Here is a 57,671-nt window from a genome sequence, read left to right on the forward strand (position 1 = left end):
GATACATATCAAAGAAATAGATTATTATTTAGGTAAATAAGGCATTTTGTAATCAGTTGGTAAAGGAGTAACATAATTATCTTTGGCCCAGATGTTCCATAGGCCATCAAGTCTGTTTACAACATCTTGATGTTTACTTGCCAGGTTATGAAGTTCTGTACGATCATTTTCCAGATCATATAGTTCCCAGCCTTTACCTCGCAAGGCAGACATCTTCCATTTTCCGTCTTGAATACCGCGATTTCCTTCATGTTCAAAATAAAGAATCCTTTTTTCAACTTTTTTACCCTGTAAAAGAGGCAAAATACTTATTCCCGATTCAGGAATAGTTTTTCGTCCTTGAAATTCGGATGGGTAAGATACATTTGCCGCTGCAAGTATTGTTGGCATCAAATCCACAAGATGTCCTTGATTTTTATCAATGATGCCTGAACGTTTTAGTCCTGCCGGCCATTGAGCTATCAGAGGTGAACTGATGCCTCCTTCATGGTTATAATGCTTGTACAAACGCCAAGGCGTGTTAGATGCATTTGCCCATCCGGAACCTGCACTGTGAAATGTTGCAGAACTTCCCATTTTTTCAATATCATCTCCCGTATGAAGAATATTGTTTGGGCCGGTGCTTCCGTCAAATCCGTTGGGATCCCATTCTGCACAGGCACCATTATCCGAAAGGAAAATAATAAGTGTGTTTTCCAATTCTCCTTTTTCTTTTAAATCAGCAAGCATCCGCCCAATATTCTGATCCATAACATCCACCATAGCAGCAAAAATAGCCATACGTCTTGCAAGATCTGCTTGTCTATCTAAAGGCACATCTTTCCAGGCAGGGTTTATACCGGCTTCAGCTTCGGCCCAGGCCCAATATTCAGAGCGGGGTGTCAAAACTGTTTCTTTTGAAACAATACCCAGTTCTTTCATTTTCCTGAGTCGGTTTTCCCGGATTTTATCCCAACCAACTTTATAGGTTTTTGCATACTTATCTATAGCTTCTTTGGGTGCCTGTAAAGGAAAGTGAGGAGAATTGTAAGCCATGTATAAAAACCATGGTTTATCAGGTGTTTCACGTCCTTTTTGAAGAAAGTCAAGGGCATAATCCGTAATGGCATTGGTTCCGTAAAATTCGCCTTCCTTATAATTACGCACTTTACTACCCGCTGGTCTACGGATATATTCACGAGGATTCCAATAGCTCTGGGCACTTGACAGGGTGCCAAAATATTCTTCAAAACCGTGTTTAGTAGGGTCATTGGTTCCTACATGCCATTTTCCTGACATAAAGGTGCGGTAACCCGAACTTTGTAAAACCTGCGCTATGGTAACAGCATCGTCAGAGATTCTGCCCATGTAACCTGGCTGATTTAAGTTTCTGATCATGTGTCCCAAACCTGCACGGTGTGGGTAAAGCCCGGTAAGAATAGAGGCGCGGGATGGGCAACAACGCCCCGTGGTATAAAAACTGGTCATTCTCACCCCATTTTTTGCCAGCTTATCCAGGTTTGGAGTTTCAATTTCCCCGCCATAACATCCTAAATCGCTGTAACCCAAATCATCTGCTACAATTAGTAAAATATTTGGGCGCTTCTTTTCCTGATGCTTAGAGTCCGGCTTATTTTGATTGTCGCCAAAATATGTATAAGCGTACAGAAAAAAGACAGATATTGTCAATAAAGCGAAAAATGATAGTTTAACATGTAGTTGTTTCATGGGAAAATTTTAATGACATCTATATAAATTTAGTTATTATTTAATAAAAAAATATTATTGATTTTTTTACAGTCGCCAAAATAGGTAAGGTATTATGCAGCCTATGGTTGGTGTTGTCACCGCACCATTAAAATTAAACAAAAAAGCCTCCAATCGAAAGATTGGAGGCTTTTAATTTATCGCGGTATATTACTATTTCAAATAGTTAACGTAACCTGTCATATTGGTACGCACCTTGTAAACATTTTTATAGCTTACTATAAATAATGTTTTCATATCCTCGCCGCCAAAGCAAAGGCTTACCGGGAATGATGGCAGGTTGATCATGCCAACAAACTTTCCGTCTTTATTAAATATTTGTACGCCATAGTAAGTGCCTACATATATATTACCTTCTTTATCTATAGCCATACCATCAGCGCTTGATGATTTACCTTTTCTATCCATTACCGAATCAATAAGGAACAATTTGGCAAACTTGCGGCCATTGCTTATGGTTCCGTCAGGGTTTACATCATAGGCCCACAAGAAGTTGTCTTTATCGCTTTTTACAGGGTACCAGTCTTCATCATCATAGCAGTTGTTAATGTAAAGCGTTTTGCCATCAGGGCTTAACAAAATACCGTTTGGCATTGCAAACTCATTAGGCTTGGTTATCCTGGTTACTTTGCCATCAGGCGATACATAATAAACTGCACGGCCCGGCTGGAACTTGTCTTTCTCCATAGTAAACTGCGGATCGGTAAAGTAAACACCGCCTTTAGCGTCAGTAATTACATCGTTAGGCCCATCAATTGGTTTGCCATCATATTTATCAGCAATAACACGTACCACTTCGCCTTTGGTAGTCATTTCAACCACGCGGTGGCCCATCATATCGCAAACTATTAAGTTGCCATTTTTATATGGGTAAAGTCCGTTAGTTTGCATTTTGCCGGCAGTTATATAATGGTAGTTACCATTAACATCCATTTCAACTGTCGAGCTTTTTGCAGGGCTTGCGTTAAAGTCTTTGTCAAAATACATGTTTGAGAAATAAATTTTACCATTCATCCATTTAGGGCCTTCGGCAAAGGTTAAACCCGGTTTGCTTTTAGCACCATCAACAATTTGCTCTATTTTAGCATCAGCAGGAATAATTGCTTCGTAAGCAGCTTTGGCCGCGTTTGCTTTTTCTAAATAATCAGGGCGTGCAGGCCAGAAGATGTCTATCGCGTCGCAACCTAAATCGCCAATTTCTGCACCATGTACCAGGTTTGATGGTATACGTACTACATCATTAGCTTTCATAGCTTGTTTGCCATCCAACAATATTTCATCACAGCCACCACGTAATACAAACATAATTTGCTCTTCGGGGTGTATATGGTGTTTAAAGGTTGATCCCGGATCCATGGAAATAAAGCTCAATTGCGTATTTCTTCCTGATAATAACCGGGTATGTGCACCTTCAGCAATATTGGTTAACTGAATGTCGTACAAGTCATAAATCTTGTTAGGGGTTAAGTTAGGTGTTTGGGTAGTTTTAACGTCAGCAACTTCGGCAGGAAGATCTTTTACGCCTAATTTTTGCAAATAATCTAAACGTAAAGGGCTATACGACTGTATTAATTTGGCACCCGCAGCACCGGCAGTAATAGCACTTTTGGTGCCTTTTTCCAAATAAACCAAGTCGGTTTTTGGAGTAGCGCTGTTTACGCCATCAGGGCCTTGTCTTTTTAATGATACCATTTTTGATACGGTACCATTGATAGATATATCAACAGATCCGTCCATTATAATGGTAAAACCGTCAGACGGTAAAACTTCTTCGGGTATTTTGGCATTTGGTGCCAACTGCAATACAGCAGTCATGTTACCACTTCCCCAAAATATTTTGGCTTTAACGCCCGGATAAAGCTCAGTACTATCCAAACTGTTAAGGCTGGTTACTTTAGCGTCTTCTAAGTTTGAAGCGATCTTGTTATCGGGCAGGTCAGAAAGTTCTCTAACTTCCAGTTCATACTTACTGATAAGCTCATCGTTTGTTTTTTGCCATTCGGTTCCCTCGCCAGGGCTTGAAGTTTTACACTTCGAAAACGTAATTACCGTTGCGGCTAAAATTCCGGCAAAGGCAATTTTCCTGATTAATGTCGATTTCATACTAGGTTTTAATGTATAATTGAACACGAAAATTACTCATTTCATTTCAGCTTACAAATTTCTTTTTAAAACATTTATATCCGGCAACAAAAATGCCCTCCAATATTTTTATTGGAGGGCATTTTTTGCAGTATATTATAAGTTCTCTTTTTACTTTTCTTTATTGATATCCCTTATCTGTTTAAAAATATCATCAGCATTATCATCAGCTAACAGGATATTATAATCTTTCCAAAATTTTTGATCGCTGTCACTTTTGTGTGCGTTAATATTCTCGTTACGACCGATTTTTGAGTCGAATGATTCTTTTTGTGTAATGTCAACCGCAGTTATCTGGTAATTATATTTTACATGGGCAACATAATCATAATCCAGGTAAACACTTTTAATGCTTAGTGTATTGTCTCCATCCACATTGGCCAGTACCCACTTATTATTAACCTGCTGGTAGCTTACTTTTGAATGGTTGGATAGCAATACCGCTTTAACATCATGTTGCTTTATCAGTGTCTTTTCAAGAAACCCGCCCGAACTTGTATTTTTCAATCCGGCAGGGCTTAACCCAAAATCAAAATATATGAAAGCGTTTGTTTTGAAATCAATATACATTTTACCTGTATATGTTCTTTCCTCGGCTCCCTTTTTTCCTTCAAAATCAATTTCATAAGCCTTATATCCATTAATATCCGTAATTCGTGCTACTTCAAATTTATGATTTTCTAATCCTTTTTCGCTTAAAAAGCCACTTGCCGGCAGGTGGTTTACAATGTCCTGCTCAAATACAGAATTGGGCTTTTGTACAAATTCAACAGCGTTAAAGTCGCGGTCATTTTTTTCGCTACGCGCCTTTATCAGCCTAAAAATATCCGCGTGTTTATCTGCATAGCCAAAATTGTACACATCAAAAACCGCCTCTGATAACTGCAGCGGAGCCTTGTCTTTATTTTTAAAGGCATACATACGGTAAAACCCACGCAAAATATGGGCGTGGTTAATGTAATTGTCAGGTATAAGATTAATGGCTTTTTTTATGACCTTATCCGCGTCATAATAGGTAACAGTTGCCTCACCCAGTTCGGTGCTACTTTTCTCAAGGTTGATATTAAGTACCTCGCCGGCTTTTAAACCCGATATGGGTAATTGCTGTGTTACATAACCAATGTGGGATATTTTTAACGAATCGGTAAGGTTGGCCGCGGGTATTATTAAAACAAACATACCCGAAGAGTTGGTAGCCGTGCCTATTCCCTTTTTGTTAACACTTATACTTGTTAACGAAATGGGTTGTCCATCGTCACCACTTATTTTACCGCTAACAGTAATACCTTGCTGCGCATAAATTGGATAAGCCAGCAAAAGCAGGCCCAATAACCAAAATGCCTTAATGATCCGATTGTTCATATATTTTATTTTTAATTTTAGGCTACCCAAATTATATAAATTAAATAGGCTAATACACCACCCAAAATACCTACTACTACACCACTTAATCTTTTTTTCTTGATGAATAGTAGCATAACTAAGCCGCTTAATGATATCAATGTTAAAAAAACAGCCGAGGCGTCAATTAACCAGCTCCAGGTGCCACCACTATCACGGCCCTTGTGCAAATCATTAAGTACGGCAACTAAGCCAAGCCGTAGTTCTGTTAATTTAAACGTACCGTCCTTCCTGTCAATAAAAGCATCGGCACTATAGCCGGGGCCTTTAAATGATACAGAACATTCATCGTCGCCGATATAAAAATCGCTCATGTATCCTTTAATTGCATAATTTTTACGTAGCAACTCTACAATTTCCAACTTCTTTATTTTAGAAGTATCCGGATTTTGAACCCATGCCACAGGTACTTTCCCCTCTGCATTTTTCTCAACTTGTTTGCCATCAAACCAACCGGCATGATTTAAAGTAAGCCCCGTTATTGAAAAAAATAACACAATAACAAAACAGAACATGGATAAATAAATGTGTAACCACCGCGAAAAAGCAGCTGTTTGCTTTTCTAATTTCGATTTAGCTTTTTTTCCTTCTTTTGTCTTGTTTTTTTGCGATTGGTTATTAGTTTCCATCCGATTTTTTCCTGTAATCCAACGATGCCGAAGCTACTTCAGTGTTTGACGGCAAATCAATATGTTCTGTTTTTTTTGGCGTAATTTCCTGGGTAATTAATTGGTGCGTTCCGTGTTCGCGTGCAACTTCAATATAAACGGTATAGGTACCATCTTTAACCAGGTTACCGCTATCGTCCTTACCATCCCATTTTACAGTATACTTACCCGGCGACCGGGTTGCACTGGTTGTTGAACTTACGCTTGGGCTATTGGCATAAAATTCATTCCTGTAAGTAGCATACCATGAGCGCATATCAGTTAAATACTTTGGTTTATTGTACCATAATGCAATTTGTTTAACCGGCTTTTTATCGGCATCAACTACCCATATTGCAACAAATGGCCTATTTACACGAAAACCACCAATTGTCGCCAATTCAAGGTTTATGGCTAATTCATAATTAGGATCCCAAAGCTTGTCTTTGGCGTTATAAGGTAAGGTATTAACAATTTCTTTTTCAACTTCAAGTTTGGCTTTTTTCCAACCATTACTTTCTATCTGCTTTCCGTCAACTGTAATTAAAAAATATTCGGCGCCGGGAACAGAGGCTACCAATTTTTTTCCTTCTTCGGGGCTTAACACGTTTAGCGCAGTTGCCAATGCTCCGGCATCGGTAGCATTATCAGCAATTACTGTAGCACTTATTACATCGCCTGCCGGCACGCCGGTACGAGGGTCAACAATATGTGAGTACCATTTGCCATCTATAAATTCGCCACGACGATAATTACCACTGGTAGCAACCGTTTTATTGCTAACCTGTATTTTGGCAACCGGTGCATCATTTTCCGCATCGGCCTTAGGGTTACTAACCAATATTTGCTCGGTGTGTTCGCCACGAACCAAAATGTCGCCCCCTATATTTACTACCAGGCCACTTACACCCGGTACTGACATTGCCGCGTTAGCAGCTTTATCCATAATATAGCTTTTAGCAAACGAGTTTAGCATTAATGGCGCATCGCCAATATGCTGAGCGGTATGGTTTTGATTGTTTAAAACATATTGTTGCTGCTGTAAAGTGCTAACGGCATTGGCTATACTTATTGCCGAAGGCAAAGTGTTTGCTTTTGCCGCCTCGCGCCATAGTTTTCCAACTGTTTCGGCAGCCGGATCAAGCGCACCATCGGTTTTAGCGCGCCATTGTTCAAATAATGAAAGCACTTCGTAAAGCTCAGGCGACACCACTTGCGGTTTTTTTGCTGTGGCTACCCATTGATTAAATTCACTTGAAGGATCGTATCCGCTAAGTATTTTATTTAAACGGTCTATTTCTGCCAATGCTGCATTTTCTGCTTTAGTGGCATTCATTTCGGTATTAGCTGCAATTTTAATCTCTAAGGATGTACCCAATACATTTTCGTAGTTAGAAACAAACAGCTTGGTTTTAACAGGTGGTGTAGCACTACTTAATAATATTAAAGCGATTAATGCTCCGGATAATTTCTTGAATGTACTTTTCATTTATTGTTTATTTAGAATCATTCAAAAGTAGCTATTTTTTTGCTAAAATGTATTTCCCCCAAAAATCAGTAGCTGCAAACATTTCAGACATGCCACCGCCGCCAGGTCCGCCCGGGCCACGGCCACCGCCGCCGCCAAAACCGCCGCCACCAGGGCCACCACCGCCGCCGGGAGCGCCGCCACCACCGCCGCCGCCAAAGCCGCCACCGCCGCCACCACCAAAGCCGCCACCGCCGCCACCACCAAAGCCGCCGCCACCACCACCGGGACCGCCGCCACCGCCCGGAGCACCGCCGCCGCCGCCAGGACCACCACCACCGGCGAACATACGTGCGAAGTCAGGCATAACCATTCCATTTACTTTTATATTATAGGCTATAGCTTTACCATCAGCGGTTAAGTTTAATAATTTTAACGGTATAGCAAGCTCATAAGTATAATTACCTTGTGCATCATAACCAATAGCTGCTTTAAGGCCATATTCGTTATAAATAGACACTAACGAATCCGTTACATCTTTAAAGCCAAATACCTTGATCTCTTTTGCAGCTTCAATTGTTTTTTTGTGATTTGCCGCCAGCGTAGCTGAATCAGGTGTAAAATCACGAGGCCCTCCGGGACCTCCTGCTCCACCACGGCCACCGCCAAACCCACCACCCGGTGCGCCACCGGGACCACCGCCGCCGGGAGCACCACCGCCAAATCCGCCCATGCCACCAAATCCTCCGTTGGCAGTTGCGGCAACTACAGGGAAACTAACACTGTATACATCTTTGTCTTTCTTTTTACCCTCGGTATTTATAGCCAATGTAATGCCGCCAGCTGCTATTTTATTGCTGGTTTGCATATCTGTTGATTTGATAACCAGGTATAATGATTTATCATCATTACTTATGGTATAAAAAAGTTTAGTGGCTTTATTATACGCCTGGAAAGTGTCGTTCCATTCTGTAAGGTTACCATCCACTTTTACCTTCTCTGCCCATACACCGGTTTCGGGTTGCTCATTCTTTATTTTTGTATCCTGCGCAAATAATTGCGGCGAGGCAAGAATTGCAATTGCTAGTATCAAATTTGTCTTTTTCATTTTATTACTTAGGTTAACTAATGTAAATAAAAGCAATAGCGTGTACCCCACAGCCTATCAATAGACCAACGGCGCGATTGTATCGATGAGTAAGCATACCGGCCTTAAATAAATCACACAATTTAAATTAACACTTGTTGTAATTATTACTGATAACCAACCAATTGTGTGTTATGAAAACTTTACCAGCTATATTACTTGCATTATGCGTGATGTCATTTATCACCTGCAAAAAATCCAACCAAAATCCGGGGGATGTACAACTGCCGGATGCTACTATAAAAGATGCCGTATTAACCCAGGGTTTAAGTTACCCCTGGGAAATATTGTGGAGCCCCAACAATAAATTATGGATAACCGAGCGGGGCGGCAAAATAAGCACTGTTGACCCCACTACCGGAACAGTTACGTTAATGTTTACTATTAGTGAAGTGGTTTCGCAGGGTGAGGGGGGCTTATTGGGCATGGTGCTGCATCCTGATTTTAGTACTACACCCGAAGTATTTATGGCCTACAACTACTTGAAAAGCGGCACCTATACCGAAAAAATAGTGAAGTTTACTTATAATGGTACAACACTCACCAACCCTGTAACCTTACTGGATAACATACCTGCGGCCAATATTCATAATGGTTGCAGACTGGCTATATCCCCTGATAAAAAACTGTACATCAGCACAGGGGATGCTTCGGTAAATACAAGGGCACAGGACAGGAACAGCTTTTCAGGTAAAATACTGCGTATCAATTTAGATGGTTCTATACCGGCAGATAACCCAACTGCAGGCAGCCCATTATGGAGCCTGGGCCACCGTAACCCGCAGGGGTTGGTTTTTGTTGGTAATATGCTTTATAGCTCGGAACATGGCGCCAATACAGATGATGAAATAAACATTATACAAAAGAACCGCAATTTTGGCTGGCCAAATGTAGAGGGGATTTGCGGTACCAATGAATCTGCATTTTGCAGTACTAACAGTGTAGCCGAACCTATTTATAGCTGGACACCAACCATTGCCCCCTCAGGTATTGATTATTATAATAACAATGCCATCCCGCAATGGAAAAACTCATTACTATTAGCAGTTTTAAAAGATTCGGAATTATTGCAATTAAAGCTAAATAGTACAGGTGATAAAGTTGATGCTGTGAACATATTTTACAAAAGCACTTACGGCCGTATGCGGGATGTATGTGTAGCGCCTGATGGTAAGGTTTACATCATTACCAGCAATGGCAGTAATGATAAAATAATAAAAGTGATGGGTAGTTGATTATTTAAACCAACCTTTAATTTTATCCGCAAAACCTGAAGTTCGTTTTTTACTTTCAATACCACCCAATAAAAAACCGTAAGGTTTTAGCGGTGCAAAATGATCAAAACCTATCTTCATCATACCAAATATCGGGATTGCCAATATCATGCCCGAAACACCCCATATTGCCTCGCCGATAACAATACTTAATATGGTAAAAAACGGATTAAGGTTAACTTCCCGGCCTACAACCAATGGCTGTAAGATGTATGATTGAATAAACTGTACTGATCCGTAAACTATTAAAATACCGGCTATCAATTTATAATCTCCTCCCTGAACAAGCCCCATTAACACGGTTAACAAAGTGCCGGTTATATTGCCAACAAAAGGAATCATTTCAAGTGTGCCGCAAAGCAACGCGAAAAAAATGGCATAGCGTACACCAATTATTGAAAACCCAACGGCATACATGATCCATAAACTCATGATCATTAAGGTAAGTCCTGACAAGTATTTTTGCGAAACTTCACCTGCTTCATGAACTAATTTAACGGTATTTTCCTGCTGATCGGTGGGAACGGCCCTTATTAAAAATTTCATCAGGTGGCTCCTGAAACACATCATCAAAAAGATATAAACCAGTATTAATATAATATCTAATGTTACGCCTAATAGGGTTGATGTGGTTTTTGCCAGTAGGCTGCCCGGGTCAGCACTTTTTATCATTTCTTCCTGCTGTGGCTTTGCGATGCCTGTATAGGAGGCAATAACATTTTGAACCTGGGTACCCACTGCAGCCAATCTGTGTTTTATCTGGTTAACATCATCCATTACATTTGATAATTGCCAGGACAACAGGCTAATGATAGCTGCAAAAGTTAAGATCAATAAAAGTATGCACAGCAACGTGGCCAATGATCTGTTTACACCCCGCCTTTCCAATTTTTTACATAACGGGATCAGCAACATAGATAATACCAATGCAAAAGCCAGCGGCGCCAGTAACGACTTGCCAAAATAAAGTATAACAGTACCTCCGATAATTATAAATAATATCAAACTTGTTTTAACCAGGGCAGGCGAAGTGGCTTTTAACATAATATGTATTACGGCTTAACCGTTATAACACCATAAACCTATAGTAGTTTTAAATCCTGACTTAAAAAACATTACCAACAGATATTATAACATTTGCATTTTCATGAAAAACCATATATTTACCTATTAAATAACCAGTTATGACCCCTATAAAAAAACAATTACAGCTAATGTTTTTAGCTGCCTTCCTATTATTTGGCTTAGTGGCAAAAGCACAACAAAAGTTTGCCCCATTTCCTGTTATGCAGCAAAATTGGAGGTATGAGTATAAGCCCTTCCAGGTAGTAGGTAATTTATATTATGTTGGTACTTATGATTTGGCCTGTTACTTAATTACTACCCCACAGGGGCATATATTGATAAACACCGGGCTGGCTGAAGAAACGCCTATGTTGATTAAACATATAACCGACCTGGGTTTTAAAGTTGCAGATATTAAAATATTGTTAACTACCCATGGCCATTATGACCATGTGGCCGGAATGGCCCAGTTAAAAGCGTTAACCAAAGCCAAAGTGATGGTGAATGAATATGATGCACAGGTACTGGAAGACGGTGGAAAATCTGATTACGCCTTTGGCGAAAACGGGGCTACATTTGAACCTGTAAAAGTAGATGTAAAACTCCATGACGGCGATTTGGTGAAGCTTGGCGGCATGGAAATAAAAGCATTGCATCATCCCGGGCATACCAAGGGTGCCACCGGCTTTTTGTTTGATGTTAAAGATAAAGACAAAACTTATAAAGTATTTATAGCTAATATGCCTACGGTACTTGATCAAACTAATTTGGCCAATATGCCTACTTACCCCAATGTGGCTAAAGATTACGCTACAACATTTGAGAAAATGAAAGCCGTGCAGTTTGATCTGTGGCTGGCATCGCACGCCGCCCAGTTTAACATGCATACCAAACATAAACCGGATGACCCTTATAACCCCGAAGTATTTAGGGACCGTGCCGGTTATGATGCTGCTATTAACAGATTTTACAATTTATATTTAAGGAAATTGAATAGTAGTAAATAAACTGTTTTCTTATTAATAGAATAGCGACGGTTCTTTAAGCTTATATAATCAGCAAAAGGCATTAGGATAATGATATCTTCTTGGGGACAAATACAAGTGCTGTAAATGTTATCAACATTCGTTTATAAAACATGTTGAAATCCTTATATTTACTTTGTCATCTTAGTTAAGACTATCAGGCATTTATATGAGCAAATACAATAAATTCAGTAAAAAAAATAAGTATACATTATTAAACGATGATGTAATTACTTCATTAGATAAATTGCCGAACGACCATTTTTCATTAATCATAACATCACCTCCGTACAATATAGGGAAAGAGTATGAAAAGGATAAAAAAAGATCCTTAAAAGAATATATGGAATGGTTAGAGGGTGTTATTGATAAATTGTGTGATAAATTAAAAGAGGATGGTAGCTTGTGTTGGCAGGTTGGAAACTACATAGAAGACAACGAGGTTTTTCCATTAGATATTTTCTTTTACGAAATATTTAAAAAGAAAGGGCTGAAGCTAAGAAATCGAATAATCTGGCATTTCAATTTTGGGTTACATTCGCAAAAAAAATTTTCTGGACGTTATGAAACCTTATTGTGGTTTACAAAATCAGATGATTATAAATTTAATTTAGACCCTATACGTATACCACAATTATATCCTGGTAAAAGGCACTCTAAAAAGAAGGGTGAAAGAGCCGGAAAATTAAGTGGTAATCCTAATGGTAAAAATCCTACCGATTTTTGGGAGTTTTCTGCCGATGATATGTTCAAATCTTCTTCAGTGTGGGAAATTCCTAATGTTAAAGCCAATCATCCTGAAAAAACAATACATCCATGTCAGTTTCCAATTGAACTTGTTGAACGCTGTGTTTTAGCTTTTACTAACATTGGTGATACTATTCTTGATCCTTTTGTTGGAACAGGTACAAGTGTTATTGCCGGAATAAAAAACGATAGATTAGCAGTTGGAATTGATAAAGATAAAAGTTACTCCCAAATCGCAATTAGCAGAATTGAAACCTATTTTTCTGGGGAACTGAAAATTAGACCTATGGGTAAATTAGTTACAAAACCTAATACAAAAGATAAAGTTGCGTCTATACCTGAAGAATGGAAAACTTTAAAATCCACAGGTTCTTAGTAGTTAATAAAATCATATGGCCAGAAAACCTAAACCTAAACCTAAAAGTACTCGATCAAAATCTTCAAAACCGAAACCTCCACCGTTGACGGATCAACAGAAGGAGCAAAGGCTTCAGCAAAAGGAGATTAGAGACCTCATGGTTAATATGGGCTTCAAAAGGGCTCCTAAAATTGATGGAATAGAGTTTATTTACGAGGGTCGAACTTCAGAATTAGATGATATCTTTTATTATGAAAATATTATTATACTTTCTGAGTACACAGTTAAAAAAGGAGTGTCATCTCATCTAACAGGTAAAAAAATAATCTATGATAAGATAAAAGCCGATACTGGGGCATTTATTAAATACTTGATTAATGAGCCAAAATTTAAAGCATTTGCAGATTTATTAAATGCAGACGTGTTAAGTAAATATACAGTCAAGCAATTACAAGTAAGAATTATATACGCTTCTAAATATCAGATACCAACTGAACACAAATTGCTTGCTGATGTACATTACTTCGATTATCCAATTGTAAAATATTTTGAAAGCATTTCAAAAGTTATAAAAAGAACAGCAAAACATGAGTTTTTTGATTTTTTAAGTATTGATTTTTCAAAAATTGGGGGTAATATCAATGGAACTTCTTTAGGATCATCACAAGATTTCTCTGGTCATATATTGCCTGAAGAACATTCCTCCTTCAAGGAAGGATACAAAATAGTTTCATTTTATATTGACGCAGAATCCCTTTTAAAAAGAGCGTTTGTTTTGAGAAAGGAGGGATGGAGAAATACAGATAATATTGGTCTTTATCAGCGAATGCTTGTGCCACAAAAAATGCGTAGCCTTAGGAAATACTTACATGAGGAATCACGTGTTTTTATAAATAATATTATAGTTACTATTCCCATTGATAAGATAAAATTATTTGATGGAGATCAAGAACTCAAAATTGATGATGATGGAAATATCACTAACTCTGAAGATACCAAGGTTCAACCTACGGTTATTACTATAGAAAATGTAAGTAGTATTATTGGTATTATTGATGGTCAACATCGTTCATATGCTTATTATGAAGGTGATGATATCTATGAATCGACTATCGCAAAATTGAGAAATAAGCAGAATCTGCTGGTGACAGGAATTCTTTATCCTAAAAATGAAATAGAAGATAAGAGACTCAAATTTGAGGCAAAGCTCTTTTTGGAAATAAATGCTACACAGTCAGGTGCCGGGTCTGGTTTAAAGCAAGAAATAGAATTTTATTTGGTTCCATTTTCAACAACTTCTATTGCCAAACACGTTATTAATAAGCTTAATGAGGGTGGCCCATTGGGAACGATGTTTGAACAGTATTCTTATGAAAAAGATAAAATAAAAACAACTTCCATCATTAGCTTTGGCCTGAAGCCTTTATTGAAATTTGATGGAAATGATAGCATATTTAAAATTTGGACTAATCCAAACAAAGATGAACTTAAAAAGAAAGCAGATAATTTTGAATTGTTGCAAGAATACAAAGCTTTTAGTGTAGCAGAAATTCGCAATATTTTAATTGGGTTTAAAGAAAACGTTACTAAGGACAAATGGATAATGAATCGCAATGATCCCAACGCTGTTTTAAATGTCACAACAATTAATGGTATGATTAATTGCTTGAGGATACTTATTGAAAATTCTAAAAACGGTGATACAGAGTATTACAAAGAAAAATTGAAGGGTATTAACGAATTCGACTTTAAAAAATACAAGAGTAGTCAATACCGAAAAATGGGACAAGATATTTACGATAAATTCTTTATATAAAAAGCCCTTCCAATATTGGAAGGGCTTTCTGCTTTTCAGCTTTCGCCTCGCCTCAATTAAGCCATTTGCTTACGGATGATGTTTAACGCACCACCGGCTTTAAACCACTCAATTTGCTGAGCGTTATAAGTATGGTTAACAGCAAAGCTATCAACTGTACCATCCTGGTGATGTAATACTACGGTTAACTGTTTGCCCGGGGCAAATTCGGTTAGGCCGATAATATCTATTTTATCGTTCTCTTGTATTTTTTCGTAATCGTCGCTATTGGCAAAAGTAATAGCTAACATACCTTGTTTTTTAAGGTTAGTTTCGTGTATACGGGCAAATGATTTTACCAATATGGCACGTACACCCAAGTGACGTGGTTCCATAGCAGCATGCTCACGTGATGAACCCTCGCCATAGTTTTCATCACCTACAACAATACTACCTATGCCATGCGCTTTATAATCGCGCTGGGTAGCAGGTACAGGGCCGTATTCGCCGGTTATAGCATTTTTAACGCTATCAGCAGTATTATTAAAATAATTAATAGCACCAATTAGCATGTTATTTGAAATGTTATCCAAATGGCCACGGAACTTCAACCACGGGCCGGCCATTGATATATGATCGGTAGTACATTTACCTTTGGCTTTGATCAATAACCTTAAGCCTTTAATGTCAGTACCTTCCCAAGGACTAAACGGAGCCAATAATTGTAAACGTGCCGAGTTTGGATCAACCTTTACAACTACCTGGCTGCCATCTTCGGCAGGGGCCTGGTAGCCTGCATCTTCAACAGCATAGCCTTTCACCGGCATTTCAATACCTTGCGGCTCGTCAAATTTTACCTGCTCACCATTTTCGTTGGTCAGGTAATCAGTTAACGGGTTAAAAGTCAAATCGCCTGCAATAGCAAAAGCGGTAACAATTTCTGGCGATGCCACAAACGCGTGGGTATTAGGGTTACCATCCTGGCGTTTAGCAAAATTACGGTTAAACGATGTGATGATAGAGTTTTTGCGGGTAGGGTCGTCTGTATGACGTGCCCACTGGCCAATACAAGGGCCGCAAGCGTTAGCCAATACCACACCACCCATTTGGCCGAAGGTATCTAAATAACCATCGCGGTCAACGGTATAACGTACCAGTTCTGATCCCGGTGTGATGGTAAACTCTGCCTTTGATTTTAATTTTTTATCAATAGCCTGTTTAGCAATAGAAGCTGAACGGGTAATATCCTCGTAAGATGAATTGGTACATGAACCTATCAAGCCAACTTCTAAAACTGCCGGCCAGTTGTTTTCTTTAACCGCGGTAGCAAATTTTGATATCGGCCATGCCAAATCAGGCGTAAACGGACCGTTAACGTGTGGCTCTAATTCGTTCAGGTTAATTTCAATTACCTGGTCAAAATACTGCTCAGGGTTAGCGTAAACCTCAGGGTCGCCGGTTAAATGTTCTTTAACTGCGTTGGCAGCATCAGCAATATCGGCACGTTTTGTGCCACGCAGGTAGGCTTCCTGCTTTTCATCGTAACCAAAAATAGAAGTTGTTGCACCAATCTCGGCACCCATATTACATATAGTACCTTTGCCTGTTGCCGATAGCGATTGCGCGCCTTCGCCAAAATATTCAACAATAGCGCCTGTACCACCTTTTACGGTTAATATACCGGCAACTTTTAATATAACGTCTTTAGCTGATGTCCAACCGGATAATTTTCCGGTTAATTTAACACCAATTAGTTTAGGGAATTTAAGTTCCCATGGTAAGCCTGCCATTACATCGCACGCGTCAGCACCACCAACACCAATGGCTATCATACCCAAACCACCTGCATTTGGTGTGTGCGAGTCGGTACCTATCATCATACCGCCCGGGAACGCGTAGTTCTCTAAAACTACCTGGTGAATAATACCTGCTCCTGCTTTCCAGAAACCAATACCGTATTTATCAGATACTGATGCCAGGAAATCATAAACCTCTTTATTTACATCCTTTGCGGTATTTAAATCCTCGGTAGCGCCAATTTTAGCTTGTATCAAGTGATCGCAATGCACGGTAGATGGTACAGCAACCTGCGGCCTTCCCGCCTGCATAAACTGCAATAGCGCCATTTGGGCCGTAGCATCCTGCATGGCAACGCGGTCTGGCGCAAAGTCAACATAGTCAACACCGCGTCCATACGCTTGTTTAGCATCACCTTCAGAAAGGTGAGCGTATAATATTTTTTCAGTTAAAGTAAGATGTTTACCTGTAGCTTTACGGGCAGCAGCAACACGTATGCTGTAGCGGTCGTAAACTTTTTTGATCATGTCTAAATCAAAAGCCATTGTATTGATTTTATGGATAAAAGGATAATAAAAGCGACTTTGATGACGCAATTATATTAGTGGGGCGAATTTACAAAAAATAGGGGTAATAAGGCCATCACCTCATTGTCAAATGTTATTTGGATGTATTCTAAATAGATGGCCATCGAAAATATTTCATTACCGTTGGCTTTAGCCAACGGATAGTAGGAAAAAAATAAATGGCTTTAGCCTAAAATGGTTTGGCTAAAGCCGAAACTACTTTTGTTATGGTTTCCGCCCCATAAATGGGACGGCAATGAAGAATGTTATCTATCTTGATGCAGGGATTCGAAAGTATATCCCTGATTACTCCAATATTCCATCGCCCTCGGCAAAACATATTGCAGCCTGCCAAATGCTTTAATGCTATCATGAAAAACTACAATTGAGCCATCAGTAGTAGGTTTTAAAACATTTTTCAGGCATTTTTCGGGTTGCTGGTTGATGTCGAAATCGCCGCTGAGGACATCCCACATCATAATATCCAGGTCGGGTTTTGCCTGTTTTAGTAATTTGATCTGCGACCTTTTAATGCGCCCATACGGCGGACGAAACAGGTTGGTGTTTAACTGTTCATCAGCCAATAAAAAATTTTGCAGGTAGGTTTTATCATCGGTGTCCCATCCTTTTAAATGGTTATAGGTGTGGTTGCCAATAGCGTGGCCGGCGTTTTTTACCTGTTCAAACTCGTCCGGATACTTGTTCACATTATCGCCTATGCAAAAAAAAGTGGCTTTGGCATGGTACTGCTGTAAAATATTTAATACCCATGGTGTAACAATAGGTATAGGTCCATCGTCAAAAGTGAGGTAAATACAACGGTTGCCGGCCGGCATATCCCAGGTTAGCTGGGGGTAAAGCATTTTAAGCAGCCGGGGAGTTTTTACCAGATACATACTGCGATTTTAGAATTTAATGTAGATTTGTAATTAAATAATTACGGATAAACGACTCAAATCTACTATCTCAAATCTCAAATCCGTAATTAATTTGTACAGTAACCCCTTTATGAAATATATTTTAATGAGATATAAGCACGCAGGAATAGTAATCACCTTATTGTTGTTTGTGGTTTTTACTTCAAATGCGCAAGAAAGAATAAGCCTCCAGGAAGCTGTTGATCGTACTTTGGCTAATAATTTAACCGTCAAACAATCGTTGGTAAATGAACGGTTAGCAAACGAAGATTACACCCAATCAAAAAACAACCAGTTACCAAGCTTAAGTGCAAGCCCGCAGGCTGGTTATAATTTTGGCCGTAGCGCAGTACCTGGGCAATATGTTTTTGCTAACAAGTCGTCATTTTATGTGAGTGGTTCGGCATCTATGCAGCTTACGCTTTTTCAGGGTGGACAATTGCATAACCAGGTATTACTAAACAAACTTGCGCTTGATGTAAGTAAAGGCAATACCAATAAGGTAAAAAACGACCTGGTATTAAATGTGGTGGTTACTTATTTACAAATATTAACCAACCAGGACCTTGTTGTAGCGGCAAAGCAACAAATAGATATTGCTACCCAAACGTTGGATAGAACTCAAATTAGTTTTGATGTAGGTAACCAAACTCTGGCTGACCTTTCGCAGGCTAAAGCACAGGTGTCTATAGCTAATTATAATTTGACTACAGCTCAAAATCAATTGGACCTAAGTAAATTGGTATTATTGCAATTGATGGAGATGGATCCTAATGCGGAGATCATCATTGAAAAACCCGATATCAGCCGTTTAACCAACATCACTACGTTATATGATGCTACTGAGGTTATTAAAACCGCTATGAACATTAATCCTGATGTGCAACTGGCGTTGGCGAGGCAATTATCTTCTGCACAATCTATCAAAATAGCCAAAGGTACTTACCTGCCTACATTGTCTTTGTTTGGTAGTTTGGGTTCAAATTACTCCAATGCGGCTACGCAGTTTATTGGGCAAACGCCACCGGTTTTACAAACTATTGGTACGGTGCAAGGTACCGGTCAAATAGTACAAACACCAGTTTCGCAATCTATTTTTGGCCCATATCCTTTTACAAGTCAATTTGGAAATAACTTTAACCAATCAATAGGGGTTAGCTTACAAATACCTATTTTTAACCGTTTTCAGGCTCGAACCAATGTGCGCAAGGCTAAGTTGAATTATCAAAACGCCGAGTTAAATACCCAGATAGCACGTAATACTTTAAATAAAACTATTATACAAGCGGTTCTTGATCTGCAGGCGGCCAATAAGCAATATATATCGGCAACACAAACTTTTGAAGCCAACCGGGATGCTTTAAACGTTACCCAGGAGCGCTTTAACGTAGGTTTGGTAAATACCTTAAATTACAATACAGCACTTACCAATTACAATAAGGCACAAAACGATATGATACAGGCGCAATACACTGTAATATTCAGGAGCAAGTTAATTGACTATTACTTGGGTAACCCTATATCACTATAAAATTTTTGAATTAATTATGAAAAAGTCTACAAAATATATCCTGATAACGCTTGGCGTAGTAATAGTACTACTTGTTGTAGGAAAAGCTACGGGCATAATTGGCAAGCCTGCAAAAACACTGGTTGCTACCGAGAAAGCAGAAGTACGCGATATTAATGAAACTGTATCGGCCAGCGGAAAAATAAAGCCGCATATAGAGGTTAAAATAAGCCCTGAAGTATCAGGCGAGGTGGTAGAATTGCCGGTTAAAGAAGGCGATGTGGTTAAAAAAGGCCAGTTGATCTGTAAGATACGCCCTGATATATTAAAATCGGGTTATGAGCGTGCAGTGGCATCATACAATTCGCAAAAAGCCAATGTGGGCAACACCACACAAATGTTAAAACAAGCCGAGGCTAATTTTGAAAACCAGAACGCTGCTTATAAACGCAGCAAGGAACTTTTTGAAAAGAAAGTTTTAACCGCGTCAGAATATGATGCTGCCAAAGCCAGCTATGAAAGCTCAAAAGCTTCGTTAGAAGCGGCAAAACAAAGTGTGATAGGTTCAAAATTTGGATTGGCACAATCAGCGGCAAGTGTTAAAGAAGCAAGCGATAACCTGATTAAAACAACTATTTATTCACCGGTTGACGGGGTGATATCTAAATTATCGATCCAGTTAGGCGAGCGTGTTTTAGGTACAGCGCAATTTGCAGGTACCGAGATCATGACCATATCTGACCTGAGCATGATGGATGTTAACGTAGATGTGAATGAAAACGATATTAACCGTATAACCTTAGGCGATTCGGCAAAAATTGAGGTGGATGCCTTTGCCGGTAAAAAGTTTGATGGTACGGTTATGGAAATAGGCAGCTCGGCCAATGTGGTAGGTACCAATGCCGACCAGGTAACCAACTTTACGGTTAAGGTGAGGATAGACCCAAAATCATACGATGATATGACAACAAAGGAAAGCAATAAAACTTCACCTTTCCGCCCGGGACTAACCGCTACTGTTGATATTAAAACTAATCATACTAAATCATTATCTGTTCCAATTCAATCAGTAACTACCCGTGATGATAAAAAAGAGGAAAGAGAGAAAGAAAAAGCTGATGGACCTAAAAGAGAAGAAAAGAAAACCGTAAGCAATGCGCCGGTTAAAGAATATGTGTTTGTTTACAATAACGGCACAGTAAAACAAACCGAAGTTACTACCGGTATACAGGATGATACCTATATCCAAATACTATCAGGCCTTAAAGCTGGCGATGAAGTAGTATCGGCACCATACCCGGCCATATCTAAAACATTAAAAGACAAAGCTGAAGTTGAGAAAGTAGATAAGTCTAAACTGTTCTCAACTGAAGATAAATAGATATAAAATTGCAAATGATTTGATAGTAAAGGCTGACCAATGGGTTGGCCTTTGTTATTATATATAATTTAACATCTACATATCTGCACATCTACATATCCGCACATTTGCTAACTTTGCCCTGTGCAAAATGTAAATAAAATATTAATAGTTGGGGGTGGAAGCTGGGCTACGGCTAACATCAAAATGCTGAGTGATAATGCGGTAGAGAAAGAGATTTTTTGGTGGATGCGTAACCCTGAGGCGGTAGAGCATGTGCAAAAATTTGGCCATAATCCTAATTATTTGAGTTCGGTTGAGGTTAAATTACCTGCACAAAATATATCTACTGACCTTAGATCACTTATTAAACTTGCAGATATTATACTGTTAAATGTTCCTGCCGCATTTTTAAAAGAGGCATTAGCCGGTATATCAGCAGAGGACTTTGCAGGCAAAAAAATAGTATCAGCCATAAAAGGTATCGTGCCGGATGAGAACCAGATCATAGCTGAGTTTTTAAACCAGCATTACAATATTCCTTTTAACCATTTCGCGGTGATAAGCGGGCCATGCCACGCGGAAGAGGTAGCGTTAGAAAAGTTATCCTACCTGACCATTGCCTCGCAGGACCCTGATTTGGCTAAAGAATTTGCGGCTATGATCAATACCCGTTACATTAAAACTATTGTATCTGACGATATATATGGCACCGAGTACGGCGCGGTATTAAAAAATATATACGCTATTGCCAGCGGTATTTGCCATGGAGTAGGGTATGGAGATAATTTCCAATCGGTATTGATATCAAATGCTATACGCGAGCTGGAGCGGTTTGTAGCCGCTGTACATCCTATTGACAGGGATATCAAAGAATCGGCCTACCTGGGCGATCTGTTGGTTACTGCTTACTCGCAATTTAGCCGTAACCGTACCTTTGGTAATATGATTGGCAAGGGTTACACCGTAACCTCGGCACAGTTAGAAATGAATATGGTTGCAGAGGGATATTATGCAGTAAATTGCCTGCACGAGGTTAATAAACAGTACAAAGTTAATATGCCTATATGCGATGCGGTATATGCTGTTTTATACCAGAAACGCAACCCATACCTGGAAATGAAAAACTTGGCAGAAAAATTGTGTTAAGGTTCGTAAATAAAACGAACCGATGAGAAATTTAATTAAAGTTGGATTGCTGGCAACAGGAATTTTTGCCGCTGCACAAACACAAGCCCAAACCCGAGACACCACACTTGGCCAAAAAATAGATAAAACCACCCGTGCGGTAGGTAAAGCCACCACCAAAACTGTTAAAGCTGTAGGGAACGCTGCTAAAACAGCAGGGAATGCCACTGCCGATGCTGCTAAAGATGTAGGCCATGCTACTACAAAAACCGCTAAAACAGTAGGAAATGCAACCGCCGGCGCTGCTAAAGATGTAGGCAACGCTACTGCAAAAGGCGCTACAAAAGTGGCCGACAAAACATCAGAAATTGCTATTAAAGGCGCTGCCGCTATAACTGATAAAAAGTATGATGGCAAAGCAGGCCCAAATAACGAGAACATTTATATTGACGGACAGGCCCGTTATTATTATGTAAATAAATCCGGCCAAAAGGTATATGTTACCCAAGCTCAGTTAAAAACCAAAGTTGAATAATAGGTTTACCTACATGAAAAACTATGTTTTATTAATAGAGCTGTACATGTAATAGCCGCATTTTTATTAATTGCGATGGCTTAAGATAATGATCAGTGATTGGTTAATTAGTGATTAGTTCAAAACAGCTAAGTAAAAGTTAAAACAAAAGCCTCCAACCTGTTAAGGTGGGAGGCTTTGTTATATTATTAGAGATGGCAACTAATCACCGTTCTCTAATCACAAATCACTGTATTAAAAGCGTCTGCGACGCTCCGGGCGATCTTCGCGACGTTTGCCTGAAAAATCACGGAAACCACCGCCGCCACTGCTTCTTTCGCGTGGTGCACCACCGTCATCCCGACGACTGTTGGGACCACCGCGGTAACCACCTTCACGGCGTTCACCACCACCACGGTATCCGCCTTCACGACGCTCACCACCACCACTACGGCTGCTGCTGGTACCTTCGCCGGATACTTCTATCCTCACTTCGCGGCCCTTAAAATCAACACCTTTAAAGTTGGTCATTACCTTCTCAACATCCGCATGCGGAACTTCAAAGAAAGAGAACACACCTTTAACATCAATTTTACCAACGCTGCGTCCGCTTATTTTACTGTTGTTGCAAATATAACCTAACAGATCGCCGCGGTTAAATTCGTCAACAGAACCTAAGTTGATAAACAAGCGGGTGTATTCTGATTTACCACCACCATCGCGCTCACCACGGCTTGAACGTTCACCACGCTCTCCGCGTTCGCCACGCTCAGTTCTTTCATAACGGCCCTCTTCAACAGCGGCGTTCAAATCAGGCGCATTTTTATAATATTCTAAGAAGCGGTTAAACTCAATAGATGCAAAACGTTTGATGAAATCTTCTTTACTAAAGTCCTTGAACTCTTCCATTATACGTGGCAGGTATTGTTCAATTTGCTGCTCATTAACCTCTACATCATGTATTTTATGTACAATAGAGAATAGTTGTTTTTCGCAAACATCAAAGCCCGTAGGTATTTCGGCTTTATTGAATTTTTTACCTATAACACGCTCGATCTGGCGAATTTTACCTAATTCTTTAGCGTTAACAATGGCTATAGATACACCTGTTTTACCGGCACGGGCAGTACGTCCGCTACGGTGGGTGTAGTTTTCAACTTCATCAGGTAATGAATAGTTAATTACGTGGGTAACATCATTAACATCAATACCACGCGCGGCAACATCAGTAGCAATTAATAATTGCAGGTTACGCTCGCGGTAGCGCTTCATTACTTTATCGCGTTGTTGTTGCGATAGGTCACCATGTAAAGAATCGGCATTATAACCGTCTTTCATCAATGCCTCGGCAATATCCTGTGTTTCAATTTTGGTACGGCAAAATACAATACCAAAAATATCAGGGTTAAAATCAACAATACGTTTAAACGCGGCATACTTATCACGGGCACGTACTATATAGTACTCATGCTCGATGTTGATATTACCGGTATTTTTTTCGCCCATGGTAAGCTCAAATGGCTCATGCATGTACTTTTTAGCTATGCGCCTAACTTCGGTTGGCATAGTTGCAGAAAACAACCATGTTTTCTTAGTTTCGGGGGTAGTAGATAAGATACTATCAATGTCTTCCTGAAAGCCCATGTTGAGCATTTCATCAGCCTCATCCAATACTACAAATTTCACACCTGAGAAATTTATAGCGCCGCGATTAATAATATCCAGCATACGGCCAGGGGTGGCAACAACAATTTGCACACCGCGCCTAATTGTGCGCAATTGGTCTGAGATACTGGCTCCACCATAAACGGCAACAACGTGTACGTTGTCCATTTTTTTGGAGTAATTTTTAATGTCGTTTGCGATCTGTAAACAAAGTTCGCGTGTAGGGCACAAAATAAGTGCTTGAGGAGAATTTTCTTCGAAATTCAGTAGTTCCAGCAATGGCAAGCCAAAAGCAGCAGTTTTTCCGGTCCCGGTTTGGGCTAATCCGACAAAATCGTTGCTGCCTGTAAGCAATACCGGAATCGACTGTTCCTGGATTGGAGTTGGTTTTTCGAAACCTAACTCGGTGATGGCATTAACAATATCTTCACGGATTCCCAGTTCAATAAATGGGTTCATGATTTTAAATAACGGATCTGGCTACATCGCCAAATCGGGCGCAAAGGTAGCGTTAATATTTGGATTTTCAAAGGGTTGTCGTAACCTTGATTCCTAAGATTCAAGGATTACCATGATTTATGATCATGGTAAACAGGCAATCCCATCAATCATGGTTCAGACTACCTCAACCTATCCGCCGACTTTACCAGCTTATCATCCTTTTGTATAGCTTTTTGAGCCAGTATAATAAATAATATACTTAAAGATAGCAGGATAATACCAATACCATAATTGCTTAACCCAATACCGCTATCGCCAATTATGCTTTTAGCAGTTTGCGATACCCAAAAGCTAAAACCGATAATGATCAGCATAGCACAATAGCATAAGGTACGTTGCAGGGTACGGTTGTTATAGAAAAATATGATAACCAGAGGTATTACCGCCATAAAACCTGTTAAAACAGATAGTGCGGTAAACGGCTTAACGTTTTGCTGCTGCCCGTTAACATCCTGGTAAATGCCGGTTATTTTTAGGGTGGAGAGTTGCCCATCAACATAAACATTGTTGATTAGCGGGAATATAAATAAGGCCGCGATGGCTAATGCAGCCAGCAGCAGATAGATGCTTTGAATACGTTGTAACATTGTTTTAAGTATTAACTGTACAAATATATAATTGTTTAATAATGTGTTTTGATTATTAATAAACGTATTTATTACAATTATGAATAAATGTGTGTAAATTTAACAGGTTCAACCTAATTTACTTGACACGATGGCTAAGCCCGATAGTTCACAAACGCCCAAAGATGTTGTTATAGATGATAAACATCTAAAAAGCATGTTCCTGGAACATTTAAATGGCATTTATTACGGAAAGAAACACCTGTTGGAGTTTTTTGCAGAGGCAATGAGCATAGCCTCTTTAAAACATTTAAAACTGGCTATTAACGAGTGCATTGATGATACCGTTAAGCAAATTGATAGCATGGACGAAATTTACACGTCGATAAAGCAAAAGCCATCAAAAACCAGTATTTTGGGTGTAAAGGGGATGACATTAGAAGCATACATGACGGTAATTAAAACCGGTAAAACGCCTATTGAGCGTGATGTGTTTATACTTTTTTACCTGCAGATAATTGAAGGAATTGAGATAACCTACTTTAAAGTATTAAAAAACCTGGCCAAAACTATTGGCTATAATTATTCGTTTTTAGATGAACCTTTTGACTTGGCGGTTGATAATAGGTTAATGTTTGAGACGATCTATAAAGAGTATATAAATTAGTGATCAGAGAATAGTGATTAGAGGTTAGTAGTTAGCGATGATACAACCTAATTACTAATCTCTAATCACCAATCACTACCTTTGCCCCGTGAGCAGCAAACAACGCTTTTTTATTGAACTGGCTTATGATGGTACCCGCTATCATGGCTGGCAAATGCAGCCTAATGCTGTAGGTGTGCAGGAGGTTTTAAACAAAGCCCTAAGCACCGTTTTGCGACAGCCTGTTGAAACGCTGGGCTGTGGCCGTACGGATACCGGGGTACATGCTAAAGAATTTTTTGCGCATTTTGATGTGGTTGATAGTTCATGGTTCATAGATCATGGTAGTGCGCTTCGAAGTTTTAATTCACTGCTTCCGCAGGATATCGCCATCAAAAGAATAATCCCGGTTAATGCCGATGCGCATGCCAGGTTTGATGCTACCTTACGGTCGTACGAATATCATATCCATTTTAATAAAGACCCCTTTAAAAATGGGTACTCGTGGTTACTGCGCGATGAGCCTGATCTGGAGTTAATGAACCAGGCTGCTAAATTGATCATGCAGTATATTGATTTTAGCTGTTTCAGCAAATCAAACACGCAAGTTAAAACCAACAATTGTAAAATAACCAATGCTGTTTGGGAGCGCACTGATGGCGGAATAGTTTTTAAAATATCTGCCGACAGGTTTTTGCGTAATATGGTACGCGCCATAGTGGGTACTCTGCTGATGGTAGGAAATAAAGAGATAGCCCCCGAAGCTATTCATGATATCATCAAAAGTAAAAACCGCAGCAATGCCGGTACATCTGTACCTGCTTGTGGTTTGTATTTAACGGAGGTGAAATACCCATTTTTGTAATTTCGAACTTACAATGTTCGATTTCGGATTTATTAAATTTACATTTGTTTCAATCACTAATTCACTCAATCACTCATTCAATAAATGTCACAGGTTACCGGTAAAGCATTTGATTGGCAGCTGCTAAAGCGGGTTATGCACTATGTAAAGCCGTACAATAGTACGTTTATCATATCGGTGTTTTTAACCATTTTTTTGGCGGTGAGTGCCTTGCTGCAGCCTATCCTGATACAAAAAACACTGGATAACTACATACTGGTAAACAATTATAGCGGAATGGTTTTTATGGTTGAACTGATGGTAGGGCAACTGTTGATACAAACCCTGGCACAATATTATCAAACCCATTTAACCAACTCGCTGGGGCAATCTGTAATTCGCGATCTGCGTATTGACGTGTTTAACCATATCACCACCCTCCGTTTAAAATATTTTGACCGCACACCCATTGGTATGCTCATTACACGTACCGTATCTGACCTGGAAACTATTGCCGATATTTTTGCGGAGGGGCTGATATCTATTATGGGCGACCTGCTGCTGGTTATTGCCATCATCGGCTATATGTTTCACCGCGACTGGAAACTGGCTACCATAACCTTGTTGCCTATGCCGCTTTTATTTGCATCAACCTATGTGTTTAAGGAGGCTATTAAATCATCCTTTCAGGAAGTGCGTACGCAGGTGGCGCATTTAAATACTTTTTTGGCCGAGCATATTTCGGGCATCAGTATTATACAAAGCTTTGCACGTGAGGAGCAGGAGATGCGTAAGTTTAAAGCTGTAAACTTAAAACACCGCGACGCGCATATCCGCTCTAACTGGTACTATTCTATATTCTTCCCGGTGGTGGAGATTTTGTTTGCTATTTGTATTGGCCTGTTGGTTTGGTACGGCTGTAAACGAATACTGACCGATCAGCAACTGGCGCAGCTTACGGCATCGGGCAAAGGCATTACGCCGGGTACCATACTGGAGTTTATTATTTATTTAAACTTGCTTTTTCGGCCTATACGCCAATTGGCTGATAAATTTAATACCCTGCAAATGGGTATGGTGGGTGCCGACAGGATATTTAAAGTTTTAGATACAGATGAAGTGGCTACCAACGACGGTCATTTAATGCCGGCTACTATTGAGGGTGATATTAAATTCAGCAATGTGTGGTTTGCTTATAACGACGATAACTGGGTACTAAAAGACATCAACTTCCATGTAAAGCCCGGCGAAACCCTGGCACTGGTTGGGGCCACAGGTGCGGGAAAATCATCTACCATAAATATCCTTAACCGTTTTTATGAAATAGGCAAAGGCAGCGTAAATATTGACGGGCACGATATACGCGAATATGATGTAAACTATTTACGGTCGCGCATTGCTACGGTTATACAGGATGTGTTTTTGTTTAGCGATACCATTGCCAACAACATCAGCCTGAATAATGAAACCATTACCCGCGAGCAAGTGATTGCCGCTGCCAAAGATGTTGGCGCGCATGAATTTATTGAACGCCTGCCCGGCGGCTATGATTATAATGTGATGGAGCGTGGGGCAACGCTGTCGGCAGGGCAATCTCAGTTGATATCATTTATTCGTGCGCTGGTTTATAATCCATCTATTTTAGTGCTGGACGAAGCGACCTCGTCGGTAGATACCGAAACCGAGGTGCTGATTCAAAACGCCATTAACAAGTTGATGGAGGGCCGTACGGCTATAGTTATTGCCCATCGCCTGTCTACCATTCAAAATGCCGACAAGATCATTGTGCTTGATCATGGCGAGATCAAAGAAATAGGTACCCACCAGGAATTATTACGTATTGAAGGCGGCTATTATCGTAAATTATACGACCTGCAGTTTAACTCCACGGGGATTGTGAGATAAAATCATTAGGTCACTGGGTCATTAGGTCATTGAACGATTTAAAAATGACTCAATGACCTAATGACTCAATGATATAACTAATCCGGCTGCACCTGCCCCTTATCTACACCCTCTTCATTAGGCGGATTTTTTACAGGGTTTACCGGCTGCTCCTCGTTTTCGCGTTTTTTGGCAATGTTGCCGCCATGCGGTTCATCGGCATTATATTGCTTGTCTTCACTTTGTACAACAGCTTCATTACCGTTATCATTTGGCCTGTCGGTAGGGGTATCTGATGGTGATGGTTTATCTTTTGAGTTTGCTGGTTTTGTCATGTGGTAATAACAACTCATAGTATATTTTGTTTATTGCCACTTGTCATCTCGAACGTAGTGAGAGATCTATACATATACCGGATTGAGCATGGATTTCTCCCGTTGGTCGAAATGACCGGAAAGAAGATATCACGTTAAATTTTGTTAAACCTCATCTTTATAACAGATAAACTTTTACCTTTATTGGCGGTTTCTTAATTTCGTAAGAAGCCCTCAGGTTTAAACAGCTTATGGAAGAATTTGAAGCAAGCGCATCGGCAAAAAAAACAAAAACCATTTATATCTCTACCGTATTTGGTATAGCTATGGTGTTATTAATGATAGGCCTTTTAGGTTTAATATTGGTACATGCCAATAACCTGTCGCGCTACGTAAAAGAAAACATTGTACTCAATATTTTTGTGGACGATGCCGCCCACGAGGCAGATATATCGCAACTGCAAAAGCAACTGGAAGCCAACCCCATGGTGAAGCAAACCCAGTATGTAAGTAAAGAACTGGCCGCCCGTAACCTGCAAAAAGATCTGGGCGAAGACTTTGTAAAGTTTTTAGGTTATAACCCGTTATCGCAATCGTTAGATGTTTATCTGAATGCGGAGTATGCCAACAATACCGACATCACGAAGTTTAAAACACAGCTATTAAAAAACCCACTAATAAAAGAAGTAAAGTATCAGCAATCATTAGTTGATGATATGAACAAAAATTTAACTTCTATCAGTTTAGTGATACTGGCTTTTGCTGTAATATTTGTAGTTGTATCAGTCGCGTTAATTAATAATACCATCAGGCTGGCTATATATTCGCAAAGGTTTTTAATAAAATCAATGCAGTTGGTAGGGGCAACAAAAGGGTTTATCCGCAAGCCATTTTTACTATATGGTATGTGGCACGGCCTGTTAGGGGGGTTAATTGCTGTAATTATTTTGATAATTACTTTATCCCTGGCGGTTAACCAGGTGCCCGAATTGGTCATCCTGCAAAACTATATGGAGTTTGGTGTTGTGTTTTTAGGAGTGGTGGGACTGGGTGTTTTCATATCAGCATTTAGTACTTACTTAGCAGTAAACAAATTTTTACGATTAAAAATATACGATTTATATAGATAAGCTGAAAGCTTAAAGGCGAAAGCTGAAAGGTAGATTTGCCAATCACTCATTCGCTCATTCAATCATTCACTAATTAAAAAAGATGGCAAAATCAACCACTAATAAAACTACCGACACTCAACCGGTAAAATTTATATTTGATAAAAGTAATTACCTATGGTTCATCATCGCCATAGCTGTAGTAATAGTAGGTTTTGTGCTCATGTCGGGTACAACTGATATTTACAGCAATACTAAAATTGTTGTGGCGCCGATAGTGGTTTTAACAGGTTTTGGTATAGGCTTTTATGCCATATTAAAAAAGCCGGAAGCGAAATAGCTAATGGTTCATAGTTGATAGATCATAGCGTCTGTCAGTTTTATACCTATACCCATCACATGAATATTATCCACGTTATTATCCTGGCCATTATTGAGGGGCTTACCGAGTTTTTGCCGGTATCATCCACCGGGCACATGATCATTGCCAGCTCGTTAATGGGCATCGCTTCTGATCCTTTTGTAAAACTGTTTACTATAGCCATACAGTTTGGTGCCATCCTTTCGGTAGTGATATTATATTACAAGCGCTTTTTGCAATCGTTAAATTTTTACGTGAAGCTGGCTATCGCTTTTGCCCCGGCAGTGGTATTTGGCTTGTTGCTAAGCAAAAAAATAGACGCTTTATTAGAGAGCCCGCTTACTGTAGGCATCACTTTATTTGTAGGTGGTATCATATTATTATTTGTAGATAAATGGTTCAATAAACCTACCGTAACGCAGGAAAAAGAGATCAGTAATATAACCGCACTTAAAATTGGTTTTTTCCAATGTGTTGCCATGATACCGGGTACATCACGCTCTGCAGCTACCATCGTTGGTGGTATGTCGCAAAAGCTGAGCCGCACCGCAGCGGCAGAATTTTCCTTCTTTTTAGCCGTACCCACTATGTTTGCCGCCACCGCCAAAAAGATGTACGACTTTTACAAAGAGGGCCACACCTTTACCGGCGAAGAGATCAAACTATTAGCCATTGGTAATGTAGTAGCCTTCATCGTAGCAATGCTGGCCATTAAAAGTTTTATCACCTTTTTAGAGCGTCGCGGCTTTAAACTTTTCGGCTGGTACCGCATCATCGTTGGCGCTATCATCATCGGCATTATTTTGAGCGGTCATCAGTTGGAGATGATATAAATTATCTGCATAACAGAATAAAACTAAAATCGTTATATTTATGTAATTTATAAAGCCATGGATATTTCATTAAAATATAAGATTGTAGAAAAAATCATTCAAAGCGAAGATGATGTAAAGCTCAATGAGATAAGTTCCATATTAGGTGTGCAGGAAGATGATTTTTGGGCTGCCTTACCTAATGAAGTAAAACAATCGATTGACAAAGCAAAAGCCGAGCTTGATAGCGGACAGGGAATTGCACATCAACAGGTTATGGCCGATGTGAGAAAACGGTTTTTAAAACCATGACCTCACACAGTATTATTTGGTCACCTACTGCTCATATTACTTATCTTGAAATTCTTGATTATTTACAAGGAAATTGGACTATAAGAGAGGTAGAATCATTTATAGACAGAACGGAACAAGTAATAGAATATATTAATCAAAATCCTGCCTATTATCCTTATTCTAAGGAAAGCGATACCTACAAGTGTGTAATAGTTGGTCAGGTAAGTTTGTTTTATAGGTTGAAGCAACAAAATATAGAACTTTTACGATTTTGGGATAATCGACAAAACCCTGCAAAGCTGTCATTATAATAACACACTCGTGTAATTACATAAAATCCTACCTTTGCGCCTTAATGGATACATTACAACCCGAAAAAAAGGAATTTGACTTTGCTGCAGGCGAACTGCTGCTGGTAAACAAGCCCTACCAGTGGACCAGCTTTGACGTAGTTGGCAAGCTGCGCAACAGCTTTAAACCGTTAAAGCTAAAGGTTGGCCATGCAGGTACGTTAGATCCGTTAGCTACGGGCTTACTCATCATCTGCACCGGTAAAATGACCAAGCAGATAGATACCTTCCAGGCCGAAGAAAAGGAATATACAGGAACGATGATATTGGGTGCTACCACGCCATCTTACGACATGGAAACCGAGCCTGATGAGCAATTTGATACCGGCAATCTTACATCCGAACAAATACATAATGCCTGTAAACAATTTACTGGCGATATACAGCAATACCCGCCCGCGCATTCGGCCATAAAAATTGGTGGTGAGCGGTTGTACGAAAAAGCCCGCCGTGGCGAAGAAGTTGAACTGCGCCTTCGTAGCGTAACTATTGCCGAATTTGAAATTACCCGCATTGAACTGCCCGAAGTTGATTTCAGGGTAGTTTGTAGTAAGGGGACATATATACGGTCGTTGGTGAATGATTTTGGCAAGGCTTTAAATAACGGGGCATACCTGTCAAAACTAACCCGTACCCGCAGCGGTAATTTCCGATTGGAAGATGCCTGGGAGGTGCCTGATTTGGTAAACATTATAAAAGAACAAAAAGCTGCCGTTAGCGGCAGTTAATTTCGGGCAAAATCCGAAATCGAAAATCCGACATCCGAAATGAAAATATACCATCATATAGATGAATTTAAACCGGTAAAAAACGCGGTGGTTACCATTGGTACTTTTGATGGGGTACATATAGGCCACCGTAAAATCATATCGCGTATAAAAGAGCTGGCCGATACCATTGGCGGCGAAACCGTTATCCTAACTTTTTTCCCGCATCCGCGGATGATATTGCATCCCGAAGATGAAAGCATTAAGCTGATCAATACCATTAACGAGAAAGCAGAGTTGCTGGAGAAATTAGGCGTTGATCATTTAATTATTACCCCTTTTTCAAGAGATTTTTCTAACCAGTCGCCCGAGGATTACATCCGGGATGTATTGGTAAAAAATATCGGCACCAAAAAAATTGTGATCGGCTACGACCATCGTTTTGGTAAGGACCGACAAGGCGGATTGGCTGACCTTTTGCAACTGGCGCCACAGTATGATTTTGAGGTAATAGAAATACCCGAGCAGGATATACATGATGTAGCTATCAGCTCAACCCAAATACGTAATGCACTATTTGAAAGTAAAATAGACCTGGCTAATGAGTTTTTGGGATACCCATTCTTCATCACGGGCAAAGTAACCCGCGGCGACCAGATAGGCCGCCAAATAGGTTACCCTACAGCTAATATAGTCATCGAAGAAAAGTATAAGCTCATTCCCGGTGATGGCATTTTTGCCGTAAAAGTTGAGGTAGACAAAGTAATGTACAACGGCATGGCGTACATCGGCACCCGCCCCACCATAAACGGCGTAAGGCGTAATATTGAGGTGAATATTTTCGACTTTGATAAAGAGATATATTACCAGCAGATACGCATGGAGTTTCATCACTTTATACGCGGCGATATGAAATTTGCAGGGCTGGATGAACTCAAAGCTCAAATAGCGCAGGATAAAGTTGATGTGATAAAGTTGATGGCATAATGAGTAAACTACAAGTAGATAAGGCGGAAAGCGAGTTCCTGAATGATACTATTGCTCATTGGGAAAAGCACGGCACCGTGGATAAGGAGCAGGCCGAAACTTTACGCAAATCTTACGTGGTTAAAGGTTTCGACTGGATGCGGCTGGCCAAGTATTCGTTTTGGATTGCCCTGATATGCGGCGGTGCTTCCTTTGCGTTTTTGATTATTAATGATACTGTAGTTAACCTGCTTAAAAAACTGTACTATACACCCGATATTATCATCAGTATAGTTTCCGGATTCGCCGCTGCCTTCTTGTTTTATTGGGGGCGAAGGAAAGAGCGACTATCACCCGAAAGAGTATTTAGCAACGAAGCCATCATATTTACCGGCGTGTTATTTACCGCTTGTTGCATTGCTTATTTGGGTAAAACTTTTGATAATGGTTCGGGTCATTACTCCTTACTTTTTCTGCTATCTGTTTTCGTCTATGGTTTTTTAGCCTGGCGGATGGAATCAAGGTTGATATGGTTATTCGCGTTAGTATCATTGGGCAGTTGGTTCGGTACCGAAACCGGCTTTCAAACCAGTTGGAGCGATTACTTTTTAGGGATGAATTACCCGCTAAGGTTTGTGTTTTTTGGATTGGTATTGGTTGCCGCCACCTATGTACTACGCAATCGTAAATGGTTCGCCTATTTTTGGGAGCAGACCTATGTAGTTGGGTTACTATACCTGTTTTTATCATTATGGCTGCTGAGCATATTTGGCAACCATGGCAATATGGATGTATGGTATCAAATCAAACAGATCAGTTTATTTTATTGGGGTATCATATCCGCAGCAGTTGCAGGCGGGTTCCTGCTATACGGTTTAAAAACTAACGATACTATTGCCCGCGAATTTGGTATAACGTTCCTCATCATTTTCCTGTACACCAAATACTTCGAATACTTTTGGGATCATACCAACAAAACCCTGTTCTTTGCCATACTGGCGGCATCGTTTTGGCTCGTCGGCCGCAAGGCAGAAAAAATATGGAATTTGAAAAGTAAGGATTTGCAAGATTAGGCAATACATTATCTTGAAAGAATATATTTTAATTGTCCCGATGTATCAATTAATTCAAGTTCTGTAAATTCTCTCCTGTTTGTAGGGTTAAGATGGTAACTTCCATCCTTAATAAAAGAACTTTGTCTATTGTTTTTCACTATCAATTTATCACTTTCAATCTTCCATTGAAACGTGTTTTTATTTGATTTCGGTAAAGTAATTACCCCTGTTTCGTTTTTTAAAAATACTATAGTTGGACAAACATTACAGTCAATACTAATTTCTTCTTCGGCAACACCCTCCTTTGTCTTTTTTTGTTGGGTGTATGTTGTGGTTATTCTATCCCACTTGCCAATTAAAAGTTTATTTAGATCATTGTTATTTTGCTGATGGCATGACGATAAGCAAAATATACAAATAATAGAAAAGATAATAGGTTTCATGGCTCTTTGGTAAAGTAATTAAAGCTACTAAATAAAACCTTACACTTTTCTACATTAAAAAATTCCGCACCTTTGCACCGCAATGATAGAATTAGCCGAAGAACTACAGGAACGCATCGACCTTATTAAACATAAACTCAAATTTATTGAGCAAAAACCTGCTGTAGCTTGTATTGCCAATTTAGATACGTTAACCCTGGCGGATAATTCAGTTGCCGAATTAATAAACATTGCCGGAGGCGCAAGTGAAAATCAGTTTAATAATCCTGATATAATAGTGGTAATCCCTATAGGCTATGCCGTATCCCAAACTATGCAACAAATGGATAGGCTGCTGCAGTTACCCGGTTTTAGCGACCTAAAAGCAGCCAAAAATAACCGAGTTTATATGGTCGATGGCAACTTCGATATTTCCAATCCAGATCAACTGGTAGCCCTAACCGAAGTGTTCGGCGAGATCATTAACCCCAAACAATTTATTTTTGGCTATGAAGGGGAGAAGTGGATAAAGTTTGGGGTGTAATTAATTCAACTATTTGTCATTTCGACGAGGAACGAGGAGAAATCTATACATCCGTTCATATAGCGCGTGTATAGATTTCTCACTATGTTCGAAATGACAAGTGGGTTTTAGAATATCACATTAAACCCTGCATAAAAATTACGCAATGCTGCCGGGTTAAAGTAACGGTTACCAAAAGCATTCAGGTCATTACCCAGGCTGTAATTTTCATTAAACAAGTTATCAACCCCCGCGTAAATATCTAAACGTGTATTGCCTTTTAAAATATGCTGCCATCCGGCTTTAGCCTGTACCAAATGGTAACGGTTGGCATATACGCTGTTGGCATCATTTAGTGGTATGCGCGAGGTATAGTTATGCTGTGCAAACAAATAAATGTTTTGCGGAAATTTTACCTGTACACTTGAAACGGTAACAGTTCTTGGTACCCCGGTTAACTCTTTGTTGGAGTAATCATTAGCGGCAACTTTATAATCGGTAAAAGTGAACTTGCTTAACGTAAGCGATTCGTTTAACTGCAAGCCACGAATAAACCCTGTATTTTTTTGTTTGATTATCCAGTAGCTGGCATAAGCTTCTAAACCGGGTTGTTTGGTGCCACCCGCATTGATATAATACTCGGTATCATCTGGATTTAAACGGCGCACAATGGCGTTTTGCAGGCGATATAAAAATACCGATGCATCCAATAAAAAGCGGTTCTCTTTATCACGCAGGCGGAAACCTGTTTCGTAGTTCCAGCCCAATTGCGCTTGTAATGCCGTATTAATAATATTGCTGGTTGGGCGGATCTCTGCAGTAGTAGGGGTTGAATAACCACGACTAACCGATGCTCTCCAGATAAAGTTATCAGTTATACTATAAGATAAAGCCAAACGCGGCATCACCTGTGGCGTAAAGCTACGCGGGGTATAAACTGTCTGCGCCAGCGGGAAAATGTTCTGGAACTTATAATCGTAATAGTTTATGCTGGCTGCTGCTTCTACGTGCAATTTGTTAAACAAGTCAGCCTGGTAACGTGCAAAAAAGAAACGCTGGTTAGTATGTATTTTATCCTGCGCCTGCGCTGTACCTCTTACTCCCTGGTTGTTATTATAGTTGTTGATGTCTGAATTGGTTTGCTGTACCTCTACACCAATGTTGGCTTTCCAGTCGTAGTTAGCTGTGCGTATGCCGCTATACTCAAAATAGGTACGCAAGCCATAAGTGCTTTCATAGCGCTGCTCATAATTACTGATGAACGGGTTTGTAAAATTAACATAAGTACCAAAAATGGATGCCACATTACGTATACGGTCGCTTATTTTCCACTCGTTTACCAAACCACCCATAGTCATTTTTGAGCTGATGCCAATGCGCTGGCTAATGGCGTTAGCCCTGGTGCCGCGTGGGTTTACTGCTAATTGTGCCTGGGTTAACCCTCCTGGTGTTTGGTAATTCAGGTCAGAATATAAACCTATAAACTTGATTGAATTGCCATTGCCATATTTCAATTTATCAACCAACTGAAAATAGGTGCGGTACATATTGCTGTTATCGCGGTAACCCTTAGCCGTTTGGTAAGCCTGGTTAATATTTAGCTGGTTGTTTTTGGTAATGTTTTGTATACCCACATTTTGATGGAACAAACCATACGAGCCGGCATTGGCACCTAAGGATACATAGTTGCTATCGGCATAACGGTTAACCGGGTTAATTAAAACCACACCGCCCGAGTTGGCTCCAAATAAACTGCCGTCAGGGCCTTTTAATATTTCAACACCCTGCACGCTGTTAAAATCAATGGTGTTTAAGTAGGTATTGCCCCCCGCATCTGTTAAAGGTATCTCATCAAAATAAACCTTTACATCGCGCACCCCAAATGGCGAGCGTAATAAGCTACCACGTATTGATAAACGGTAACTGCCCGGCGAACGCTCTTCCATACGTATACCCGGTATAGTATTCATGGCAGGCACCAGTGAATTTTCGGGTTGTAACCGTAATTGCGATGGTGTTAACACACCTACCGAGGCTGGTGTTTTAAGCATTTGCTGTTCAGATAAGTATCCGCGTATGGTAACGTCCTGTAAACTTTTTACAGTGTCAACTTTTTGGGCTATCGCTTGGGTAAGCAATCCGGCAGTTATCAATAATATTGAGGTGGAGTATAATCTTTTCATAAGTTTAAATTGGCGCACAAAAATAGTCCTTTTATTAATAAAAGGACTATCAGTTTGTAACAAGTAAGTGGTGATTGTAACTAATTGACAATGATTATAAAAATAGGGTTACCGGCATCGTTAGGGTTAAAACAAATAATTTATACCTGCACGAAAAGAAGATGATTTAAATACATAAATAGTTGTAGCGCTATTTATTGCAACAGGGGGCTGGTAAGCAACTTGAATTTCAATTTTATTATTGATAGTTACTCCTGTTTTGGCTACCAAAGTTACGTTAACAGGCAATAACGATTGTAAATTATACGATGAGGAAGCTTTAGTGTTATTATAATCTCTATATACCTGTTTATTATTGTATAATGATAGCGTTAGCACCAAGCCTCCGCCTGCATAAAATTTTAAATTTTGTTTATTGGATATATTATAAAGAAGTTGGGGGCTAAGTGATATCATTTGTCTATCAAACATTATAATGTTTGTAGTACTAAAGGCACTTGGGGGTAGACCATCGCCAAAAGCTAAACGTGTTTTAGTACTTGTATAACTCAACTCGGTACGTAAAAAAAGTTTACCGATATTTTTATTAAATAATAGATCTAATCCAACATTGATCATAGGACCAATACTAGTGTTGGATGATTCTAAAAGGGTTATATTGTCTTTGAAACTAATAGTGCCGGCGTTTACACCTGCCCCTGCAAAAAAGCGAACTCCGCTTTTTGATTGGCTAACCATTGTTAATTCATCAACCCCATTATTTAATTTTTTTACAATTTTTAAAAGTGCTTTTTGATTGTAGTTAGTGTATTGTATTTCATTTATCAGGCTTGCATCATCGGGGCGGTAAATAGTGCGTAATAATTGCAGTTGTTGTTTGTATTTCGTATCAAAAACTTTGGTTACCCTATCATTACCCCCTAAATACGCCCGGTAAATCAACTCGGTTGTGGGGTTGTTTTTTTGGGCAATAAAATACCTGTCTTTAATACCATCGCTGTATTGTAGTAGTGTTACGTTTTTACCTGCAGTTAACCCGCGTAAAAAAACAGCATCAGTAATATAAGTAGTATCAACCTTTACACTAAAATTGCTGAAGTCAACCCGGTTCAGGCTTATTTTGCCATTATAACTTTTATAATATTCAACCCCTGTTACCGCAAAAGCTTCAATATCTTTGGCGCTATATATTTGTGAGTTTTCAGCATTATTGCTTTTAAAATTAACCTCTTTAGGGTTACGGGTCCAATCTTTATAATCAACAAAACCTGGTATGGTATCACCTTTTAAATTGACTATATAGCCGGGCTTAAAATTGGTTTGTGCCGATAGAAAACAGGGGAATAAAATTAATAATGCAATTAATGCTAATAGATTTTTCATGAATTGTGACTAGGTAGCACAAACATAGAATATTATTTTAAAACCTGATGAATTTATCCAACTGCTCATTAATAAACTTCAACGTGTCCTCTTTAAAAAGCTCAGCATCGACGTTAAGTTCAGTTTTAATACTGGCAATATGCAGCTTTAACGACATCACATTTAAATGCATATAATGGCATACCCCTGTAAAATGGTCAATGCCACGTATGTTGCCATACTTGCCTGATGATATACCCACCAAGGCAGCCTTTTTATCGTAAAAGCTCTCGGGGAAGGTACAGGCGTCAATAAACGCTTTTAACACACCCGGGAAGCTGCCATTATACTCAGGGATAATAAACAGGAATTTTTCAGTTTTAGTGATTAAGTCTTGTATGACTTGAAACTCCGCACTTCGTTGGCCATACATATCAGTTTTTATCAGGTTATCGGGCAGTTCTGCTAATGATAGTAAGTCGGCTTCCACGCCTTTTTCGCGTAGCTGTTTTTGATAATATTTAGCCACTTTAAGGGTCGAGCTGCCGGGCCTGTTGGTTGCTGATATGATGAGCATTTTTTTATTTAGTGATTGAGTGAATTAGCGAATGAGTGATTTTATAGATGAGCAACATTCGCTCGTCACATCCAATCATACACTCATTAACACAAATATGTTTGTAAATTGCCAAAACCTGTGGATTTCTAAGTGTTTTAAATACTTATCTTAGCACCTGTTAAAACATCCCGAAGGTAGAAATTTTCATTTCTATTTTTCGTTATTGATATAACTGTTATAAATTTTTACAAAATACATAATGAGTAAAATAATTGCTTTGGCCAACCAAAAAGGTGGCGTAGGTAAAACTACATCATCAATAAACCTTGCGGCAAGTTTAGCCGTATTAGAATTTAAAACTTTATTGGTTGATGCCGATCCGCAGGCAAACTCTACTTCGGGTATTGGTTTTGATCCCCGTAATATAAAAAACAGCGTTTACGAGTGTATCATCAATGATATTGATCCGCACGATGCTATTATAAAAACAGAAACGCCTAATCTTGATCTGCTGCCTGCCCATATTGACCTGGTAGGTGCCGAGATAGAGATGATAAACCTGGATAACCGCGAGTTTAAAATGAAAGCGGTTTTAGACAGTGTGCGCGACGAGTATGATTTTATAATTATTGATTGTTCGCCGTCATTAGGTTTAATAACCATTAACGCCCTAACTGCTGCAGATTCGGTAATTATACCCGTACAGTGCGAGTATTTTGCGTTAGAGGGATTAGGCAAATTGTTAAATACCATTAAAATAGTGCAAAGCCGTTTAAATACCGCGCTTGAAATTGAGGGCATTTTATTAACCATGTACGATGTGCGCCTGCGTTTATCAAACCAGGTGGTTGAGGAAGTACGTACGCATTTTGAAGATATGGTTTTTAATACCATTATACAGCGTAATACACGTTTAAGCGAGGCTCCAAGCTTTGGTGTATCGGTTATTATGCATGATGCCACCTGCAAAGGCGCCATAAACTATTTAAACCTTGCCCGCGAAATTGTGCGTAAAAATGGTTTAGTGAAAGATGAACTGGAAGCAACTACCGAAACCGTATAATAAATGAGTGCAGAAAAAAGAAAGGCCCTGGGTAAGGGATTAAGCGCGCTGTTAAATGATTCGGATAATGTGCTGCCGTATAAAAGAAGTGATAGAAATGAGGTAAGTGCCGCTCCCGAAGTTAATACCATGGGATCGGTAAATGAAATAAAGATTGCCGAAATTGAGATCAACCCGTTTCAACCCCGTACAGATTTTGATCAGGAGGCCTTAAAGGAACTTTCTGAATCAATAAAGCTACAAGGGCTTATACAGCCAATTACGGTTAGACGCATTAACGCGCACAGCTATCAATTGATATCGGGCGAGCGCCGTTTACGTGCTTCAAAACTGGCAGGATTAACCAACATACCGGCTTATATACGCGCAGCTAACGACCAGCAAATGCTGGAAATGGCGCTGATCGAGAACATACAGCGCGAAAACCTGAATGCTATTGAGGTGGCCTTGAGCTTTCAGCGTATGATTGATGAATGCAGTTTAAAGCAAGAGGAATTGGGAGACAGAGTAAGCAAAAACCGATCAACGGTTACTAATTACCTGCGTTTATTAAAACTGCCTCCTGTTATACAGGCATCAATCCGGGATGGGCATATCAGTATGGGCCATGCCAAGGCTTTGATAAGTGTTGAGGATGCTGATAAACAATTATTTATCCATAAACATATTATTCAGGACGGTTTATCCGTTCGTAAGGTGGAAGAGATGGTGCGTGAGCTGCAAAACTCACGGATAAAAAAAGAAGGTAAACAACCTGAGCCTATATCTTTTCAGATGCAAAAGATACAGGATGACCTGGCATCAAAGTTTAGCACAAAAGTTAAGCTGAATATAAATGGCCAGGGTAAGGGAAGTATTGAGATCCCATTTTTATCAGAAGACGATCTTGGCCGCATTTTAGAAATGTTGGATTGGTAATAATGTACAGATGTTTTTTAATTGGCTTCCTGTTATTTAATGCATTTGCTGTTAAAGCACAGGTAATGGATACTACAGGTAAAAAAAACGAGGTTCCACCGGTTATACAAGCCAGGCGCGACTCTATGAAAGCCAATCCTGTACCCAAATCAAAAGTAAAAGTTTATTATCCTGATACTAATCATAGTCCGCGCACTGCAGTTATGCGGTCGTTAATGGTACCGGGTTGGGGCCAAATATACAATCGTAAGTGGTGGAAGGTCCCTGCAGTTTATACCGGCCTTGGGCTGTTGGCATGGGCTTATGTTTTTAATGTAAATTATTTTAATGAATCAACGGCTGTAGCTAAGTATCGTGTGAGTGGCGAACCACCAAATCCTGGCGATCCTTACTACCAGACCTATATAGATTACCAACCTTATACTACTGCTGCCATAAATGATGCAATTATTGGCGCAAGGCGCAACCGCGATTTGAGTGCATTTGGTTTTGTGGGAGTTTGGGCCATTCAAATGGTTGATGCGTATATTGATGCCAAGTATAAGCACTCGTATGATATGAATGATAAGCTGTCAATTAAAATAAAACCGGGACTGCTTAACACACCAATCTATGCCGGAAGTTTTAACAATTCTATAATTCCGGGTTTAAAAATTACCTTTACACTCAATTAAAGATAAATACCTTATAAACCGGGATCATTATCGCTATTAAAAAATAGAATACCATAGAATACCATAAATGAAAATTGCATTATTAGGTTACGGAAAAATGGGCAAGATCATAGAGAAGATCGCTACCGACCGTAAACACGAAATAGTATTAACCATAGATCATGATAATTTGCACGACCTTACTGCCGAAAACCTGCAACAGGCCGATGTAGCCATTGAGTTTAGTACGCCGGGTACAGCTTTAAGTAATATCAAACATTGTTTAAATGCAGGCGTACCTATAGTTGTGGGCACTACCGGCTGGTACGACGAAATACCTGCCCTGAAGCAAGAATGCCAGGAAGGTAACAAAACCATATTATACGCATCTAATTTTAGCGTTGGTGTAAACATATTTTTTCATGTTAACCGGGTTTTGGCAAAGTTGATGAATAACTACCCTTACTATGATGTACAGGTTGAAGAGATACATCATTTGCAAAAGCTGGATTCGCCAAGCGGTACTGCCATTACCATTGCCGAAGGTATTTTAGAAAACCTGGATGCCAAGCAAAAATGGGTAAATGTGCTTACGGATAATAATGACAACAGTGACGATAATATTAAAGCGGAAGAACTGCTTATCGAATCGCACCGTATTGACAGTGTGCCGGGAACACATACCGTAATTTACGATTCGGAAGTAGATACTATTGAATTTAAACATACCGCCCATAACCGTAACGGATTTGCGTTAGGTGCGGTATTAGCTGCAGAATGGATAAAAGATAAAAAAGGCTTTTATTCTGTAGAGGATATGTTTGATTTAGGATAATATTAATACAATAATTTAAAAAATGAACTGGAAATTCTGGAATAAAAATAAAGGTCCAAAGAAAAAGAAAACGGCCACCCGCGAATGGGTTGATGCTATTGTTTTTGCTGTAATAGCCGCTACATTAATAAGAACCTTTTTTATTGAGGCGTATACTATACCCACCCCCTCAATGGAGCGGTCATTATTGGTTGGCGACTTTTTATTTGTAAGTAAAGTAAATTATGGGCCGCGTGTGCCCATGACACCTATTGCTTTTCCGTTTGCGCACCATACTATGCCTATTATAAACACCAAAGCTTATTGGGATGGCTGGGAATTAGATTACCACCGCCTACCGGGCTTTAGTGATGTTAAAAAAGGCGATGTAGTAGTATTTAACTATCCAATGGAGGCCGATTCGCCGCTGTACCGCCCTGTTGACAAACGCGAAAACTATATTAAGCGTTGCCAGGGTACCCCCGGCGACACCCTTACAGTGGTTAACGCGCAGGTATATGTAAATGGTAAAGCAGCTCCTACTCCGCCCGGTTCACAAATAGATTATACGATTACTACCACTGGTATGGATCTTAATCCGCAGGTTGTAGAAGACTTGAATATTTCATTTTACGAGGGCAATATATCTCCTACCATGACCAAGGCTGCAGCTAATGCTTTAAAAAAGTATTCAAATGTTAAATCAGTGAAACCCAATATATCACCAAAGGGATCGGTAGATTATGCTGTTTTTCCATATGATACGCATCACCGGAAAGACCATGTATTTCATTGGAACGTAGATAATTTTGGTCCGGTGATCATCCCTAAAAAGGGCTGGACAGTTAAACTAGATAGCCTTACCCTGCCAATTTACCGTCGTGCAATAACCGTGTATGAAGGCAATAAGTTGGAAGAAATAGGACAAGATATTTTAATAAACGGCAAGAAAACCGATACCTACACCTTTAAAATGAATTACTACTGGATGATGGGCGATAACCGCCATGATTCGTTAGACTCGCGCTTTTGGGGTTTTGTACCCGAGGATCATATAGTGGGTAAAGCCTTATTTATATGGATGAGCTGGGATGATAACGCGCCTTTCTTTAGCAAACTAAGATGGAGCAGGTTATTTAAGGGAATTCATTAGAAGAATTTCGGATTTCGGATTTTCGATTTCGGAATTAGGCTAACGGTTCGATATTGAACTTTTTGGCCAACTCATTTAAATCATTTACAACGGCATCAACTACGGGGATGCCGTTTTTTGTGCGCTCAATTTGTGCTGCGTATTCAGGTTCACCCGGTATAACTACACCTTGGTCAGGGTTAATTTTTGATGCAGATTTAAAGCGTTCAATCCAGGTATCCATATTGCTTTTAAAATCATCCACCGGCCTAAATCCGTCTACACGCATAACACCTACAAAATGGCCAATGCCTTCGCCCACTGGGTTGGCAGAAGGCTCTAAAAACGCTACAAAAGGAGGTACCCACGGGCCATAGTTTGCACCTGATAATACACCCGAAAGTATATCAACCACACCACTTAAGGCAAAGCCTTTATGGCTGCCATGATCGCGGTCGCCACCTAAGGGTAATAGCGAGCCTCCTGTTTTTAAAGCATGAGGATCAGTAGTGTAATTGCCGTCTTTATCCTGCAGCCATCCTTCAGGCACTTGCTCGCCTGATCGTTGGGCTATTTCCAATTTGCCGTTGGCTGCCGCAGATGTAGCCATATCAACCACCACTGGTGGGTATTTACCCGCAGGGAAAGCATAGCACATAGGGTTGGTACCCAGCATACGCTCGTTAGAGAAAGTAGGTGCAACTAATGGTGTGGCATTGGTCATGGCAAAGCCTATCATATTTTTTTCTACAGCTTTTAGGGCATGATAGCCGGCAATACCAAAATGATTAGAGTTACGTACAGCTATCCACGCCGACCCATATTTTTCGGCTTTTTCTAAAGCCACCTGCATAGCAAAAGGGGCTACTATTAAGCCCAAGCCCCCATCACCATCAATAGTGGCGGTAGTAGGGGTTTCATGAACGATTTTTATGTTAGGGGTAGGGTTAATGCGTTTCTTTTCCCATAAACGCACGTAGCCAATTAATCGTGCAACGCCATGCGAATCAATTCCCCGCAGATCAGCCGCTAATAAAACATCAGCGGCTAAAGTAGCATCGGCTGCACTGCAGCCCATCGCTTTAAAAATATTCTCGGTAAAAGTTCTTAGAGCCCGTTCGGTAATTAGCATAAGGTGCAAATATATTAAAACGCCGGTTAATGGATAGGTACAAAAAAGCCCCTTAATATAATTAAGGGGCTTAGCTTATCATATGTAGTATTAAACTTTTTTGGTTATCAGTTTAGGTACTTTAACATAGCTTGTTCCGTAAGGATAGCGTTGTGGCCTTGATAATAATTTATTAGCTTCCTCGTTACCAACAAACTTTTCCTTACTCGGGTCAAAGTGTAAACGTTTATCAAACTTCATGGCCACATGTGCTACTAAACAAGCACTGCATGAGCGGTGCGCAATTTCAATAGGGCTGATGTTCTTTTTATTGTTTTTGATAGATTGCAGCCAATTTAAATGCTGCTCGGGACTTTCATATAAATGAACCTCATTTTTGCCGATAACCGAATTTAAAATTTTAGGGTCGCTGGCTCTAAGCGCTAATTCTTTACCCGCCGTTGCGCCCGGGTCACTGGCGGTAACACCACCATCGCGCGTACAGAATATCCAGCCTTTGGTGCCTTCAAATTTAATTCCATTCTCATACTTACCATTAATAATCATCTGCACACCATTAGCATAACCCATAGTTACCTGGAAATCGCCATGTACGTTCCACAAGCCCGCTTTTGGGAAAACCACTTCGTTGCATTCAGCCCATATTGGTCCCGTGTACTCTGTATTCATGCCCCAGTGTGCAATATCAATATGGTGTACACCCCAGCCGGTTATCATTCCTGCACCAAATTGCTCTAAACGCAGCCATCCGGGGCGCGAGCTAATAGCCGGTATATTCATTACCCTATCAGGAGTATAATAAGTATATGGCGTCGAACCTAACCAGGCATCATAATTAAAACGCTCAGGTATGGGTGCTTCGGCAGTTTTTCCACCTGCGGGGTCGCCTGGTAAACCTACACGTACTGTTTTTAACGTACCAATACGACCATTGCGTACCAATTCGCAGGCGCGTTTAAATTGCGGCCATGGGTCAATAGAACGCTGTTGGCTGCCTAATTGAAATACCACACCTGTTTTGCTGATGATATTACTCATGGTACGGCCCTCTTCAATAGTTAGCGAGGTTGGTTTTTGGCAATAAATATGTTTGCCCGCTAATGCAGCTTCAATGGCTACTTGCGCGTGCCAGTGATCGGGTGTGCTAATTTGAACTGCATCAATATCTTTATTGGCTAACAGATCCTGGTAGTTATCGTATAATTTAACGTCTACAAAATCTTTTTTGCCGGTGCTTTTTTCGTAGGTATCTAATATGAATTTTTTACCCGCATCTTGCCTAAAGCCCGAGTAATCTGCAACGGCAATAACACGCGCGGCATCGGAGTGTTTTAAGGTCTCTTTCAAATCATGTACCGTAGCAATACGCCCACAGCCAATTTGCCCGATATTGATCATATTGCTTGGCGCATTTTTGCCAAAAACTGTTGAGGGTACAATAGTTGGAAAACCAAAAGTAATGCCCGCTACAGCAGCGCCTTTGGCAGCAGTTTTTACAAAATCTCTTCTGTTATAAGAAGACTTTTCTTGATTATCCATAATGAAAATAAGTTTAATAGGTATTGTGCTTATGGCTGGGGCAACGCCAGAGGCAATGCAATTGGTTGGTTAAATGTATAAAATAATTTAACAAAATTGCAATCGATTGCAACAAAAAAGCTCCATATTTATGAAGCTTTTTATATTTATATCTGCTAAAAAGTATGTAACTTAATTTAGATACTATCTCATATTCGCCGCCAATCTATCACCTACTAACAATTTGTCAAGTTTTTTTGCTGTTAATTCGTCGTTGGCCCTTAAACCGTTGCCTGTTTCTATGATGTCTCCATTTTTGTTGATCAATATTTTGAAAGGTATACCGCTTATATTAAAGGCTTTGGCAAGAGCCTCGCTTTGTTCATTATTTAAATAATAATGCTGTGCCAGGTTTAATTTTCCAATATGGTCATTCCAGAGCACCTTATTAACACCGGTGCACAAGAAAACAAATTTTACATCTTTACCTTTATAGCTTTCCATTAATTTTTTCGAATCAGGAAACTCGCTTATACAAGGGCCGCACCAGGTAGCCCAAACATCTATCAACACCACTTTCCCCAAATTTTCTTTTCTTATAGAATCTATTAACACTTTAGCGGGTGTTTTTGCAACATTACCTAACAATGTATTTGAAAGTGCTTGTGCATTGTCTATCTGTTTTTTTAACGCGGCATAACGTGTTTCTAAGGGTTTTGTAATAAATGGCTCGGTTATATGTTTGTCCAATAAACTTTTGTTTGTATTAACAGCATCGATATCATATTTCCATAACATGACATTGTAGCTATAGGCAATTTGTATTTGTTTGATTAACGTGTCATACCTGGCGTTAATAGTGCTGTTAACAAAATCTTCAAAATTTCTGCTTTTTGTTAATGGAGCTAATGCCAATGCCAATTTAATGCTGCCGGTATTTAAGGTAGAAGCCTGGTAAATATTTTCCAGATCCTTTTCCAAATTGTCGAGCCCCTTTGTTTGGGTTATATCATTTATAGTTCGTTTATTTTTCCTGGCCAACGCTTTTACAAAACTTAAATGTGAATCATAATAATTGATGTTGATATAATTGTTGGTCCAGATTTTTACTTCGCTGTTTGCATTAAATTTGTTGATGAACTCCTGCCTTTTTTCAATCATGGCTTTTTTGATAGCATTGCTTTGATCCAGGTGGCTTTTTACATCATTTGTTTCAAAAAAGCTTTTGCTGGCTTTGCGGTATTCTAACTCATTTTCATAAAAGGAATAGTTTTCACCCAGGTAATGGTATAGGTCGTTATTGGTTTTTTCGGCATCGCCGCTGAATTTAACAGTGCCCATATCTGCATAATCAATATCAATATGGATACTGTCGCCCGGATGAGCAATTAATGTTCTTACAATAGGCATCAACTCCACATCCTGTGCAACGTACTGGTCAAAATAAATTTTAAAAGTGCCATCCTTTTTAATTGCGCCGGTATATTTTGAAGTATCACCTCCAAAATTTTGTACATACAAGGTGAATTCTTTGGTTTGGGGAAACAGGTGAACGTTGGCAATTCTGCCATCAATAACGGTTCTTTGAGGGTTACTGCCGCGTTTATTGCAGGCCAGGAAGCCCAGTGCTATAAATAGCAGGCTTAGGTAATAGATAATTTTCATAATAGGGGTATAGTTTAGTTACCTAAATGTATAATTAACTTTTTAGTTATGCAAAAGGAAAATAAACTATTTTAAAAAAAATAGCTTATGCTGTCGCGATCTTTGATTTAGTCTTCGTTTCTGCCATCATCAGCGATAGCAATAAGCCTAATCCCGTTACAAAAAAGCAATCCAGCACCAGCGCCGAGTCGCGCATTTCGTGGGTCATGGCTTCTACAAAGCCAAAAGTGAACAGGCCAACAACTATAGACAGTTTTTCGGTAACATCATAAAAACTAAAGTAAGATGCGGTATCAGGAATGTTTTGCGGAATGTATTTAGAAAATGTTGAGCGTGATAATGATTGTACGCCACCCATTACTATACCAACCACTATAGCAGCAAAATAAAACTGTTGGGCAGTGGTAATAAAATATACCCCGCCGCATATCAGGCACCAAATAGCTACAATGGTTGACAGTACTTTTACGTTGCCAAACCTGGCCGACATTTTAGCGGTAATAGCAGCACCTATAATAGCCACCACCTGGATGATCAAAATGATACTGATCAGATCTTCCTCGGGCATACGCAACTCTTTCGCGCCAAAATTAGCAGCTACCAACATAATGGTTTGCACACCAACTGAGTAAAAAAAGAACGCCGGTAAAAAGCGTTTTAAAAGCGGCAGTTCTTTTACTTTTTTAAATACTTTGGCTAACTCTTTAAAGCCACCGGTAAAAACGTTGTATTTATGCGAGCCGGCATTAGGCTCGCCTTTAGGTAATAAGTAAAAGGCAATAAATGAGAAGCCTATCCACCAAAAACCGACTATTAAAAATGAAAAGCGGGCCGCCACCTCATCAGTCATGCCAAATGTGGCGGGGAACAACACAAAGATGAAGCATAGCACTTGTACTACAATACTACCTGCAAAACCATATATAAAACCTTTGGCACTCACGGCATCCTGCTGGTCAACCGTGGCTATTTGGGGCAGGTAGGAGTTATAAAAAACAAAACCACCACAGTAACCTACCGATGCCAACCCGAAACAGATCATGCTGAACTCGAAGGTATCCATCGTAAAGAAAAACAACCCCATACAGGCCAGGCTACCCATCCAGGTAAATAGTTGCAGGTAAAGTTTTTTATGGCCCTTATAATCGGCAATTGACGTTAAAATGGGCAGCATGATAACAATAAGCAGGTACGATACTGCCAGTACATAGTTAGAAAGCACCGTATTAACATACTTATGCCCGAAGAACGTAACCATATCGCCGGTTTGCTTATTGGCTGTAATAGCGACATAATAAGCCGGGAAAATGGTAGATATGATCACCATATTATAAGCCTGGTTGGCCCAATCAAACATGGCCCAGGCCCATATAGTTTTTTTGTCGTTTTTTTTGGTCATTGGTTGATTCTCTCCGCCTTGTCATTTAGCACAAGGTGTGGGAAAAAATCTATAAACATGCATCCGAGCATATGTATAGATTTCTCACTTTGTTCGAAATGACAATAGGTAATAATTATTTTATGCCATAATGGTCATTCATCAGCTTCACAAATAGGGCGCCCGGTAATATAGCCTTAAGTGTAGGTACTATGGTTTGGCCTATTGCACCAACCAAATAACTATGCGCAGGTTTTGACTGCCCTACTATGCTGCAAATTTTTGCAGCCAGTTTATCCGGGCTTGCGCCCATGCTTTCGTCTTTTTCCATGGCGGCAACTGCGGCTTCAAATTCGGCTTTTAGTTTTTCATTTTTTAAGGTGAAAGGCGCTTTTTCACGGTTGCCGGTAAAGTCGGTTTTAAAATCGCCGGGGTTAAGTACGGTTACTTTTACGCCCGTATTTTGTAGTTCCATACGCAGGCTTTCAGAATATCCCTCAATAGCGAATTTAGATGCGCTATACAATCCCTGGTAAGGTAAACCAAATAAACCTGCTAACGAGCTGATGTTAATTACCAGGCCTTTTCCTTTTTCTATCATACCCGGCAATACCGCGCTGCACACCCGCACTACCCCAAAAAAATTAACCTCAAATTGTTTTTTAGCCAGGTCAACCGGCATGGCGTAAAGCGGACCGGTAATACCATTACCCGCGTTATTCACCAATACATCAATCCCGCCTTCGGCTTTAACTATTTGATCAATAGCAGCAGTAACCGATTCATCGCTTGTAACGTCCATTTCAATAGGATTAAATGCGGCATCCTTAATACGTTTAATATCGCGGCTGGTACCGTATACGGTGTGTCCCTGCGCTGCCAGCGCATTAGCGGTAGCTAAGCCTAAACCCGAAGAAGCGCCTGTTACCAATATTACTTTTTTCATTTTGATAGGATTGATGTTGGTTAAGTTGTAAAAATAAATATTGAGGTTGAAAGTTTATGATTTCTTTTCATAAATAGAAAAATCGCATTCCAGTTCGTGCCTGTTCCAGTTGCCGGTATTAGCTGCAGCATCGTAGGTGGTTTGTAAAAACTGTAATAGATACCCTTCAGGATCTGCAGCATTTTTTACATCATCATATAATAAAAAGTATTCGCCCATTTCCTGGCTGTAAAAAGCTTCAGCAGGTTTAACGGGTTGAGTGGCATAGGCTTCGGGTGTGGGGTAACAGTAAGCATAAAACGCCGGGTTAGGGAAAGCTTCGCTACCGGGCCAAAAACCACAACTGCTTACCTCGTGCGAGTAGGCTTCCTGCATCACATTATCTGGCATATTTGGTGCACCGCCGGGATGCTTGGGTGCCTCGCGCCCCGAAAATCGGGTAACCGCTAAATCAAACGCGCCCCAAAAAAAGTGTACCGGGCTGCATTTGCCTTTAAAGCCAGCCCTGAAACGGGTAAATACTTTATCTATTTTAACTAATGCCTGCCAAAGCAGGTTTATTTGTTCGGGGTCATAGGTGCAATGTGCCTCGTCCTCATAAAAAGGAGTGGCATGGTCCAGTTCATTGGGTTTGGGGTATATACTTACCTTAATACCCATTAAATTAAGCTTATCAAAAACGGTTGTATAAAAATCGGCTACCGACCGGGTATAAAGTTTGATGATTTCTTTTTTACCTGTACTTGATTGTATAATGAGCTGATGGTTTACAAAATCAAAATCTATCTGGAAAACACCATCATTATAAGGTATGCTCCCGGTAGTTAAACCGGTTGGCGATACGTATAAGGTAACATGCCATGAGTGGTTTAACCAGGGCATACTTACCAGGCGTATTTTGCCGATGATCTGCGTCCATAAATGAACGGTGGTAACGGTATCTTTTAGCTGGGCGAAGTTTAACGAGGGCCAGGTGTTTTTCATGGGCTACTATATTTAGTATTCGGCAATGATTTTATCGGTATAACAAAATAGCCACCTTTCGCCCGGCTCTGATGATGCGATTACGGGGTGCTTGGTAGCATTATAATGTTTGGTCATGTGTGTATTTGGCGAACTATCGCAGCATAAGGTAATACCGCAAGTTTGACAAGTGCGCAAATGCACCCATCTGTCACCGGTTTTAATGCATTCTTCACACACGTAATCTTCAGCTTGCTTAACATTTGTTATAGCTTCAAGATGGCCGCATAATTTTGAATTAACCATGAAAATATCTTTTTATAAAGTTAGCTAAAAAAGGGAGTATGAAAATAGTAGCGAACACTAAAGGCATAAAAATGTTAAACTAAATGTTAGCAGTAACGATATGATCAAAGATTACTTTAGTAAGAAGGGACTGAAAGATGGCTTTAAAATATTAAAAGCGGCATTTAACGGATTTATGGATGATAAGGCGTTAAAATTAAGCGCTTCATTGGCTTATTATACCACATTTTCTTTAGGGCCTTTATTGTTATTATTAATATCATTGGCGGGGGTGTTTTTTGGCCGGGAAGCCATACAGGGAAAAGTTTTTAAGGAGATAAACGGAATGGTTGGTAACGACGCGGCCATGCAAATACAGGAGATCATAAAAAACCTGCGCCTGTCCGGTAAATCAACCATCTCGGTTATTATTGGCACTGTAACTTTAATTATTGGTGCCACAACTGTATTTGGCGAGATACAGGATTCTATCAACATGATATGGCAGGTAAAGGCCAAACCTAAAAAGGGTTGGGTTAAGCTGCTGAAAGATCGCCTGCTGTCATCATCATTAATAATTACCCTGGGGTTTTTATTGCTGGTATCATTAATAATTAATGGTGCACTGTTGGCTTTAAGCGATAGGCTAAAAGTATTTTTGCCCGATATCACTGTTATATTATTTAACATCATAAACACAGGTATCAGCTTTATAGTGATCTCGGTTTTATTTGGCGTAATATTTAAGGTGCTGCCTGATGCCAAAATAGCGTGGAAGGATGTACGCTCCGGCGCTTTCTTTACCGCTATCCTGTTTATGATAGGGCGCTTGGTTATTGGCATTTATATTGAATCATCCGGTACCAGTTCAACTTACGGTGCAGCAGGCTCGCTTATTGTGATATTGCTTTGGGTGTATTATACCGCTGCGATACTTTATTTTGGCGCCGAGTTTACCCGTGCCTATGCCGACTTTAAAGGTGTTAAAATTGAACCTGCAGAATTTGCCGTTTACGTGGAGATAAAAGAACGTGAAAAGGATTTAAAAGTAATACCTAAAGAGCATAATATTAAGCCTACGAAGTAAAAAAAGCCCGCTTAATAGTGGGCTTTTGTGAAGAATATCGGGAATCGAAAAGGTTATGTTACAACTGTAATTATTGCAGTAAATACAACTATGCCCCTAAAGAAAGATTAAACAATACTCTCGATCCCTCAGGTGTAATGCAGGCAATTCTGATAGTCCCACGGGTGGCGCTCATTAAAGTTTTGTTTAATTCCATCGGTGTATTTACCTGAACCCCGTTTACACCTACGATAATAGAGCCCGGCTGGATACCCACTTTTTCAAAAAATCCGCCCCTTGCAATGGCGGTAACCAACATCCCGGAACTTATGCCATAACCTTGTTTAATACGGTCATTAATGGGCGCGAATTTCGCTCCAAGCTTGTTATATATATCGTTTAATGATGGGCCCGTGTTTGTAGCCAATCTGTCTGGTTCCAGGTCTTTTAGGATAGCACTACTGCTCAATACTTCGCCTTTACGCAGATAGGTTAAGGCTATCTTGTCGCCGGGATGGCGCCGGGCTATTCTTTCTGAAAGTTCTACCGAGGAGTTAACGGTATTGCCATTTATGCTTTGAATAATATCTCCTTCCTGTAAGCCGGCTGCAGCTGCGGCACTATTTGGCTGAATACCGGTGATGTAAACACCTTTGATACTACCCGGTGCAATGCCCCTCTCAATCAATTCCTGGTCCTCTGTAGCCGGTGATGGAAAAGCCACGCCCAGCAATCCCCGTTTTACGCTACCAAATTCCCTTAAATCATTAACTATTTTTTTGGCCAGATTAACAGGTATGGCAAATCCATAACCCGCATAGCTTCCGGTTTGCGAAGCAATGGCTGCATTAATGCCAATTAATTCGCCTGCTGTATTAACTAAGGCGCCACCGCTATTGCCGGGATTAATGGCAGCATCTGTTTGAATAAAAGCTTCAATCGGCGCGCTTCCTTCACCTTTACTTCCAATAATGCCAATGCTTCTTTCCTTTGCGCTGATAATACCTGCGGTAACAGTAGTGTTCAAAGAAAACGGGTAACCAATAGCTAACACCCATTGCCCAACTTGTACCAGGTCAGAATTACCAATTTTTACCGGGTTAAGCCCTGTTGCATTTATTTTAATTAAAGCAAGATCCGTATTTGGATCCCGGCCAATAAGCCTGGCAGCAAAAGTTCGCCTATCAGCCAGTACTACTTCAACGCTTGATGCTTCTCCTACCACGTGGTTGTTAGTGACAATATAACCATCTTCACTTAATATAACACCTGAGCCCGATGCCATAGCGCCCTGAGATACCGGGCTGTAACCCTGCGATGCAATTTGTACTTTGATGTGAACTACCTGCTGCGAGGCAATAGCAGCAGCCTGTGTAAAATCGGGATACGTGTCGGCCATATCCTCTCCGGATTGCGAGGATGCAAAACGGACCGGAGTTTTTTCCTGTTCAAAAGAGACTGTTTGGTCCTGATTATTCATCATCTTAACAGTACCGAAACTGACACCAGCTGCAATAAATACGGTAAGTATAATAAGACCTGTTTTATTCATGATATTTATAATTTGGTTGAACTTTCCCAGGATTATTAATGACGGGAGTATATAAATTATACAATTACTGTATCAATTTGTTTGATTATTGATAACAATGTATTATGCAGTGCTGTTGAGTAACAGATTTAAATCAGACGGCTAAATTCCTGCACGCAATTAGCTTATAATCTTTTGATTGGAGGAAATTACCATGTTCAAAAACTCGCCGAAGAGATGAGTGTATTGTTGTCGGTTATCTAAATTTTTAAGTTGTTCAAGCATGTGCAATAAAGCCTGCTGTACATATCTGTCTTTATTCCCATAGTTCCAAATAGGGTAAATACAATCCTTGAAAAGCTCCTCATAAGTGAGTACTTTCAATATAATACCGATTTGATTTTCGGACGTTTCAAGTATTGTAGGCTGGCAATTTTGTAAACGATAAGCAAACAGGTCACTCAATGCATTAAGGCTAAGTACAGCAGTGGCCGGGTCATTGATTCCGGGGCTTAAAGCTTTGATGGCTACTTCTGATAACTGACGAAAACCATATTCGGGATTTTGACTGATCGGCTGTCCTACAAAAAAATCAATATGCAGGTTAAGTTCATCAAGAAATTCATTTGATAATTCGTTTTTTGCATATACCCTAACAAGGTCAGAGCCTGCTATCAAATAGGTTCCCATAGGGTGTAGAAAAGAGAAAGTTACCTTGTACTTACTCGCCATCTCCAAAACCTTTTGTTGATTTATTCCCTGAAAATAACCCGACTCACGAGCCTTAACGGTTGTAAAAGAAATTTCATCCCATTGGGTGTTTTCTGCTAACGCACAGTAATTGGTCTTCATGCCTTTCATGGTTTGATCCTTCACGCGTTTGATCACTGTTTCGTATTTCACCGTTTGGGTCACATAATCTAAAAAATATATAAAGAGGAAAATATCAATAACCGTAAACGCAATAAGCAGATAAATACTGATGGCAGGCACATAAATACCACTATTGATGTCGCGTATAGTGCTTAACAAAAACAGGGCATAAACAATGGTGCCGATATAAAAGCCCAGCACAACCTGCTGAAAGCGATTTTCTATCATGCTATTCAAAATGCGGTTGCTCATTTGCGAGGCCGCCTGGTTAAGCACGATCATCACCATGGAAAAACTGAACACGGTAATTGAAATCACGCCTCCGGCGATCGTAGAAAGGATGGACCGGGCAGTACTTGCATCCTTTAAACTAAGCCATGAAAGCTGTTGCTTGAAATATTTGCCCTGCTCAGAAAAATCTACCTGCAGCATTACCCACGATAGTACAAGGAAACCGATGGAAATTATTGCCGGGTAGAAGGCAATGCTATTAATAATTTTTGCATTATGCGCCCTAACCCATTTTAAAAGTTTTTTAAACATAATTGGATGGAAAGGTCAATGGGTGCAAAATTAATGCCACTAAAGCGGACGCCCTATCCGCGCACAAAAAAACCTTCCAGAAAACCTAAAAGCTTAAGTGGAGAATATCGGAGTCGAACCGATGACCTTCCCGACGATGTCGGGACGCTCTATCCGTGCATAAAAAAAGCTTCCAAAAAACCTGAAAGCTTTACTTGTGGAGAATATCGGAGTCGAACCGATGACCTTCCCGACGATGTCGGGACGCTCTATCCGTGCATAAAAAAGCTTCCAAAAAACCTGAAAGCTTTACTTGTGGAGAATATCGGAGTCGAACCGATGACCTCTTGCATGCCATGCAAGCGCTCTAGCCAGCTGAGCTAATCCCCCTTTTTTTGAGTGGCAGTTTTGAGTTTCAGTTGGCAGTATATTACAACTGCTAACTGCTAACTGTCCATTGCCCACGGACAACGGATGGCAAAAGTAGTAAAAATTGGTGCAATGCCAAATATGCGCAATTGTTTTTTCGTGAAAAAATAGCTGGAAACCAAAACCTATAAAACAAGTAAAGCCCCTGATGGGCAGGGGCCTTTACTAACCAATTATAAACCTAAATTATGAGAAGACTTTTTTGTGTAATTAATCCTTGCGATTAATTATGGTGTAAATGTAACACTATGTTTTTAATGTGCAAATATTTTTTTGTAATTTTTTTGTCATAACACTTGTTTTGCCTATTTGATTGATAACAAAATTACCAAAACGTTATCAATTTGTTAATATTGTGCTCTTTTTTTGTTGTTTAAATATCATTAACGATAATAAAAAGCCACTATTGTTTTAATAATTAAAAAAATGATAAATAGTTATTGTAAGAGCATTTTTTTTAAAATTTTTGAAGCTTTTTTGCAGCATTCAACATTTATTGGTGTTTTGACAACTACAGGCAACAATTGTTACAGCTATGCCAGTGCAACAATTATTAAATACCATAAAAATTTTAGCGGATTTAAATATGCTTTTCCATATTTGCGGGTAAATAATGACAACAGCAAATTTAAAAAACACTACCCTATGGGTAATGACGGTTGCCACCGGCCTTATCATAGCCAATATATATTATAACCAGCCATTATTGGTTGATATTGGTAACACCTATCATATCAGCAGTGCAAAAGCCGGGCAGGTATCTACAACCACTCAAATTGGTTATGCGGTAGGCATGTTGTTGTTTGCGCCTTTGGCGGATATGTTTAAACGCAAACGCCTAATGCTGATGGACCTGGGTGTGGTTATTTTTGCGTTGATTGCCGCTGCCGCTGCACCCAACATACATATACTATTAATAGCCTGCTTTTTTGTAGGCGTGTTTTCACATATCCCCCAATTGTTAATACCTATGGCCGCCCACCTGGCCAATCCGCATGAGCGGGGTAAAAAAATAGGAGTGGTGATGAGTGGCCTACTGATAGGTATTTTATT

At 39.9% G+C, this 57,671-nt stretch carries 53 protein-coding genes and 1 tRNA gene (2 of these 54 running past the window's edge); 27 read left to right on the plus strand and 27 right to left on the minus strand.

Features of this window, described 5'->3' with window-relative positions; genetic code table 11:
* The 7 genes from ACYVJ6_RS02075 to ACYVJ6_RS02105 form a co-directional block, all read right to left on the minus strand.
* On the minus strand, positions 1-7 hold the 5' end (the start) of the coding sequence (locus tag ACYVJ6_RS02075; protein WP_460692369.1) for an SUMF1/EgtB/PvdO family nonheme iron enzyme. It extends 626 nt beyond the left edge of the window; only the first 7 of its 633 coding nucleotides appear in the window; the start codon lies at positions 5-7; its stop codon lies off the left edge, out of view.
* A 17-nt stretch (positions 8-24) separates the two neighbouring features.
* Positions 25-1,707 carry an arylsulfatase gene (locus ACYVJ6_RS02080; RefSeq protein ID WP_460692370.1) on the minus strand — a complete coding sequence of 561 codons (1,683 nt, stop codon included), beginning with the start codon at positions 1,705-1,707 and terminating at the stop codon, positions 25-27.
* A 192-nt stretch (positions 1,708-1,899) separates the two neighbouring features.
* A complete protein-coding gene (locus ACYVJ6_RS02085) occupies positions 1,900-3,849 on the minus strand; it encodes an SMP-30/gluconolactonase/LRE family protein (RefSeq protein WP_460692371.1) in 1,950 nt (649 codons plus the stop codon).
* Between the two features lie 150 nt (positions 3,850-3,999).
* A complete protein-coding gene (locus ACYVJ6_RS02090; protein WP_460692372.1) occupies positions 4,000-5,250 on the minus strand; it encodes a carboxypeptidase-like regulatory domain-containing protein in 1,251 nt (416 codons plus the stop codon).
* 17 nt (positions 5,251-5,267) lie between these two features.
* Positions 5,268-5,918, minus strand: coding sequence for a PepSY-associated TM helix domain-containing protein (locus tag ACYVJ6_RS02095; protein WP_460692373.1), 651 nt, complete (start codon positions 5,916-5,918; stop codon positions 5,268-5,270).
* Complete coding sequence (locus tag ACYVJ6_RS02100; protein WP_460692374.1) at positions 5,908-7,425, minus strand: DUF2271 domain-containing protein; 1,518 nt, start codon at positions 7,423-7,425, stop codon at positions 5,908-5,910. The genes ACYVJ6_RS02095 and ACYVJ6_RS02100 overlap by 11 nt, the downstream gene beginning before the upstream one ends.
* A 31-nt stretch (positions 7,426-7,456) precedes the next feature.
* A complete protein-coding gene (locus ACYVJ6_RS02105; protein WP_460692375.1) occupies positions 7,457-8,512 on the minus strand; it encodes a hypothetical protein in 1,056 nt (351 codons plus the stop codon).
* Positions 8,513-8,685: 173 nt separating this feature from the next.
* Between ACYVJ6_RS02105 and ACYVJ6_RS02110 the strand changes: the two genes are divergently transcribed.
* On the plus strand, positions 8,686-9,786 hold the full coding sequence (locus ACYVJ6_RS02110; RefSeq protein WP_460692376.1) for a PQQ-dependent sugar dehydrogenase: 1,101 nt from the start codon (positions 8,686-8,688) through the stop codon (positions 9,784-9,786).
* On the opposite strand, the gene ACYVJ6_RS02115 is transcribed toward ACYVJ6_RS02110, so the two are convergent.
* Positions 9,787-10,869, minus strand: coding sequence for an AI-2E family transporter (locus ACYVJ6_RS02115; protein ID WP_460692377.1), 1,083 nt, complete (start codon positions 10,867-10,869; stop codon positions 9,787-9,789).
* Positions 10,870-11,009: 140 nt separating this feature from the next.
* On the opposite strand from ACYVJ6_RS02115, the gene bla reads away from it, so the two are divergent.
* The 3 genes from bla (at position 11,010) to ACYVJ6_RS02130 (ending at position 14,836) form a co-directional block, all read left to right on the plus strand.
* Positions 11,010-11,897 carry a subclass B3 metallo-beta-lactamase gene (gene bla, locus ACYVJ6_RS02120; protein ID WP_460692378.1) on the plus strand — a complete coding sequence of 296 codons (888 nt, stop codon included), beginning with the start codon at positions 11,010-11,012 and terminating at the stop codon, positions 11,895-11,897.
* Between the two features lie 187 nt (positions 11,898-12,084).
* Positions 12,085-13,038, plus strand: coding sequence for a DNA-methyltransferase (locus ACYVJ6_RS02125; protein ID WP_460692379.1), 954 nt, complete (start codon positions 12,085-12,087; stop codon positions 13,036-13,038).
* A 16-nt stretch (positions 13,039-13,054) separates the two neighbouring features.
* Positions 13,055-14,836 carry a DGQHR domain-containing protein gene (locus ACYVJ6_RS02130; protein ID WP_460692380.1) on the plus strand — a complete coding sequence of 594 codons (1,782 nt, stop codon included), beginning with the start codon at positions 13,055-13,057 and terminating at the stop codon, positions 14,834-14,836.
* A gap of 56 nt (positions 14,837-14,892) precedes the next feature.
* On the opposite strand, the gene ACYVJ6_RS02135 is transcribed toward ACYVJ6_RS02130, so the two are convergent.
* Both ACYVJ6_RS02135 and ACYVJ6_RS02140 read right to left on the minus strand, forming a co-directional pair.
* The gene (locus ACYVJ6_RS02135) at positions 14,893-17,157 is read right to left on the minus strand and encodes an aconitate hydratase (protein ID WP_460692381.1); all 2,265 of its coding nucleotides are present in this window, start codon (positions 17,155-17,157) and stop codon (positions 14,893-14,895) included.
* A gap of 287 nt (positions 17,158-17,444) precedes the next feature.
* Entirely contained in the window at positions 17,445-18,074 is a 630-nt protein-coding gene (locus ACYVJ6_RS02140; protein WP_460692382.1) for a polysaccharide deacetylase family protein, read from the minus strand.
* Positions 18,075-18,201: 127 nt separating this feature from the next.
* On the opposite strand from ACYVJ6_RS02140, the gene ACYVJ6_RS02145 reads away from it, so the two are divergent.
* From ACYVJ6_RS02145 to ACYVJ6_RS02160, 4 genes are all read left to right on the plus strand, one after another.
* On the plus strand, positions 18,202-19,626 hold the full coding sequence (locus ACYVJ6_RS02145; protein WP_460692383.1) for a TolC family protein: 1,425 nt from the start codon (positions 18,202-18,204) through the stop codon (positions 19,624-19,626).
* Between the two features lie 16 nt (positions 19,627-19,642).
* Positions 19,643-20,986: an efflux RND transporter periplasmic adaptor subunit gene (locus tag ACYVJ6_RS02150; protein ID WP_460692384.1), complete on the plus strand. Its 1,344-nt coding sequence runs from the start codon at positions 19,643-19,645 to the stop codon at positions 20,984-20,986.
* Positions 20,987-21,109: 123 nt separating this feature from the next.
* Positions 21,110-22,114 carry an NAD(P)H-dependent glycerol-3-phosphate dehydrogenase gene (locus ACYVJ6_RS02155; protein WP_460692385.1) on the plus strand — a complete coding sequence of 335 codons (1,005 nt, stop codon included), beginning with the start codon at positions 21,110-21,112 and terminating at the stop codon, positions 22,112-22,114.
* Positions 22,115-22,136: 22 nt separating this feature from the next.
* Positions 22,137-22,628, plus strand: a complete 492-nt coding sequence (locus tag ACYVJ6_RS02160; protein WP_460692386.1) for a hypothetical protein — start codon at positions 22,137-22,139, stop codon at positions 22,626-22,628.
* A gap of 234 nt (positions 22,629-22,862) precedes the next feature.
* Here ACYVJ6_RS02160 and ACYVJ6_RS02165 read toward each other — a convergent pair whose 3' ends face one another.
* Together ACYVJ6_RS02165 and ACYVJ6_RS02170 are read right to left on the minus strand one after the other, a co-directional pair.
* Entirely contained in the window at positions 22,863-24,731 is a 1,869-nt protein-coding gene (locus ACYVJ6_RS02165; RefSeq protein ID WP_460692387.1) for a DEAD/DEAH box helicase, read from the minus strand.
* Positions 24,732-24,892: 161 nt separating this feature from the next.
* Entirely contained in the window at positions 24,893-25,360 is a 468-nt protein-coding gene (locus tag ACYVJ6_RS02170) for a DUF4293 domain-containing protein (protein ID WP_460692388.1), read from the minus strand.
* Positions 25,361-25,490: 130 nt separating this feature from the next.
* Between ACYVJ6_RS02170 and ACYVJ6_RS02175 the strand changes: the two genes are divergently transcribed.
* The 3 genes from ACYVJ6_RS02175 (at position 25,491) to ACYVJ6_RS02185 (ending at position 28,734) form a co-directional block, all read left to right on the plus strand.
* The gene (locus ACYVJ6_RS02175) at positions 25,491-26,006 is read left to right on the plus strand and encodes a DUF892 family protein (protein ID WP_460692389.1); all 516 of its coding nucleotides are present in this window, start codon (positions 25,491-25,493) and stop codon (positions 26,004-26,006) included.
* Positions 26,007-26,094: 88 nt separating this feature from the next.
* Complete coding sequence (truA, locus tag ACYVJ6_RS02180; RefSeq protein WP_460692390.1) at positions 26,095-26,850, plus strand: tRNA pseudouridine(38-40) synthase TruA; 756 nt, start codon at positions 26,095-26,097, stop codon at positions 26,848-26,850.
* 84 nt (positions 26,851-26,934) lie between these two features.
* A complete protein-coding gene (locus ACYVJ6_RS02185; protein ID WP_460692391.1) occupies positions 26,935-28,734 on the plus strand; it encodes an ABC transporter ATP-binding protein in 1,800 nt (599 codons plus the stop codon).
* A gap of 77 nt (positions 28,735-28,811) precedes the next feature.
* Here ACYVJ6_RS02185 and ACYVJ6_RS02190 read toward each other — a convergent pair whose 3' ends face one another.
* Positions 28,812-29,048, minus strand: coding sequence for a hypothetical protein (locus ACYVJ6_RS02190; protein ID WP_460692392.1), 237 nt, complete (start codon positions 29,046-29,048; stop codon positions 28,812-28,814).
* 230 nt (positions 29,049-29,278) lie between these two features.
* Between ACYVJ6_RS02190 and ACYVJ6_RS02195 the strand changes: the two genes are divergently transcribed.
* The 8 genes from ACYVJ6_RS02195 (at position 29,279) to ACYVJ6_RS02230 (ending at position 34,699) form a co-directional block, all read left to right on the plus strand.
* Positions 29,279-30,157, plus strand: coding sequence for a cell division protein FtsX (locus ACYVJ6_RS02195; RefSeq protein WP_460692393.1), 879 nt, complete (start codon positions 29,279-29,281; stop codon positions 30,155-30,157).
* Between the two features lie 82 nt (positions 30,158-30,239).
* Positions 30,240-30,476 carry a DUF3098 domain-containing protein gene (locus ACYVJ6_RS02200; protein ID WP_460692394.1) on the plus strand — a complete coding sequence of 79 codons (237 nt, stop codon included), beginning with the start codon at positions 30,240-30,242 and terminating at the stop codon, positions 30,474-30,476.
* A 59-nt stretch (positions 30,477-30,535) separates the two neighbouring features.
* Positions 30,536-31,330, plus strand: coding sequence for an undecaprenyl-diphosphate phosphatase (locus tag ACYVJ6_RS02205; protein WP_460692395.1), 795 nt, complete (start codon positions 30,536-30,538; stop codon positions 31,328-31,330).
* Positions 31,331-31,387: 57 nt separating this feature from the next.
* Positions 31,388-31,621 (plus strand): hypothetical protein, encoded by a 234-nt coding sequence (locus ACYVJ6_RS02210; protein ID WP_460692396.1) that lies wholly within the window; start codon positions 31,388-31,390, stop codon positions 31,619-31,621.
* Positions 31,618-31,914: a type II toxin-antitoxin system RelE/ParE family toxin gene (locus ACYVJ6_RS02215; protein ID WP_460692397.1), complete on the plus strand. Its 297-nt coding sequence runs from the start codon at positions 31,618-31,620 to the stop codon at positions 31,912-31,914. The genes ACYVJ6_RS02210 and ACYVJ6_RS02215 overlap by 4 nt, the downstream gene beginning before the upstream one ends.
* 44 nt (positions 31,915-31,958) lie before the next feature.
* Positions 31,959-32,681, plus strand: a complete 723-nt coding sequence (gene truB / locus ACYVJ6_RS02220; RefSeq protein ID WP_460692398.1) for a tRNA pseudouridine(55) synthase TruB — start codon at positions 31,959-31,961, stop codon at positions 32,679-32,681.
* Positions 32,682-32,720: 39 nt separating this feature from the next.
* Positions 32,721-33,647 (plus strand): bifunctional riboflavin kinase/FAD synthetase, encoded by a 927-nt coding sequence (locus ACYVJ6_RS02225; RefSeq protein WP_460692399.1) that lies wholly within the window; start codon positions 32,721-32,723, stop codon positions 33,645-33,647.
* Positions 33,647-34,699, plus strand: coding sequence for a DUF2157 domain-containing protein (locus tag ACYVJ6_RS02230; protein ID WP_460692400.1), 1,053 nt, complete (start codon positions 33,647-33,649; stop codon positions 34,697-34,699). The genes ACYVJ6_RS02225 and ACYVJ6_RS02230 overlap by 1 nt, the downstream gene beginning before the upstream one ends.
* Positions 34,700-34,707: 8 nt before the next feature.
* Here the strand turns inward: ACYVJ6_RS02230 and ACYVJ6_RS02235 are convergent, their stop codons facing one another.
* Positions 34,708-35,124: a hypothetical protein gene (locus tag ACYVJ6_RS02235; protein ID WP_460692401.1), complete on the minus strand. Its 417-nt coding sequence runs from the start codon at positions 35,122-35,124 to the stop codon at positions 34,708-34,710.
* A gap of 82 nt (positions 35,125-35,206) precedes the next feature.
* On the opposite strand from ACYVJ6_RS02235, the gene ACYVJ6_RS02240 reads away from it, so the two are divergent.
* Positions 35,207-35,647, plus strand: a complete 441-nt coding sequence (locus tag ACYVJ6_RS02240) for an ABC transporter substrate-binding protein (protein ID WP_460692402.1) — start codon at positions 35,207-35,209, stop codon at positions 35,645-35,647.
* Positions 35,648-35,754: 107 nt separating this feature from the next.
* Here the strand turns inward: ACYVJ6_RS02240 and ACYVJ6_RS02245 are convergent, their stop codons facing one another.
* The 3 genes from ACYVJ6_RS02245 to ACYVJ6_RS02255 form a co-directional block, all read right to left on the minus strand.
* Positions 35,755-37,809 carry a TonB-dependent receptor gene (locus tag ACYVJ6_RS02245; RefSeq protein WP_460692403.1) on the minus strand — a complete coding sequence of 685 codons (2,055 nt, stop codon included), beginning with the start codon at positions 37,807-37,809 and terminating at the stop codon, positions 35,755-35,757.
* 126 nt (positions 37,810-37,935) lie between these two features.
* Positions 37,936-39,192, minus strand: coding sequence for an outer membrane beta-barrel protein (locus ACYVJ6_RS02250; protein WP_460692404.1), 1,257 nt, complete (start codon positions 39,190-39,192; stop codon positions 37,936-37,938).
* A 37-nt stretch (positions 39,193-39,229) separates the two neighbouring features.
* Positions 39,230-39,748, minus strand: a complete 519-nt coding sequence (locus ACYVJ6_RS02255; protein WP_460692405.1) for an NADPH-dependent FMN reductase — start codon at positions 39,746-39,748, stop codon at positions 39,230-39,232.
* A 241-nt stretch (positions 39,749-39,989) separates the two neighbouring features.
* Between ACYVJ6_RS02255 and ACYVJ6_RS02260 the strand changes: the two genes are divergently transcribed.
* The 5 genes from ACYVJ6_RS02260 to lepB all read left to right on the plus strand — a co-directional run bounded on the left by ACYVJ6_RS02260 (position 39,990) and on the right by lepB (position 44,331).
* Complete coding sequence (locus ACYVJ6_RS02260; protein ID WP_460692406.1) at positions 39,990-40,793, plus strand: ParA family protein; 804 nt, start codon at positions 39,990-39,992, stop codon at positions 40,791-40,793.
* Between the two features lie 3 nt (positions 40,794-40,796).
* Positions 40,797-41,711, plus strand: a complete 915-nt coding sequence (locus tag ACYVJ6_RS02265) for a ParB/RepB/Spo0J family partition protein (protein WP_460692407.1) — start codon at positions 40,797-40,799, stop codon at positions 41,709-41,711.
* 2 nt (positions 41,712-41,713) lie between these two features.
* Complete coding sequence (locus ACYVJ6_RS02270; protein WP_460692408.1) at positions 41,714-42,385, plus strand: DUF5683 domain-containing protein; 672 nt, start codon at positions 41,714-41,716, stop codon at positions 42,383-42,385.
* 67 nt (positions 42,386-42,452) lie between these two features.
* Positions 42,453-43,199 (plus strand): 4-hydroxy-tetrahydrodipicolinate reductase, encoded by a 747-nt coding sequence (dapB, locus tag ACYVJ6_RS02275; RefSeq protein WP_460692409.1) that lies wholly within the window; start codon positions 42,453-42,455, stop codon positions 43,197-43,199.
* Between the two features lie 22 nt (positions 43,200-43,221).
* Positions 43,222-44,331 carry a signal peptidase I gene (lepB, locus tag ACYVJ6_RS02280; protein WP_460692410.1) on the plus strand — a complete coding sequence of 370 codons (1,110 nt, stop codon included), beginning with the start codon at positions 43,222-43,224 and terminating at the stop codon, positions 44,329-44,331.
* A gap of 34 nt (positions 44,332-44,365) precedes the next feature.
* Here the strand turns inward: lepB and ACYVJ6_RS02285 are convergent, their stop codons facing one another.
* The 7 genes from ACYVJ6_RS02285 to ACYVJ6_RS02315 all read right to left on the minus strand — a co-directional run bounded on the left by ACYVJ6_RS02285 (position 44,366) and on the right by ACYVJ6_RS02315 (position 52,218).
* The gene (locus ACYVJ6_RS02285; protein WP_460692411.1) at positions 44,366-45,442 is read right to left on the minus strand and encodes an Ldh family oxidoreductase; all 1,077 of its coding nucleotides are present in this window, start codon (positions 45,440-45,442) and stop codon (positions 44,366-44,368) included.
* 90 nt (positions 45,443-45,532) lie between these two features.
* Entirely contained in the window at positions 45,533-46,981 is a 1,449-nt protein-coding gene (locus ACYVJ6_RS02290; RefSeq protein ID WP_460692412.1) for a Gfo/Idh/MocA family protein, read from the minus strand.
* A gap of 183 nt (positions 46,982-47,164) precedes the next feature.
* Positions 47,165-48,625 (minus strand): thioredoxin-like domain-containing protein, encoded by a 1,461-nt coding sequence (locus ACYVJ6_RS02295; protein ID WP_460692413.1) that lies wholly within the window; start codon positions 48,623-48,625, stop codon positions 47,165-47,167.
* Between the two features lie 85 nt (positions 48,626-48,710).
* Positions 48,711-50,024: an MFS transporter gene (locus ACYVJ6_RS02300; protein ID WP_460692414.1), complete on the minus strand. Its 1,314-nt coding sequence runs from the start codon at positions 50,022-50,024 to the stop codon at positions 48,711-48,713.
* A 115-nt stretch (positions 50,025-50,139) separates the two neighbouring features.
* Complete coding sequence (locus ACYVJ6_RS02305) at positions 50,140-50,949, minus strand: SDR family oxidoreductase (RefSeq protein ID WP_460692415.1); 810 nt, start codon at positions 50,947-50,949, stop codon at positions 50,140-50,142.
* A 54-nt stretch (positions 50,950-51,003) separates the two neighbouring features.
* Positions 51,004-51,933, minus strand: coding sequence for a DUF5996 family protein (locus tag ACYVJ6_RS02310; RefSeq protein WP_460692416.1), 930 nt, complete (start codon positions 51,931-51,933; stop codon positions 51,004-51,006).
* A 12-nt stretch (positions 51,934-51,945) separates the two neighbouring features.
* Positions 51,946-52,218 (minus strand): UBP-type zinc finger domain-containing protein, encoded by a 273-nt coding sequence (locus ACYVJ6_RS02315; protein ID WP_460692417.1) that lies wholly within the window; start codon positions 52,216-52,218, stop codon positions 51,946-51,948.
* A 100-nt stretch (positions 52,219-52,318) separates the two neighbouring features.
* On the opposite strand from ACYVJ6_RS02315, the gene ACYVJ6_RS02320 reads away from it, so the two are divergent.
* Complete coding sequence (locus tag ACYVJ6_RS02320) at positions 52,319-53,284, plus strand: YihY/virulence factor BrkB family protein (protein ID WP_460692418.1); 966 nt, start codon at positions 52,319-52,321, stop codon at positions 53,282-53,284.
* A gap of 88 nt (positions 53,285-53,372) precedes the next feature.
* Here the strand turns inward: ACYVJ6_RS02320 and ACYVJ6_RS02325 are convergent, their stop codons facing one another.
* The 3 genes from ACYVJ6_RS02325 to ACYVJ6_RS02335 all read right to left on the minus strand — a co-directional run bounded on the left by ACYVJ6_RS02325 (position 53,373) and on the right by ACYVJ6_RS02335 (position 56,579).
* The gene (locus tag ACYVJ6_RS02325; RefSeq protein WP_460692419.1) at positions 53,373-54,815 is read right to left on the minus strand and encodes a S1C family serine protease; all 1,443 of its coding nucleotides are present in this window, start codon (positions 54,813-54,815) and stop codon (positions 53,373-53,375) included.
* A 159-nt stretch (positions 54,816-54,974) separates the two neighbouring features.
* Positions 54,975-56,210 (minus strand): DUF2254 domain-containing protein, encoded by a 1,236-nt coding sequence (locus ACYVJ6_RS02330; RefSeq protein WP_460692420.1) that lies wholly within the window; start codon positions 56,208-56,210, stop codon positions 54,975-54,977.
* A 295-nt stretch (positions 56,211-56,505) separates the two neighbouring features.
* A tRNA-Ala gene (locus ACYVJ6_RS02335) sits at positions 56,506-56,579 on the minus strand.
* Positions 56,580-57,231: 652 nt separating this feature from the next.
* On the opposite strand from ACYVJ6_RS02335, the gene ACYVJ6_RS02340 reads away from it, so the two are divergent.
* On the plus strand, positions 57,232-57,671 hold the beginning of the coding sequence (locus tag ACYVJ6_RS02340) for an MFS transporter (protein WP_460692421.1). It continues 751 nt past the right edge of the window; the window shows 440 of its 1,191 coding nt (coding positions 1-440); its start codon is at positions 57,232-57,234; its stop codon lies off the right edge, out of view.

It is taken from the genome of Mucilaginibacter puniceus, assembly GCF_054783175.1.

Excerpts from the sequence above, each read along its gene's own strand:
- ACYVJ6_RS02245 (WP_460692403.1), bottom strand. The coding sequence starts at position 37,809 with ATGAAAAGATTATACTCCACCTCAATATTATTGATAACTGCCGGATTG.
- ACYVJ6_RS02195 (WP_460692393.1), top strand. The coding sequence starts at position 29,279 with ATGGAAGAATTTGAAGCAAGCGCATCGGCAAAAAAAACAAAAACCATT.
- ACYVJ6_RS02205 (WP_460692395.1), top strand. The coding sequence starts at position 30,536 with ATGAATATTATCCACGTTATTATCCTGGCCATTATTGAGGGGCTTACC.
- lepB (WP_460692410.1), top strand. The coding sequence starts at position 43,222 with ATGAACTGGAAATTCTGGAATAAAAATAAAGGTCCAAAGAAAAAGAAA.
- ACYVJ6_RS02115 (WP_460692377.1), bottom strand. The coding sequence starts at position 10,869 with ATGTTAAAAGCCACTTCGCCTGCCCTGGTTAAAACAAGTTTGATATTA.
- ACYVJ6_RS02290 (WP_460692412.1), bottom strand. The coding sequence starts at position 46,981 with ATGGATAATCAAGAAAAGTCTTCTTATAACAGAAGAGATTTTGTAAAA.
- ACYVJ6_RS02140 (WP_460692382.1), bottom strand. The coding sequence starts at position 18,074 with ATGTATCTGGTAAAAACTCCCCGGCTGCTTAAAATGCTTTACCCCCAG.
- ACYVJ6_RS02295 (WP_460692413.1), bottom strand. The coding sequence starts at position 48,625 with ATGAAAATTATCTATTACCTAAGCCTGCTATTTATAGCACTGGGCTTC.
- ACYVJ6_RS02170 (WP_460692388.1), bottom strand. The coding sequence starts at position 25,360 with ATGTTACAACGTATTCAAAGCATCTATCTGCTGCTGGCTGCATTAGCC.
- ACYVJ6_RS02150 (WP_460692384.1), top strand. The coding sequence starts at position 19,643 with ATGAAAAAGTCTACAAAATATATCCTGATAACGCTTGGCGTAGTAATA.
- ACYVJ6_RS02190 (WP_460692392.1), bottom strand. The coding sequence starts at position 29,048 with ATGACAAAACCAGCAAACTCAAAAGATAAACCATCACCATCAGATACC.
- ACYVJ6_RS02320 (WP_460692418.1), top strand. The coding sequence starts at position 52,319 with ATGATCAAAGATTACTTTAGTAAGAAGGGACTGAAAGATGGCTTTAAA.
- ACYVJ6_RS02215 (WP_460692397.1), top strand. The coding sequence starts at position 31,618 with ATGACCTCACACAGTATTATTTGGTCACCTACTGCTCATATTACTTAT.
- ACYVJ6_RS02210 (WP_460692396.1), top strand. The coding sequence starts at position 31,388 with ATGGATATTTCATTAAAATATAAGATTGTAGAAAAAATCATTCAAAGC.
- ACYVJ6_RS02285 (WP_460692411.1), bottom strand. The coding sequence starts at position 45,442 with ATGCTAATTACCGAACGGGCTCTAAGAACTTTTACCGAGAATATTTTT.
- ACYVJ6_RS02225 (WP_460692399.1), top strand. The coding sequence starts at position 32,721 with ATGAAAATATACCATCATATAGATGAATTTAAACCGGTAAAAAACGCG.
- ACYVJ6_RS02250 (WP_460692404.1), bottom strand. The coding sequence starts at position 39,192 with ATGAAAAATCTATTAGCATTAATTGCATTATTAATTTTATTCCCCTGT.
- ACYVJ6_RS02100 (WP_460692374.1), bottom strand. The coding sequence starts at position 7,425 with ATGAAAAGTACATTCAAGAAATTATCCGGAGCATTAATCGCTTTAATA.
- ACYVJ6_RS02260 (WP_460692406.1), top strand. The coding sequence starts at position 39,990 with ATGAGTAAAATAATTGCTTTGGCCAACCAAAAAGGTGGCGTAGGTAAA.
- ACYVJ6_RS02300 (WP_460692414.1), bottom strand. The coding sequence starts at position 50,024 with ATGACCAAAAAAAACGACAAAAAAACTATATGGGCCTGGGCCATGTTT.
- ACYVJ6_RS02095 (WP_460692373.1), bottom strand. The coding sequence starts at position 5,918 with ATGGAAACTAATAACCAATCGCAAAAAAACAAGACAAAAGAAGGAAAA.
- ACYVJ6_RS02165 (WP_460692387.1), bottom strand. The coding sequence starts at position 24,731 with ATGAACCCATTTATTGAACTGGGAATCCGTGAAGATATTGTTAATGCC.
- ACYVJ6_RS02125 (WP_460692379.1), top strand. The coding sequence starts at position 12,085 with ATGAGCAAATACAATAAATTCAGTAAAAAAAATAAGTATACATTATTA.
- ACYVJ6_RS02200 (WP_460692394.1), top strand. The coding sequence starts at position 30,240 with ATGGCAAAATCAACCACTAATAAAACTACCGACACTCAACCGGTAAAA.
- ACYVJ6_RS02265 (WP_460692407.1), top strand. The coding sequence starts at position 40,797 with ATGAGTGCAGAAAAAAGAAAGGCCCTGGGTAAGGGATTAAGCGCGCTG.
- ACYVJ6_RS02105 (WP_460692375.1), bottom strand. The coding sequence starts at position 8,512 with ATGAAAAAGACAAATTTGATACTAGCAATTGCAATTCTTGCCTCGCCG.
- ACYVJ6_RS02135 (WP_460692381.1), bottom strand. The coding sequence starts at position 17,157 with ATGGCTTTTGATTTAGACATGATCAAAAAAGTTTACGACCGCTACAGC.
- ACYVJ6_RS02330 (WP_460692420.1), bottom strand. The coding sequence starts at position 56,210 with ATGTTTAAAAAACTTTTAAAATGGGTTAGGGCGCATAATGCAAAAATT.
- ACYVJ6_RS02315 (WP_460692417.1), bottom strand. The coding sequence starts at position 52,218 with ATGGTTAATTCAAAATTATGCGGCCATCTTGAAGCTATAACAAATGTT.
- ACYVJ6_RS02230 (WP_460692400.1), top strand. The coding sequence starts at position 33,647 with ATGAGTAAACTACAAGTAGATAAGGCGGAAAGCGAGTTCCTGAATGAT.
- ACYVJ6_RS02090 (WP_460692372.1), bottom strand. The coding sequence starts at position 5,250 with ATGAACAATCGGATCATTAAGGCATTTTGGTTATTGGGCCTGCTTTTG.
- ACYVJ6_RS02305 (WP_460692415.1), bottom strand. The coding sequence starts at position 50,949 with ATGAAAAAAGTAATATTGGTAACAGGCGCTTCTTCGGGTTTAGGCTTA.
- ACYVJ6_RS02110 (WP_460692376.1), top strand. The coding sequence starts at position 8,686 with ATGAAAACTTTACCAGCTATATTACTTGCATTATGCGTGATGTCATTT.
- ACYVJ6_RS02235 (WP_460692401.1), bottom strand. The coding sequence starts at position 35,124 with ATGAAACCTATTATCTTTTCTATTATTTGTATATTTTGCTTATCGTCA.
- ACYVJ6_RS02240 (WP_460692402.1), top strand. The coding sequence starts at position 35,207 with ATGATAGAATTAGCCGAAGAACTACAGGAACGCATCGACCTTATTAAA.
- ACYVJ6_RS02325 (WP_460692419.1), bottom strand. The coding sequence starts at position 54,815 with ATGAATAAAACAGGTCTTATTATACTTACCGTATTTATTGCAGCTGGT.
- ACYVJ6_RS02080 (WP_460692370.1), bottom strand. The coding sequence starts at position 1,707 with ATGAAACAACTACATGTTAAACTATCATTTTTCGCTTTATTGACAATA.
- ACYVJ6_RS02310 (WP_460692416.1), bottom strand. The coding sequence starts at position 51,933 with ATGAAAAACACCTGGCCCTCGTTAAACTTCGCCCAGCTAAAAGATACC.
- ACYVJ6_RS02130 (WP_460692380.1), top strand. The coding sequence starts at position 13,055 with ATGGCCAGAAAACCTAAACCTAAACCTAAAAGTACTCGATCAAAATCT.
- truB (WP_460692398.1), top strand. The coding sequence starts at position 31,959 with ATGGATACATTACAACCCGAAAAAAAGGAATTTGACTTTGCTGCAGGC.
- ACYVJ6_RS02255 (WP_460692405.1), bottom strand. The coding sequence starts at position 39,748 with ATGCTCATCATATCAGCAACCAACAGGCCCGGCAGCTCGACCCTTAAA.
- ACYVJ6_RS02145 (WP_460692383.1), top strand. The coding sequence starts at position 18,202 with ATGAGATATAAGCACGCAGGAATAGTAATCACCTTATTGTTGTTTGTG.
- ACYVJ6_RS02160 (WP_460692386.1), top strand. The coding sequence starts at position 22,137 with ATGAGAAATTTAATTAAAGTTGGATTGCTGGCAACAGGAATTTTTGCC.
- bla (WP_460692378.1), top strand. The coding sequence starts at position 11,010 with ATGACCCCTATAAAAAAACAATTACAGCTAATGTTTTTAGCTGCCTTC.
- ACYVJ6_RS02270 (WP_460692408.1), top strand. The coding sequence starts at position 41,714 with ATGTACAGATGTTTTTTAATTGGCTTCCTGTTATTTAATGCATTTGCT.
- ACYVJ6_RS02175 (WP_460692389.1), top strand. The coding sequence starts at position 25,491 with ATGGCTAAGCCCGATAGTTCACAAACGCCCAAAGATGTTGTTATAGAT.
- ACYVJ6_RS02085 (WP_460692371.1), bottom strand. The coding sequence starts at position 3,849 with ATGAAATCGACATTAATCAGGAAAATTGCCTTTGCCGGAATTTTAGCC.
- ACYVJ6_RS02185 (WP_460692391.1), top strand. The coding sequence starts at position 26,935 with ATGTCACAGGTTACCGGTAAAGCATTTGATTGGCAGCTGCTAAAGCGG.
- dapB (WP_460692409.1), top strand. The coding sequence starts at position 42,453 with ATGAAAATTGCATTATTAGGTTACGGAAAAATGGGCAAGATCATAGAG.